The sequence below is a fragment of the Streptomyces albus subsp. chlorinus genome, from assembly GCF_013302895.1.
GTDB classification, from domain to species: domain Bacteria; phylum Actinomycetota; class Actinomycetes; order Streptomycetales; family Streptomycetaceae; genus Streptomyces; species Streptomyces chlorinus.
Genome location: NZ_VJOK01000001.1, coordinates 2,048,049 through 2,102,983, shown reverse-complemented (window position 1 = coordinate 2,102,983; position 54,935 = coordinate 2,048,049). Strand labels below are relative to the sequence as shown.

The window sequence follows — 54,935 nt, the reverse complement described above, 5'->3', positions numbered from 1 at the left end:
GCCGAGGCGCTGGCGGCACGCGGCACCGTCCAGGCCGTCGTCGCCTCGCCGCTGCGCCGCTGCCAGGAGACGGCCGCCGCGGTCGCGGGCCGCCTCGGCCTGGACGTCCGCACCGAGGAAGGGCTCCGCGAGACGGACTTCGGCGCCTGGGAGGGCCTCACCTTCGCCGAGGTCCGCGAACGCCACCCGGAGGACCTGGAGACCTGGCTCGGCTCCACCTCCGCCCGGCCCACGGGAGGGGGCGAGTCCTTCGAGGAGGTCACCCGGCGCGTCGTCCGGGCCCGCGACAGGCTGCTGACCCGCCACGCCGGCCGCACCCTCCTGGTCGTCACGCACGTGACGCCGATCAAGACGCTGGTCCGGCTCGCCCTCGGTGCCCCGCCCGAGGCTCTCTTCCGCATGGAACTCGCCGCGGCATCCCTGTCGGCCGTCGCCTACTACGCCGACGGCAACGCGTCCCTGCGCCTCCTGAACGACACCGCCCACCTGCGCTGAACGCGTCCCCAGGCTGGACGCGTCCCCAGGCTGGATGCGTCCCGGTGCTGGACGCGTCCCCGCGCTGAACGCGTCCCCGCGTTGAACCCTTTCCCGTCACCGGACTTTTCCCGCCTCCGAACCCTTTCCCGCCGCGACGGCGAGCGGCCACCACGGCGAGGGTCCGGCGGCATCCCCGACGGGCAGAGCCGGTCGCCGGTTGCCAGGGGTTACCCCGTCGCCCCGTCGCCCGACCGCCGGTCGCCACCGTCGTGGCTCACCACCGCTGCGGCGGCCAGGGGTGCCCGGCGACGCGCGGTCGCCGGAAGAGGTGCCCGCGACACGCAGCCGGCGGCAAGGGGCGCCCGGGGCGCGGGCCTCAGTGCCCGGACGAGGGCAACTGGTCGGCGTAGCCGCCCTCCGTCCACACGAACTCCCTGAACCGCTCGGGGGTCAGCACCCCTTCCCACGGCACGCCGCCGGGACAGAAGACGGCCTCGCATCCGTAGCAGTAGTGCGCGGGGTCCCACACCCGGGACGCCCGCTCCTCGCCGGCGGATTCCGCGTCCCGTTCGCGGCGGTCGCCGCGGACGACGGCGATCGTGCCGGCGAAGCACAGCACCGCGAGGGCGATTCCGCCCACGAGGCAGAGGGGCTTGTCCTGTTGCCGGCCGGTCCAGGCGAGGGCGAGGCCGATTCCGGTGAGGACCATGCCCTCCAGGAAGTGGACGCAGCCGTCACCGCTCTTCTCCGGCCCTTTGGCCAGGCGGGACGACAGGCCCTTGCGCAGGGCGCCCTTGCCGCTCCGCGCTTCGGAGACCGGGCGGGACCCGCTACCGCCGCACGCGGGGCATACCGCCCCGAGTCCCCCGTGCGTCTCATGCGTTGCCATGGAGGCAACCTACCGAGCGGACCGGACCGCCGCCGCCTCGGCCGCCAGTGTGCGCACCCGGTCCCAGTCCTTGGCCGCGAGGGCGTCGGACGGGAGCATCCATGTGCCGCCCACGCAGGCGACGTTGGGCAGGGCCAGGTAGGAGGCGGCGTTGGCGGCGGAGACGCCGCCGGTGGGGCAGAAGCGGGCCTGCGGGAGGGGGGAGGCCAGTGCGGAGAGGTAGGCGGTGCCGCCGGCGGCCTCGGCGGGGAAGAACTTCATCCGCGTCACCCCGCGCTCCAGCAGCGCGACCACCTCCGAGGCGGTGGAGACGCCCGGCAGGAACGGCACCCCCGAGGCACGCATGGCGTCCAGCAGGGTGTCGGTCCAGCCGGGGCTGACGAGGAAGCGGGCGCCCGCCTCCACGGCGGTGTGCACGTGCGCGGGGGTGAGCACGGTGCCCGCGCCGACCACGGCCTGCGGGACCTGGCGGGCGATCGCCCGGATCGCGTCGGGGGCGGCCCCGGTGCGCAGCGTCACCTCGATCGCGGGGAGCCCGCCGTCCACCAGCGCCCGCGCCAGCGGTACGGCGTCCCGGGCGTCGTCCAGGACGACGACCGGGATGACGGGGGCGAGATCGAGAACGGAGGCGGGGGGTGTGGCGGGGCTCATGCCCGTATGCTGCCCGCCCCGCGCACTCTCCGCAACAGGCGTTGCGGAGAGTGCAATAGCGGCCCGCCGCCCTACAGCTCCGTCACCACCACGTCGAGCGCCGTCGCCTTCGGCTTCGCCCCGGCGCCGCTCTCCCGGCCGGCCTCGTCCCCCTCCACGGTGAAGCCGAGGTCCCGCAGCGCCGCGGCCAGTTCCGCCGGGGTCGCCGGGTCGGCGCCCGCCTCCAGCAGTGCCCGGACGAGGCGGCCCTTGGTGGCCTTGTTGAAGTGGCTGACGACGGACCGCTTCTCCACGCCGTCCACCACCGTCGACTGGAGCACCCGCACGGTCACCGTGCGCCGTGCCGGCTCGCCCTTGGGCTTCCACATGGCCGCGTACGCCGACGAGCGCAGGTCCAGCACCAGCCCGTCGCCCGCCGCCCCGGGCAGCGCCGACTCCAGCGGGCCGCGCCAGTAGCGGCCCAGCGGGCCCGTGCCCGGCAGTTTCACCCCGCCGGAGAGCCGGTAGGACGGGATGCGGTCCTCGATCCCGACGGAGCCCCACAGCGCGGAGAAGACCAGCAGCGAGCGGGCGGCGCGGCGCCGGGCGGCGGGAGCGAGGCCGGCCAGGTCCAGGGCGTCGTAGAGCACCCCGGTGTAGATCTCGCCCGCGGGCCGGGCCGGGGCGGTGCGCAGCCCGGCGTTCTTGGCGACCTCGCCGCGCAGCCCCTGGCTGAGCCCCAGCACCTCCCGGGCCTTCTCCTCGTCGGCGCGGCAGAGGGAGACCAGCTCGTCCAGCACCGTCTCCCGCGCGGGTGCCAGCCGCGGCAGCGAGAGCGCCTCCAGGTCCAGCGGGCGGCCCTGCCCGCCCTCGGCCTTTCCCTCGGACGGCGGCAGCAGCACGAGCACGGCTCTTCTCCTTCGGGGGCGCCCCGGCCCGCAGCCGGGGAGGACGGCGATGGTGCGAGGGCCAGGGTACGAGGCCGGGCCGGTCAGACCGCGTGCGGGAAGGCGAAGACGCGGTCGGGGTCGTACACCGCCTTGACCTTGGCCAGCCGCTCGGCGTTGGCGCCGTAGTAGGCGTGCCGCCAGTCGCACAGCGCCGGGTCCGGATAGTTCTGGTAGGCGAAGCCGCTGGCCCACGGGCGCATCGCCGCGTGGGTGGCGTCCAGCCAGCCGCGGTGCCCCGCCACGGTCTGCGCGTCCGCCGCGTGGGGCCAGGAGACGGTGTACTGCGCCAGGAAGCGCGCGTCGCGGTGCACGAACGCGGTGGCGTCGGGCCGGGGCCGGCCGGCCGCACCGCCCAGCGCGTCCAGCGCCACACCGCCGGCCCCGCCGCCGCGCAGGGCGGCCAGCCGCTCCACGCGGGCGAGGAGGGCCTGTATCCCGTTCGCGGGCAGCGAGCGGGTGTAGAAGTCGGTGCGGGCCGCGTACGACTCGCGGGCGACCCTGCCCCGCTTGGTACGGCCCGGCAGGGTGCCCCGCTGGTGGGCCTGGGCCAGGGTCCAGCCGGAGACGCCGCCGAGCACCTTCATCGCGTCCAGGAACGTGTGCTTGCGCACGCTGACGTCCGCCGGGGGCCCGCCGGGCCGCAGGGCGGCGGCGGGCGCGCTGACGCGGCCGGCCAGCCGGTCGAGGTGGTTCTCCAGCTCGCGGCGTGCCCCCAGCGACAGCCCGCCCATCCGCACGCTGCCGGGCCGTCCCCCCGCCGGGGCCGACAGCCGCAGGTGCGCCCAGATCTCCTCGGGCGCCACCGGCGCCCACCGCTGCCACTCCCGCACCACCTCCGCCGCCCGCGACCACGGCCAGGACAGGAAGAACGTCAGGCAGGAGGGGGCCACATGGGTGCGGAAGTCCAGGGAGGTGACGACGCCGAAGTTGCCGCCTCCCGCGCCGCGCAGCGCCCACAGCAGCTCGGCGTCGCCGTCCTCGGCCGCCTCGCGCACCCGGCCGTCGGCGGTGACGACGGTGGCGCCGGTGAGGCTGTCGCAGGTGAGCCCGTAGGCGCGCGCCACCGCCCCGATGCCGCCGCCCAGCGCCAGCCCGGAGACGCCGACCGTGGGCGAGGACCCCGCCGGGATCGTCCGCTTGTAGGCCGCCAACGCGGCGTGGACGTCGATGAGTTTGGCCCCGGCGCCGACCGTGGCGGTGCGCCCCGAGGCCCGGACCGACGCCATCTTCTGCACGTCGATGACGAGCCGGCCCGTGCCGCTCGACCAGCCCGTGGAGGAGTGGCCTCCGCTGCGGACGGCCACGGGGACCCCGTGCCGCCGGGCGAAGGTCAGGCACTCACCCACGTCGCCGGGCCCCGCGCAGTAGGCGACGGCCGCGGGGCGGACCGCGTCGAACCGGGGGCTGAACAGCTTGCGGGCGGTGGTGAAGTCCCGGTCCCCGGGCCGCAGCAGCACCCCGTCCAGCCCCCGGCCGAGCGCGGTCCACGCCCCGCCGAGGGGGTCCGCCGCCGCGCGCGTCCCCGCCCCCCTCATGCCCGCACGTCCCGCCGCCGCGTCCCGTCCGGGCGGGACGGGGACGGGCGGGCGCGGGGGACGCTCCCGCTCCCCGGCCGGCCCCCGTGAAGGGCGGCACGGCACGCGGCGGGACGGACGGAGGGGCGGGCGGCGGGGGAGGGGATCACTCGTGAAGCCAACCAGTAGCTGTGGGCGGGCGCCAGCCGATTGTGGTTACAGTCGGCGGCATGACTGATGTGACCGGTTTTTCCGCACGGGGAGACGTACGGCCGCCGGAGGTGGCGGGCGGTGAGAAGGAGACGCTCACCGCCATCCTGGGGTATCTGCGGGAGGCGGTGATCGCGAAGGCCGCGGGGCTCACCGACGAGGTGGGCAGGACACCGGGCGTTCCGTCGGGCACCAGCCTGCTGGGACTGATCAAGCACCTGACGCGGGTGGAGCACAACTGGTTCGTGTGGGCGTACGCGGGGGACGGCGGCGAGCACCCCCTCGACGACGAGGTGCCCCCCGCGGAGGGGGAGACCGGCGCGTCGCTGATCGCCGCCTATCAGGAGGCGATCCGCCACTCCGACGAAATCATCGCCGGCTGCGAGGACCTCGCCCGCCCCGGTGTCCGCTCCCTGCGCCGGGACGCCACCACCGCGCCGACGATGCGCTGGATCCTCGTCCACATGATCGAGGAGACGGGCCGGCACGCCGGCCACGCCGACATCCTGCGCGAGCAGACCGACGGCGCCACGGGCCGCTGACCGGGGCCGGCGGTCCCGGCGGGGCCGACGTGCGGCCCGGCCGCCGGTCCGGGCGCCGCCCGGCACCGCTCAGAAGGAGCCGAACGTCGCCCGTCCCGCCGGGACGTAGGTCTGCATCATCACGCCGGAAGGGAGGGCGTCGGAGTCGGTGAGGCGCAGCGCCGTGGGAAGCCCGCCCCGCGCGAAAAGCCGGCGGCCCTTGCCCAGTACCACCGGATACACCAGCAGCCGGTACTCGTCGATGAGGTCGTGCGCCATCAGCGACCGGGCCAGTACGCCGCTGCCGTGGATCTGCAGCTCGCCACCGGGCCGCTCCTTCAGCTCGCGCACGGCCTCCGCCACGTCGCCGCCCAGCACCGTGGTGTGCTGCCAGTCGGCGTGCTCCAGCGTCGTGGAGGCGACGTACTTGGGCAGCCCGTTCAGCCGCCCGGCGATCACCGGGTCCGCCTCGTCGCCGACCTCGGGCCAGTACGCCGCGAAGATGTCGTAGGTGTGCCGCCCCAGCAGGAAGGCGCCCGCCCGCTCGAACCACCTGCCGATGTGGTCGCCCATGCCCTTGTCGGCGTAGGGCACCACCCAGCCGCCGAGGTCGAAACCGTCCCGGGTGTCCTCCTCGGGGCCGCCGGGCCCCTGCATCACGCCGTCGAGCGTGAGCATGGTGGTCAGTGTCAGCTTCGCCATGGTCCTCGTCTCCTGTCTCTCCTCGTGCGGAAGGGCTCCGGCCCCTCACAAGGAGAGACCGGAGCCCCCAGGAGAACTCATCGGCGGCCGTCCGCCCTCCTCACGCGACCGGCGCGCCCTCCTCCGCTGGGAGGGTGTCCATGAAGGAGCTGACGGAGAAGACCGCGCGGCCCGCGCCGGCCGGCCCGTACCCGGGCGGCGAGGACAGCCCGTGCCGCTGCATCGCCGAGCGGTAGGCGTCCAGCAGCCGGATGTGGTACTCCAGCGGCGCGCCCTGCGGATTCGTCCTGCCCAGCGGCGTGGTCGGCTCCGGGCACCAGGTGGTGAAGCGCGGCGTGATGCCGTTCGACATGAAGAAGTCCAGGCCCTCGGTGGTGGAGGCGATGGCCTCGTCCACCGAGCCGAATCCGTACGGGGCGGCCATCTCGACGCCCGCGACGAAGTTCGGGATCACGTTGCGCGGCCCGAACACCTCCGCCGAGTCGAGGATGCGGCGGTGCCACTCCTCGCGGCCCACGTACCGCTCCTTGCCGGGGCAGTACAGCTCGAACAGCCGCTTGTCCCACACCTCGAAGTTGGGGTGGTAGATGCTGATGCCGTAGTCGTGGAAGCGCTGGACGTCCTCCTTGGGCAGCGCCTGGGCGACGACCTTGCCCGTCCAGCGGCCGGGGAAGCGCTCCTCGATGGCCTTGGCGTACTGCCCGTAGAAGTCCGCCTCGTCCTTGCCCTGCACCTGCGAGGTGATCGAGCCGCCGGTGAGGGTGTAGGCGTGCGAGGCGCCGAGGGTGTCGTGGTCGGAGATGATCTGGAGCGCCTCCAGCACCTCCTCGACCGGCTTCACCCCCGTGTAGGGGCGCCCGGCGGCCTTGTGCTGGCGCCAGTTGTGGTTGATGTCGCAGTACTGGCACTCCTCCTTGGCGCCGAAGTACTGGCACACCCGGAAGACGGTCAGGTAGATCAGGTAGCCCCACTGGATGGTGGGCGCCACCTCCATCACGGACTTGCCGTTGGCGAGCGTGTGCCGGTAGTAGTCCGGCATCGGCGGCAGCCCGACGTCCGCGATCCGCTTCCCGTCCAGGTAGAGCCCCAGCGCCCCGTCCTCGCCGGCCTGGACGCGGTAGGGCGAGTCGGGGTTCACCCGTACGGAGACAACGGTGCGGCGCAGCTCGTAGGGGCCGCCGGTCAGCACGATCTCCTCGGGCGGGCGGCGCAGCGCGGCCTCGCCCAGCTCGGGGAGGGTGCGGTGGTCGAAGGAGAAGATGAAGTACGACTTCGGCTTGACCTCGCCGGTCGCCTCGTCGGCGGTGTCGCTGAGCGCCGAGTCGTCGAAGGCCATCCCGCCCCGCAGCAGGTCCTCCTTCAGCACGGCCTCCCGCGGGATGTGCTCGAAGCGCTCCATCAGGTCCTCGACCAGCGCGGTCCTGGTGCCGTGCTCGTGGTCGCCCGGCCGGCCTCGGTGGTGCCCCGAGGGCACGGGGGACGGCATCGGCAGGGGAGTCGGCGTCGACGGCATGGTGTGATCAAGCTCCTCACTTCGCGGCCCGGGGGCGTACCCGACGGTACTCCCGCGCCCGAAAGAGCCGCACACCTGCCCTCTTGGTTCGGTACGTCGCACTGCCCGGTGGGGGTCAGTCCCACACGTCGGGGCCGCCGCCGCGCCACTCGATGAGGCAGGGGTCGTCGAGCTGGATGTCGGCGGGGTCGAGTCCGGCGCGGCGCAGGAACTCGACCACGTCCTCGGGTCTGTGCGCGACCCCGAGGCTTTCGGTGTGCGCGGTCACTTTCCGTCCCCCTGCGGGGGACGGGGGGTGCACGACGATGGGTGGGGTCATAGCTCCAGCGTGCAACCGTGGCCAACGGTCCGCACGCGCGGCCCCCTCCGCACCTCCCGCACCCCCGGTACCCCTCGCACCGGCCGGCCCGTACGGGGGACCCGCCCGGCCCGGTCCCCTGTCCGGGAGCCGCTCCGTGCCGCCTCCCGTTCCCGTCCGGGTGACGGAACTTCGAGTGAAGTGCGGATACGTCCTGAATGCCTGGAGCACAACCCGGGCAGGCCCGCTCGTGTCCGGTGCCGCCCGGTCGGACGCGACCGCCGGACGGAACCCGCCGGACGGAGACCCGCCCTCAGGGGTGACACGAGAAAGGCATCACATGCTCAAGCGCACCGCTCTCGCAACCGCCGCACTGACCGCCACCGTGCTCCTGGCCGCCGCCGGCACCGCCGCGGCCTGTCCCGGACCCGAGAACGGTCAGCACGGCAGCACCTCGCACCAGCAGGCGAAGCCGCCGCAGCAGACGAAGCCCCAGAACCAGATGAAGCCCCAGCAGCAGACGAAGCCCCAGGGCCAGACGAAGCCCGAGGGTCAGGCGCGCCCGCAGCAGCAGGTGAGGCCGCAGCAGGGCCACCAGGACCTGGCCCAGGGGCAGGCGCCGGGGCAGGGCCAGGGCCGGATGGACGGGGCGGCCGACTCCACGCGTCCCATGGGCGAACAGGGGGGTCAGGGCAGTCAGGGCGGGCTGCTGAGCCCGCAGAGCTTGGGCCGTATGGGTCTGTGACGCCCGGCCGCCCGTGCGGCGGCCGACACGGACGAAGGGCGCGGCCTACGTGGGAGCCGCGCCCTTCTCGTGCGCCAGGACCGGGGACCGGGGCCGAAATCCGTTGGCGCCCACGGCGGCACCGCTTCTAGAGTGCGCCCCATGTCTGCCTGCTCCTGCGCCTGTGCGGCCTGCGCCTGTGCCGCGTGCGCCGCCATGACGCGGATCCGCCGCCCGTAGCGGCGGCCGCCTCTCCCGCGAGACGCTCCGCCGCCCCCAGCGCGTCAGCGCCGGGCGGCACTCAGCGCTGCCCGGCTTCCCCCTCGAAGCCGCGGAGATCCCGTGCCCAGGCACAGCACCCCAGACACCCCGAACACCCCGGACATCCGGACCCACCACGGCGGCCGTCACGAACTCGGCCAGAACTTCCTCGTCGACCCCGCGACGATCGACCTGTTCGTCTCGCTCGTCGCCCGCACCACAGGCCCCGTCATCGAGATCGGCGGCGGTGACGGCGCGCTGACGCTCCCGCTGGAGCGGCTGGGCAGGCCGCTGACGGTCCTGGAGGCCGACCGCCGCACGGCCGCCCGCCTGGAGCGGCGCACGGCGCCGGCCACCACCGTCGAGCACGCCGACTTCCTGCGCCGGCGGGTGCCCGCCACCCCCCATGTGCTGGTCGGCAACCTCCCGTTCCACCTCACCACCGCCATCCTGCGCCGCATCCTGCACAGCTCCGGCTGGACGGACGCGGTGCTCCTCGTCCAGTGGGAGGTCGCCCGCCGCCGCGCGGGCGTGGGCGGGGCGACGATGATGACGGCACAGTGGTGGCCCTGGTACGACTTCCGCCTGGCCTCACGTGTGCCGGCCGGGGCCTTCCGCCCCCGGCCCGGCGTGGACGGCGGGCTCATGACGGTCACCCGGCGTGCCGAGCCCCTGCTGCCCGCCCGTTCCCGGCAGCGCTACCAGGACCTCGTCCATCGCGTCTTCACCGGGCCCGGCCGCGGTCTGGCCGAGATCCTCCCGCGGGCGGTCCCCGGTCTGCCCCGCGGCCGGTCCCGCTCCTGGCTGAGCCGCCACGGCCTCGGCCCCGGCACCCTGCCCAAGGCGCTGACGGCACCCCAGTGGGCCGACCTCTTCCGCTCGGCCGAGGCCGCCCACCGCCCCCGCCACCCGCACTGAGACCCGCCCCGCCCGCGCCCGGCGACCGCGTCGCGGGCGGGGTTGTCAGTCCCCGGTGCGAGACTCCTCCCATCCGTAACCGACATGCTGGCTGCGTGTGGACGGAAGGCCCCGCCGACAGCGCGGCGGGGCCGCTCCACGGCCGGGTGGGGCGGGGGAGCCGGTCCGGTCCGTCGGGCGGCCGTCAGCTCTCCGTGCCCTGGACGGCCCGTCGCAGCAGGGCGAGGAACCGCGGGCGAGGAACCGGTCCCGCTCCTGGGGCGAGAAGGGCGCCGACGGTTGCTCGCTCACCGCGTCCTTCCGCACCTCGTTCCCGGACGAGGCCCGGCAGCGCGTCCTCGCCAACCGACCGCCTACGGATCGCCGTCCGCCGCCCCGGTCGCCAGGGCGGCGCGGTGAGCCGGGGAGCCCCTGGGGGTGACGTGGTGGGGCGGGGCGGACGAGTCGGCCTGTACGCCGGGTTCTGTGGCCCGGGCGCCTTGCGGCGGCCCGGGTGGCGGCCATCCATCTGGGACCGGTGTTGCCATCGGCCTCGTGCGGTCTACCCGCGGACTCGGGCGGGCCGCCCTCGGTCGTCCGCGCAGAAGCCCCCTCCTTGCGAAGGGGCGCTCCCTCTTGACCTTGCTCCGGATGGGGTTTACCTAGCCGCCCAGGTCACCCTGGGCGCTGGTGGTCTCTTACACCACCGTTTCACCCTTACCGGGCCCGTACACGTACGGCCCCGGCGGTTTGCTTTCTGTGGCACTGTCCCGCGGGTCACCCCGGGTGGGCGTTACCCACCATCCTGCCCTGTGGAGCCCGGACGTTCCTCGGCGAGGGTGCCTCGGCACCCCCGACGCGACCGCCCGGCCGGCTCGTCCGCCGTAGGGCCATCGTACCCGCCTACTTCCCGGGCACCGCCGGCGCCGCTCGGCGCCTACCGCTCACCCGATGCGGGTCGCCGTGCCCGACACGTGGACGCGCGGGTCGCCCGCCCGCAGCTCGACGGTCAGCAGGCCGGGCCGTCCCATGTCCTCGCCCTGGTGCAGCAGGAGCCGGGCCTCCTCGGGGACGATCCCCAGCTCGCGCGCGTAGCCGCCGAACGCCGCTGCCGCCGCGCCGGTCGCCGGGTCCTCACGCACGCCCCCGACGGGGAACGGGTCCCGCACGTGGAAGACGTCCGGCGCCTCGCGCCACACCAGGTGCAGGGTCGTCAGCCCGAGCCGCAGCATCAGCGCCTTGAGCCGCTCGAAGTCGTAGTCCAGCGCCGCCAGCCGCTCGCGGGTGGTGACGGCGAGCACCAGGTGGTCGTTGCCCGCGAAGGCGATCCGCGGCGGAATCCGCGGGTCCAGGTCGTCCTTCGCCCAGTCGAGGGCGGCCAGCGCCTCGGCGAGGTCCGCGTCGTCCACCGGCTTGCTGTGCGGCTCGACGCTGCTGAGCGTCGCCAGCGGGCGGCCCCGGCCGTCCTCGGAGACCAGGACCGGGATGGGCCCGGCCGGGGTCTCGAAGAGCAGCTCGCCGGGGCCGATGCGTTCGCCGAGCGCCACGGCGGTGGCGATCGTCGCATGCCCGCAGAAGGCGACCTCCGCGAGCGGGCTGAAGTAGCGCACCACGAAGGTGCGTTCGCCCTCACCGGGCGCCGCCGTCACGAACGCGGTCTCCGAATACCCGACCTCGGCCGCCACCGCCAGCCGCTCCTCGTCGTCCAGCCCGCTCGCGTCGAGCACCACCCCGGCGGGGTTGCCGCCCCCCGGCTCCCCGGAGAAGGCCGTGTAGCGCAGCACGTCGGAAGGAAGGGACACGGTCTCGTTCGCAGTCATGACAGCTCCAACTCCTCAGGGCACTCCTGCGATTCCCGGCCCTGGTTCCTCACCCTCGCCCGATGTACGGCATCTTCGTGGCCATGACCGTGGCGAACTGGATGTTGGCCTCCAGCGGGAGGGAGGCCATGTGCAGGACGGTGCGGGCCACGTCGGCGGCGTCCATGACGGGCTCGGCGGCCAGGGTGCCGTTGGCCTGGGGGGACACCCCGGGTCATGGCGGCCGTCATCTCGGTGGCGGCGTTGCCGATGTCGATCTGGCCGCAGGCGATGTCGTAGGGGCGGCCGTCCAGGGAGAGGGACTTGGTCAGGCCGGTCACGGCGTGCTTGGTGGCGGTGTAGGCGATGGAGCCGGGGCGCGGGGTGTGGGCGGAGAGGGAGCCGTTGTTGATGATGCGCCCGCCTCGGGGCCGCTGGCTCCTCATCAGGCGGAAGGCGCCCTGGGCGCAGAGGAAGGCGCCGTGGAGGTTGACGTCCACGACGTCCCGCCACTGCGCGAAGGTGAGGTCCTCCAGCGGGACGCCGGGGCCGAAGGCGCCCGCGTTGTTGAACAGCAGGTCGAGCCGGCCGCAGCCGTCCCGTACGGCGTCGAAGAGGGCGGTGACCGCCGCCGGGTCCGTCACGTCGGTGGGGACGCACAGGGTGGCCGCGGCGTCCCCCGCGAGCCGGGCCGTCTCCCGCAGCGCCTCTGGCCGGCGGCCCGCCAGGACGACGTTCCAGCCCGCGCCGGCCAGCGCCAGCGCGACCGCCCGTCCGATCCCGGACCCGGCGCCGGTCACCAGGGCCGTGCGCGGGGCGGCAGCTCCGGTGGCGGACTCCGGACGGGGGTCCGCGCCGGCGGCGCCGGGGCGCGCGGCCGGGCTCCCGGGACGCGCGGGGTCCGGGTGGCTGTCGTGGTTCTCCTGCGTCATACGCGCAGCGTACGCGGGCCGCGCACCGGGCCGCCCGGAGAACAGACGTATGGGCCCGGGCGGGAATCCCTGGGAGAATGTTCGCGCCCGTGACAATCTCCTGGAGAGGTGCATGACCAACCCCGGCCCCGAGCAACCGGCCGCGATACCCGCCGAGTCCCCGCCGCACGAGTCCGCGCCGCAGGAAACCGCGCGGCACCAGCGGCCCGCCCGCCCCGAACAGCACGAGCCCCCACGACCCCCGCACCCATCGCAGCCCTCCCAGGCTCCCACCGCGCCCGCCGCCACCGCGTCCCCCGCACCCGGGATCTCGCGGCGGCGCCGCGCCGGACTGCTGTTCACCCTCATCCTCGGCGGGCTGACCGCCCTCCCGCCCCTCTCCATCGACATGTACCTCCCGGCGCTCCCGGAGGTCGGCGAAGCGCTGCACGTCCCGGCCGCCACCGCGCAGCTCACCCTCACCGCCTGCCTGATCGGACTCGCGGTCGGCCAGCTGGTCGCCGGGCCGATGAGCGACCGCTTCGGGCGGCGCCGGCCGCTGCTGGTGGGCATGGCCTGCTACGTCGTCGCCGGTGCGGCCTGCGCCCTGGCGCCCACGGCGCCGACGCTCACCGTCTTCCGCTTCCTCCAGGGGCTGGCGGGGGCCGCCGGGGTGGTCATCGCGCGGGCCGTCGTCCGCGACCTGTACGACGGGCTGGCGATGGCCCGCTTCTTCTCCACCCTGATGCTGATCTCCGGTGTGGCGCCGATCCTCGCGCCGGTCCTCGGCGGCCAGGTGCTGCGCTTCACCGACTGGCGCGGCGTCTTCGTGATCCTCGCGGCGATCGGGCTGCTGCTCGTGCTGGTCGTCCTGCGCAAGCTGCCCGAGACCCTGCCGGCCGGGCGGCGCCACAAGGGCGGCCTGCCCGACGCGCTGCGCAGCATGCGCGCCCTGCTGGCCGACCGGGTCTTCACCGGCTACCTGCTCACCACCGCCCTCGCCTCCGCCGCGCTGTTCTCCTACGTGTCGGCCTCGCCGTTCGTCGTGCAGGAGATCTACGGGGCCTCGCCGCAGACCTTCAGCCTGCTGTTCATGGTCAACTCGATCGGGATCGTCGCCTTCGGACAGCTCAACGGGAAGGTCCTGGTCGGCCGGGTCTCCCTGGACCGGGTGCTCGGCTTCGGGCTGGGCATGGTGGGCGCCGCCACGGTGGCCCTGCTGGTGATGACGACCGGCGTCCTCGGCCCGGTCGGACTGGCGCCGCTCGCCACCGCCCTGTGCGTGCTGATGTCCGGCATGGGCCTGATCATGCCGAACTCCAACTCCCAGGCCCTGATGCGCACCCCGCACTCCGCCGGGTCGGCGTCCGCGCTCCTGGGCACCTCCCAGTTCCTGGTCGGCGCCGTCGCCTCGCCGCTGGTCGGTGTCGCGGGCGAGCGCACGGCCGTGCCCATGGCACTCGTCCAGTTCAGCGCGGTGACGCTCGCCGCGGCCGCCTTCGTGGGACTCTGCCGTCCATGGCGCGTACGCGACTGAGGAGTGTGGCCTTGCTGGGCGGCGCCGAGGAGCGGCGCCGCTTCCAGGAGAAGGCCGGACTCGACCCGGCACAGCTGGCCGCCCTGGCCGGCGACATCGACGCGCTGCCCGCCACCGGATGGTGCGCGGGCGCCGTCGTGCTCGCGGGCCGCGGCCCCCGCATCGCCGTCGAACACGCCACGGGCTGGGCGCTGCGGTACGCCGCCTGGGACCCGGAGGCGGGGCGGCCCGTCGAGCTGCCGGCCGGCAAGTGGCTGCCGATGCGGCCCGGCACCGTCTTCGACGTGGCGTCCCTCACCAAGCTGTTCACCGCCATAGCCGCCGTCCAGCAGGCCGAGCGCGGCACCCTCGACCTGGACGCCCCCGTCGTACTGCACGCCGACCCGCGCGCCGGACTCGTCACCGACCACGGCATCACCGTGCGGCACCTGCTCACCCACACCTCCGGACTCCGCGCCGAGCTGCCCTTCTACGAGCACAACACCGCCGAGCACCCCGCGCTGCTGTGGGCGGAGAAGCCCCTCACCGAGCCCGGCACCGCCCACCTCTACTCCGACCTCAACCCGCTGCTGCTCGAACAGGTGCTGTACCAGGTGACGGGGCAGCCGCTGGACGTGCTGGTGCGCGAGGGCATCACCAAACCGCTCGGCATGGACCGCACCCGCTTCAACCCGCCCCGCACCTGGCGGGCCCGCATCGCGGCGACCGAGTACCAGCGCAAGCCGTGGGCCAAGCTCAACCGCGGCCTGGTCCACGGGCGCGTCCACGACGAGAACGCCTACGCCATGGGCGGCGTCGCCGGGCACGCCGGTCTCTTCTCCACCGCGCACGACCTGGCCGTGCTGTGCCGCACCCTGCTGGGCGGCGGCGCCTACGGGCCGGCGCGCATCCTGGCGCCGTCCTCGGTGGCGGCCCTGCTGGAGCCGCCCGGCCTCGGCTTCCAGACCGGCGCCGCCTGGTTCATGGGCGAGCTGGCCGGCCCCTGCTCCCGCGCCGCCGGGCACACCGGGTTCACCGGCACCAGCCTGGTGCTCGACCCGGTGACCGACACCTTCCTGGTCCTGCTCGCCAACACCGTGCACCCGGTCCGCGGACCGGCCGACAGCCGCCCGCGCGCCGCCGCGGCGACCCGCCTGGCCCGCGCCGTGCGGTAAGGCCCCACCGGCGGGGCCGTACGGTGCCGGGGCTCCACCGGTGGGCCCGTTCGGCGAGGGCACCGGTGCGGTGCGCCGGGCTCCTACACTGTCGTGGTGATCGAGCAAGAACTGCGCGCGGCACTGGCCGCCCTCGTGGACGGGCTGCCCGCGCGGCAGGCGTCGGCCGCCGTGGAGCGGCTGATCGCCCACTACCGGGGCGAGACCCCCACCGCCGCCCCCGTCCTGCGGGAGAGTGCCGACGCCGTCGCGTACGCCGCCTACCGCATGCCCGCCACCTTCGCCGCGGCCTCCGCCGCGCTGCGCGCGCTCGCCGAGCGGACGCCCGGGTGGACGCCGGCCAGCCATCTGGACGTCGGCGGCGGGACGGGAGCCGCCGTGTGGGCGGCGGCCGAGGTGTGGGACACGGCACGCAGCACCGTCGTCCTGGACTGGGCCGAGCCCGCCCTCGCGCTCGGCCGCCGGCTGGCGGCCGGGGCGGACGCGCTGCCGCCCGCCGAGTGGCGGCGCGGCTCCCTGCGGGGCACCGCGCCCGAGCTGGCGCCCGCCGACCTGGTGACCGTCTCCTATGTGCTGGGGGAGCTGGCCGAGGGGGACCGGCGGGCGGTCGTGGACGCCGCCGCCCGCGCCGCGCGGGGTGCGGTGGTCCTCGTCGAGCCGGGCACCCCGGACGGCTACCTGCGCATCCGCGAGGCCCGTGACGCCCTCCTCGCCGCGGGCCTGCGGGTGCTGGCGCCCTGCCCGCACGACGGGACCTGCCCCCTGCTGGTGGGCGAGGACTGGTGCCACTTCGCCGTACGGGTCGCCCGCTCCTCCCTGCACCGGCGGGTCAAGGGCGGGGAACTCGCCTACGAGGACGAGAAGTACAGCTATGTCGCCGCCGTGCGCGGCGAGGCCGCCGAGGGCCAGGGCCCCGCGGCGGGGCGGATCCTGCGCAAGCCGCGGCTGCGCAAGGGCCAGGTGCTGCTGGATGTGTGCGGACACGACGGCTCGCCGGCCCGGCGGACGGTCACCAAGCGGGACGGCGCCACCTACCGCGCCGCCCGCAAGGCGGAGTGGGGGGACGCCTGGCCGCCCGGGGACGCCCTGTGACGGGGTTCCGGGGACGCCCTGTGACGGGTCCCGGGGACGTGCCCTGTGACGGGTCCCCGGGGACCTGACCCGGCGCCCCTAGGACGCGGGCCGCATCTCCAGGGGCACGCCCAGCCGGTTGAGGGCGTTGATCAGGGCCGCCAGGGCCACCAGGTGCCCGCGTTCGGCCTCGTCGGGGAAGTGCGCGCACACCCGCTCCCACAGGGGGGCGTCCACCCGCACACCGCGGGTGACCGCCTCGGTGTAGGCCAGGGCGGCCCGCTCCCGCGCGCTGAACAGCTCGGACTCCTCCCACACCGGCAGCTGGTCCAGCCGCTCCTGGCGCTCGCCCTGCCGGCGGGCCTGGCGCGTGTGCAGGTCCACGCAGAAGACGCAGCCGTTGAGCTGCGAGGCCCGGATCCGTACCAGTTCGCGTACGGTCGCCTCCAGCGGCCCGGCGTCGACGGCACCGGCCGCCTCGACGATCGCCTTGTACGGTTCCGGTGCCGCGCTGCCCAGATCCATCCGTGCCATGGGTGCTCCTCACCTCGGGTGTCCCGTGTCGTCCGTTCGACAGGGAGACGAGACAGCATCCCTCGGCGTCACGCCGTCGGTGGATGGATTTTCAGATGTGCGCGAGTTCCGACGGCGCGAGCTGCCGCCAGCACGCGACGATCCGGCCGCCGCGCAGCCGCCTCGTGTCCGCGGAGCGCACCGCGCCCTCCCGGCGGTACGGCAGGGCGGGCTCGCCGCCGGCCTCCACCGGCTCCGGCCCCTGGAGCCGGCACCGGGAGCCCACCCGCGGCAGCAGCTCGGCGACGCGCCGCCCGCCCGTGACCGGCTCGCGACCCGCGAGGACCTCGCCGCCGCCGTCGGTGACGCGAATCGGGTCCGGGTCCAGCAGCCGCACCAGCCGCTCAAGGTTCTCCCGTCTGGTACGCCGCGCGGAACTCCCGCAGGACGCGGGCGTGTTCGCCGCGCGCGGCCCCGGTACCCGGGGCCGCACCGTCGCCGTCCGCCGCGTCCCCCGTGCCCGCGCCCCGGCGGCGGCCATTGTGCGCCGGGCCCGGGAGACGAGCCGGTGGACGGCGGCGGGGAGCGGTCCAGCACCTCGGCGATCCGCGCCGCGGGGATGGCGAAGACCTCCCGCGGCACGAAGGCGACCCGCTCGGCGGGCAGGAGCGTCTCCCTAGCCAGCAGCACGGCGGACCGGACGGACTCGTCGGCCAGGCCCCTGCCCGCGCGGACGTCACATGCGCAGCTCCGCCGTGACGCACTTGACGCTGCCGCCGCCCTTGAGCAGTTCGGTGAGGGCGACGGGCACGGGCTCGTACCCGCGTGCCCGCAGCGGGCCGAACAGCCCGGTGGCCGCCTCCGGCAGGAAGACGTGGTGCCCGTCGCTGACGGCGTTGAGACCGAGCGCGCGGGCGTCGTCCGCGCCGGCGAGCAGCGCGTCGGGGAACAGCCGCGCGAGCACGGCCCGGCTGCCGGGCGAGAAGGCGTCGGGGTGGTACATGACGTCCTCCGACTCGGGGTCGAGGACGCACAGCGCCGTGTCCAGGTGGTAGTAGCGCGGGTCCACCAGGTCGAGGCCGATGACGGGGCGGCCGAAGAACTCCTGCGCCTCCCCGTGGGAGAGCGGGCTGCTGCGGAAGCCGCGGCCCGCCAGCAGCCAGGAGGCGGTGACGGCGAAGTCGCCCTCGCCCTCGTTGATGTGGACGGGTTCGGTGACGTCGGCGAAGCCGTGCGCGCGGTACCAGGCGCGGTGCGCCGCAGCCTCCCCGGTGCGCTCGGGGTGGGCGAACCGCGCCCCGAGCACCCGTGAGTTGATGACGGTGGCGCCGTTGGCGGCGTACACCATGTCCGGCAGCCCGGGGACGGGGTCGAGGATCTCGACCGTGTGGCCGGCGGCGCGGTAGCGGTCGCGCAGGGCCTCCCACTGGGCGAGCGCGAGGGGGAGGTCCACCGGTTTGCCGGGGTCCATCCAGGGATTGATGGAGTAGGTGACGCGGAAGTGGGTGGGAGGGCACATCAGATAGCGACGGGTTGCGTACATCCAAGGCTCCTCAGGGAACGACGGTGCGCGGTGCGCCCATGGTCCTCCCCAAGGAGCCTTCCGGGGACGGGTTGCGGCTGGTTTCCCCGCTTGTGGGTGGCTCCCGCCCGGGGCACCGCCTCAGTCGCGCGACTCCCGTAGCCTGCGCAGGAGTTCGCGTTTCTGGGCGGCCGGGTCGGCGTGGCCGCCGGGCCCGTGACCGGGGTGGCCGCCGCCGCCCCGCAGTTGCTTGCGGGACAGGTGGGCGCGTGTTCCGCCGACGCCCAGCATCTTTCCGCTGCGGCCCTTGCTCATGGGGTCCCCTCTCCTCGGTGTGCGGATCTCCTCGGTGCGGATTCATCACCGCACGAGACGTATCGTCTCGATGTGGCTCCTTGAGCATGTGCGAGACGTTCCGTCTTGTCAAGACGGTTCGTCTCGTCTTGGTGGACTGTTAGATTCGGACCATGCCATCCACCACCGCCAAGACCCCCGACGTCTCACGCCGCAGCGAGCGCTCCCGCAAGGCGATCCTGCGGGCCAGCATGGAACTCGTCGGCGAGGTCGGCTACACGAAGCTGACCATCGAGGCCATCGCCGCCCGCGCCGGCGTCGGCAAGCAGACCATCTACCGCTGGTGGCCCTCCAAAGCGGCCGTCCTCCTCGACGCCTTCACCGAGGTCGTCCGCAGCGAGGACTACCAGGCCGGCATCCCCGACACCGGCGACATCGAGGCCGACCTGAAGACCGTGCTGCGGGCCACCGCCGACGAGTTCTCCGACGCCGCCTTCGAGGCGCCCTACCGCGCGCTGGCCGTCGCCTCCGCCGCCGACGCCGAACTGGCCGAGCAGTTCGTCCGCCGGCTCCAGGAACCGGGCCTGGAGGTCTACATCGCCCGGCTGCGCGCCGGGCAGCAGGCCGGACAGATCGACCCCGACCTCGATCTGCGCCTCGCCACCGAGGTGCTGCTCGGCCCCTTCCAGCAGCGCTGGCTCAACCGCTCGGGACCCCTGACCCACGAGTTCGCCGACCGGCTGGTGGAGATGGCCCTGCGCGCCTTCGCCCCGCGCGCCTAGCGGCTCTGCGGGGGCTCTGCGGAAGGGATTCTGCGGGGAGGGGTTCTGCGGGGAGGACTCCGCGGGAACGGCTGCGGGGGGGGAGGACTCCGCGCGGAGGGGCGGAGCGGCTTCGCGGGGAGGGGCTCCGCAGGAGTGGCTCCGCGGGGAGGGGCGGCCGGCTACGGCTCCGGGACGACTCCCGAGAAGGCCAGCCCTCCCGGCTCGTCGGTGACGATGCCCTCGCAGCCCAGCTTCCGCATCCGGTCCCGGGCCGCGCGGCTGTTGACCGTGTGCGACCACACGTACGTGATGCCCGAGCGCACCGCCTTGCGGACGTGCCGGGCCGGGGTGCGGTGGTCGACGCTGAGCATCGTCACGTACCGCTTCCACTCCTCGGGGCGGTCCTCGGCCAGTTGGCGGGCCGAGCGCCACACGGCGGTCAGCAGCCCGCGCGCGTGCGCCCTCTCGGCCACCGCCGGGTCGTTGGACTCCACCAGGACCGACCGCGTCAGGTGCCGTTCGCGGATCATCCGGGCGAGCCGGGGCAGTCCGGCGGGGTCCTTCAGCTCCAGCATGAGCAGGCTCTCCCCGCCGAAGCGGTCCAGGATCTCCCCCACCGCCGGGGGCCGCTCGGGCCGCCAGTGGCCCGGCAGGTCGCGCCGGGGGACGAGGCGGACCTTCTGCCACTGCTTCCAGGTCAGCGAGGCGACCTTGCCCCGCTTGTTCGTGGTGCGGTTGAGCGTCGCGTCGTGCATGGCCACGAGCGTGCCGTCGCGCAGCCGGCGGATGTCGGTGTCCAGCACGCGCGCGTAGCCGCGCTGATGCGTCGCGGCCAGGCCCTGCATGCTGTTCTCCGGCACCTCCTTGGCGCCGCCCCGGTGTGCCGTGACGGTGAACCCCGCCAGCTGCGCCGACCCCGGCGCCCTCTCACGCGCCGCCGTCCCGAGGGCGCCCTCCGGGCCGGTGAGGCCCCCGGCGGCGCCCGGGGGCTGCGGGGACGCCGGGGATGCCGGGGATGCTGGAGACGCCGGGGCGGCGGGGAGCAGGGCGAGGGGCAGCGCGACCAACGGGGCCATGGGGACAAAAAGCGCCTTAGTGACCATGAACCCAAGTTAGGTGGGACCCGGACGATATGCCGGGCGGGACATCCGGCCGGGTGGCTCGCACGAGTGACGCGGGCCACCCCGCGTACCCGATCACGCGGGGGAGAGCGCAGGATAGAGGGGAGTCATCCGTGATCCGTGGATTCCACCTCAGCGCGCCGCAGCGCTGCGTACCCTCGGAATACACGATTCGCCCTGGCAGTCGCAGTCGCAGTCGCGGAGTGAGGCGGTAGATGGAACGCGAGAGCAGGATCGCCCAGTGGTTGCGCCGACGGGCCACCGTCCGGGACGAGACCGCGGGGACCGGCGCCCGGTCCCGGACGCGGCCGGCCCAGGACCGCGAGCCCCGGGGCGCCGCTGGGGCGGGCGGGGCCGCCAGGCCGCCGCGGGGGCCGACGAGGCCGCCGAAGAACGCGAGAACCTCCTGCTCACGGCCGCCGAGGCCGGATTCCCCCTGGCCCCCGCCGCGCACCCCTCCGGATACGGCTGCTCCTGCGTCCGCATCGGCTGTCCCACCCCCGGCCGGCACCCCGTCTCCTTCGCCTGGCAGACGCAGGCCACCACCGACCGCGCCCAGATCGAGCGCTGGCTGCGCGCCGAACCGCAGGCCAACTTCATCACCGCCACGGGCCGCACCCACGACGTGCTGGACGTCCCCGCCGAGGCGGGGTACGCGGCGCTGGCCCGGCTGGAGGAACGGGAGGAGAGGGAGCGGCGGGAGGCGGCCGGCGACCCCGGCGCCGGCCCGGTGCTCGGGCCCGTCGCCCTGCTGGCCGAGGACCGGATGCTGTTCTTCACCAAGACCCGGGGCCGCCCCGAGGACGAGGACGAGTGGTGGCCCTGCGAGCTGGACAGCCACCCCGAGACCATGGAGGAGCATCCCGGGCTGCGCTGGCACTGCCGGGGCAGCTATGTGCTGCTGCCGCCCTCCCGGCTCCCCGACGCCGAGGAGGGGGTCCGCTGGCTGAGGCCGCCCGAGCCGGGCACCGCCCTCCCCGAGCCCCTCTCGCTCCTGGAGACCCTCACCGACGCCTGCGCGGAGTACGCCGTCACGGTGGACGGGATGGAGGACCCGGCTCCCTGGCCGGTGCGCTGAAACGTCCACTCTCCGGCGCCGCGGCGCCGCGGCGCCTCCTGGCGGTGGGGAGGCGGGGCGGCGCCCCCGCCGCGTCCGGGCGCCGGGGTCGGCAGCCGGGTCCGGGTGCCGGTCCGATCGCCGAATCCGGCCGCCGGGTCGGTCCGGCCGCCGGGTCCGGCAGTCGAATCCGGCCCGCCAGGTCGGTCCGGCTGCCGGGTCGGTCCGGGTGCCGGGTCCGGGGCCCGGGGTCAGCTTCCCCGCGCGGCGGTCAGGCCCTCGATGCGGCTGAGGAAGGTGACCTTGCCGTTGGACTTGGCACTCGGGACGGTGACGGCCTGTTCCGACATCCGCTCGAAGATGACCGCGTGCTTGGGCTTCCCGCTCATCAGCGCCTTCACCAGGGGGTTGTCGACCTTCGGCCGGTAGCCGCGCGGCAGCGTCTGCTTGTGGTGGTGGCGGGAGGCGAAGAAGACCAGGGCGCCGCCGTCCCTGGTGCGCAGCGCGAAGGGCGGGTACTGGGGCGGCTGGGCCGGCTGGTCCGCGAACTCGTTGCGCACGCTGGTGCGCTTCATCTCCTTCTTGCGCCGCTCCCGCTGCACCGTGGTGTGCGGCCCCGCCGCGAAGTCGTCGCCCGCGCCCTCCTGGAGGTAGCGGGTGTACCGCTTGCTCAGCTCGTTCGGCGGCACGGTCAGCCCCGCCCCGCCGCCGCCCACCGGGACGGCCCGCACGTGCCCGTGCTCGTCCCGGGCGAACCGGGGGATCTGCCCGGGGTCGATCACCGAGAGGTAGGCGGCGCGCCACGGCCCGTCGGCCCGGTCCCGCTGGAAGACGAACAGCCAGCGGCCCTGCCCCTTGCGGTTGCTCCGGGAGTCGGTGACGAAGAACTTGGGCCAGCCCGCCTGTTCGGGGATCAGGTACCGGGTGTCGGTCAGCTTCAGCGGCGCGTAGTCGGGATTGCCCTTCGGCTGGACCCGTTTGCGCGCCGTCAGCCCGGCCTGGTCGATGGCGCCCAGCGGGCCCGTCTCGATGGAGGAGTTGAGGTCCACGTCGAAGGCGGTGTTGGCGCGGTTGTTCTTCTCCACGAAGGAGGCCAGGACCTTCGCCGCCTCGCCCTTGCTCACCGTGGGGACCACGGCGCTCTCCCCGTGCACGGTGACACAGCCCGTGAGCGAGGCCAGCAGCGCCCCGGCCGTCACGGCCGCCGCGAACGGTATGCGCACCGGCTTACGAGCCCTCGACCCCTTCACCTGTTCCACCCTCCCGTGCTGTCGGCGAACGCACCCTATCCTGCGGCCACCGGCGCCGCGCGTGGTGCCTGGAACAGTATGCGCACCGGGACGAGCGAGGGGGCGCGCGGTGCGGCTCGGCGCGCGGTGCGCCCCGACGGGAGCGAGGACGTACGCGCCGCGCGGCGGCGGGAGTTCGCGACCGGCGCCGCGCTCGCCGGGACGGTGCGCGACGCCGCCGGCTGCCACCCCGGGGGCATCGTCCGGGGCACGGACCGACCGGCCGGTACGCCGCGCGAACTGCTGGCCGCCGACCGCCTGTCCGCACGGGGTCTCCGGCCGCCCCGGCCTCCGCCTGCCCGGTCTCCGGGACGCCGCCGAGCGGGAGGTCCGGGCCCACGGGGACGGCGCCGATGACGATGTACGCGTGGTCGGCACGACCGGCCCGCCGCTGCGCCACCCGGCCCACCGCGCCGGCCTCGTCGGCCACCGGCGCCCACCGCACCGCGCGGGCACCAGCGCGGGAAGCGCGGCGGCGGGTGGTGCAGTACTCACGAGAAGTACGGCCGGCGTCTCGACCTTGACCTTGACGTTGGCGGCAGGGTCCGACGATGCGGGGCATGACCGAGAAGACCTCCCCCTCCGCGCGTCCCGCCGCCGACCCGGGCGCCACCCCGGCTGCCGCGCCCCGCACCGTCGTCGTCACCGGAGCCGGAACCGGAATCGGCCGGGCCACCGCCCGCGCCTTCGCCGCACAGGGCGCGCACGTCATCGCCGTAGGACGGCGCGCGGCCCCGCTGCAGGAGACCGCCGCCGAACCGGGGACCGGCGCGATCACCCCCCTCCCGGCGGACGTCACCGACCCGGACGCGCCCGCGCGGATCGTGACGGCCGCGCTGGAGGCCACCGGCCGGCTCGACGTCCTGGTCAACAACGCGGGCATCGTCACCGGCGAAAGCCTCGGCGGCTACACCCGCGCGGGCGTCGACACCCAGCTCGCCACCAACCTCGTCGCCCCCGTCCTGCTGGCACAGGCGGCACTGCCGGCGCTTGAGAAGGCCCCCGCGGGCGGCGTGATCTGCAACATCAGCACCTCCATCGGCCAACGGGCCTGGCCGGGCAACTCGCTCTACGCCGCGACCAAGTCCGCCCTCGAACTCCTCACCCGCAGCTGGGCCGTCGACCTGGCACCGCACGGCGTCCGTGTCGCGGCCGTCGCCCCCGGCGCCATCGAGACCCCCATCGGTGAGCACCGGGGCCTCACCCCCGAGGAGAGCGCGGCCCTCCGCGACTGGCAGATCGCCCACACACCGCTGCGCCGCAGGGGCACGGCGCAGGAGGTCGCCTGGGCCGTCGTCCAACTGTCCGCGCCCGAGGCCGCGTTCGTCACCGGCGTCGTCCTCCCCGTGGACGGAGGGGCGGTGATCGCCTGACCCGTGGTAGCCCTCACCCGCAACGTGATATCCCTCTCCACGGAACGCGGACACACGGCACGCTTTCCCACGGCACCCCGGACACCCCTGGGTGCCGCGGGAATCACGGGAGGCGGAGGCAGAGGTGCGCATCGGCGAACTGGCGCGGCGGACGGGCACGACGGCACGGGCCCTGCGCCACTACGAACAGGCGGGCCTGCTCACCTCCGAGCGCGCCCCCAACGGTTACCGCGTCTACGACGCGTCCGCCGAGGCGCGCGTCCGCAACATCCGCCACCTCCTCGACGCCGGGCTCACCCTGGAGGACGTCTCCTTCTTCGCCCCCTGCCTCGACGGCGACATCGCCGCGGCCCCGCCGTCCCCGGCGGGGCTGCGGGTCGCCGAGGAGCGCCTCGCCGTGCTGGAAGCCCGCATCGCGGCACAGACCGAGGTCCGCGACCGGCTGCGCGACGCACTGCGCCACGCCTCGGCGACGGTACGCGCGGCGGCCTGACGCGACCGCCCCCGGCCCGGTCCACCCGCCCGAGCAGGCGGACCCTCCCCTCCCCGCCCATCCCCAGGGAACCGCCCGCCCGAGCGGGCGGAACCTGCTCACCGGGCGGAGCACACGGCGCCCGTCCGCCCGGCCACGCACGACGGCTCCGGCTCCTCGGCCGCGCGTCGAGGAATCCGCCCGAGCACGCGGAGGCCGCGCGGCCCGGGCGAACCCGGGACGTCCCTCCGCCGGCCGTAAAGGCGGAACCGCTCAGCCCTTCACGCAGACGACCTGCTTGAGCTTCGCGACGACCTCCACCAGATCCCGCTGCTGGTCGATCACGCGCTCGATCGGCTTGTAGGCGCCGGGGATCTCGTCGACGACCCCCGCGTCCTTGCGGCACTCCACGCCCCGCGTCTGCTCCGCGAGGTCCCGCTCCGTGAAGCGCCGCTTGGCGGCGTTCCGGCTCATGCGCCGGCCCGCGCCGTGCGAGGCGGAGTTGAAGGAGGCCGCGTTCCCCAGGCCCTTGACGATGTACGACCCGGTACCCATGGACCCGGGGATGATCCCGAACTCCCCGCTGCCCGCGCGGATCGCGCCCTTGCGGGTGACGAGCAGGTCCATGCCGTCGTACCGCTCCTCCGCCACGTAGTTGTGGTGGCAGGAGATCGTCTCGTCGAAGAGGGGCCTGGCCTTCTTGAACTCCTTGCGCACCACGTCCTTGAGCAGGCCCATCATCAGCGCCCGGTTGTACTTGGCGTACTCCTGCGCCCAGAACAGGTCGTGCCGGTAGGCGGCCATCTGCGGGGTGTCCGCCACGAAGACGGCCAGGTCGCGGTCGACCAGCCCCTGGTTGTGCGGCAGCTTCCGGGCCTCGCCGATGTGGAAGTCCGCCAGCTCCTTGCCGATGTTCCGCGAACCGGAGTGCAGCATCAGCCACACCTGGTCCTCGGTGTCCAGGCACACCTCGATGAAGTGGTTGCCCCCGCCCAGCGTGCCCATCTGCTGGGTGGCCCGCTCCCGCCGGAACCGCACCGACTCGGCGACGCCCCCGAAACGCGACCAGAAGTCGTCCCACCCGCCGGCCGGCAGCCCGTGCACCTCGCCCGGCTCCACCGGCTCGTCGTGCATCGCCCGGCCGACCGGGATGGCCTGCTCGATCCTCGACCGCAGCCGCGAGAGGTCACCGGGCAGGTCGTTGGCCGTCAGCGACGTGCGCACCGCGGACATGCCGCACCCGATGTCCACCCCCACGGCGGCCGGGCACACGGCCCCGTGCATCGCGATGACGGACCCGACCGTGGCGCCCTTCCCGTAGTGCACGTCGGGCATGACGGCGAGCCCCTTGATCCACGGCAGCGTCGCCACGTTCTGCAGCTGCCGCAGCGCCGCGTCCTCCACGGTCGCCGGATCGGTCCACATCCGGATCGGCACCCGCGCCCCGGGCATCTCGACGTGACTCATGGCAGCTTCCACTCCCCCTGTCCCTGCGAACAACGCTGCGAGAGGCCACCTTTGGCGCCCCTCGGCCCCACCATTGTGGGCACGGGCCACGCCGCTCCCCCAAAGGGTTTTCGGCTCCACCGGGAACCGGACTCCGTCCCGACGCGTGCGGCCCGCCGCGGACTCGGGCGCTCAGGTGCTCAGGTGCTCAAGCGCTCAGGAACCCAGGAACTCAGGCGCTCACGTGCTCAGGCGCTCACGTGGAAGTGGGTGCCCAGTTCCTGGAAGACCGCGGTGTTCAGTGCGAAGGCGCGCTTGCACTCCTCCACGATGCGGTGCTTCTCCAGGTCGTCGCAGGGGAGGGCGTCCAGGAGGGCGCGGTATTCGCGTTTGAAGGCGGCGGGGTTGTCGATGGCGTCGAAGACGTAGAAGCGGACGCCGTCGCCCTTGCGGGCGAAGCCCCAGGTTTTCTCGGCGGTGCCGCGGATGACCTGGCCGCCGGAGAGGTCGCCGAGGTAGCGGGTGTAGTGGTGGGCGACGTAGCCGCCGGGCCACTCATGGGCGAGGCGGGTGACGCGGTCCGCGTAGGCGGCGGTGGCCGGCAGCGGCACCGCCGTCCGCCGCCAGGTGGTGCTGCCGCCGTGCAGATGGGTCAGGTCCCGTTTCAGTGCGGGCAGCCGGAAGAGTTCGGCGCGGACGAAGGGGCCGGCGACGGGGTCGCCGGCCAGGTGGTCCGCGGCGCCTTCCAGGGCGGTGTAGAGGAACCACAGCTGCTCGGTGTAGCGGGTGTACGCCTCCACGCCGAGCCCGCCGCCGAGCATCTCGCTCATGAAGGCGGAGTTCTCGGCCTCGGTGTGCTGCTGGTGGGACGCGGTGCGCAGGAGGGTGGAGAAGTCCGTGGCGGCGGGCGTAGCGGCAGAGTGCACGGCTGGCTCCCGGGGGTGGACGGGGCCGGGCGCGGTTGCCCGGCACGGTGCGATCCTGCTACTTAGGCTTACCTAAGTCAAGCAGTTGCCGACGCCCTGTCGGAAACCCCCCCGGCCCCGCCGGTGAGCTACGGAAGCGTCAGGATGTCGGCCCCCGTCTCCGTCACCACCAGCGTGTGCTCGAACTGGGCGGTCCGCTTCCGGTCCTTGGTGACGACCGTCCAGCCGTCCTCCCACATGTCCCACTCGTGGGTGCCCAGGGTCAGCATCGGCTCGATGGTGAACGTCATGCCGGGCCGCATGACCGTCGTCGCCCGCGGGTCGTCGTAGTGCGGGACGATCAGCCCCGAGTGGAACGAGGTGTTGATGCCGTGCCCGGTGAAGTCGCGGACGACGCCGTAGCCGAACCGCTTGGCGTACGACTCGATGACGCGGCCGATGATGTTGAGCCGGCGGCCGGGCCGGACGGCCTTGATCGCGCGGTTGAGCGCCTCCCGCGTCCGCTCCACCAGCAGCCGCGACTCCTCGTCCACCTCGCCGCACAGATAGGTGGCGTTGTTGTCGCCGTGGACGCCGTCGACGTAGGCCGTCACGTCCAGGTTCACGATGTCGCCGTCGCGCAGCACCGTGGAGTCGGGGATGCCGTGGCAGATCACCTCGTTGACCGAGGTGCACAGGGACTTGGGGAACTGCCGGTAGCCCAGCGTGGAGGGATAGGCGCCGTGGTCGATCATGTACTGGTGCGCCACCTCGTCCAGTTTGTCCGTGGTGACGCCCGGCGCGATGTGCTTGGCCGCCTCTTCCATGGCGCGCGCCGCGATGCGCCCGGCGACCCGCATCTTCTCGATCGTCCCGGCGTCCTGCACCTCCGGACCGTCGTACGGGGTGGGGGCGGGCTTGCCGACGTACTCGGGGCGCGGGATCGACGCCGGTACGGCGCGGGGCGGGGAGATCGTGCCGGGGACGAGGAGTGACTGGCCAGACATGTCTGCGAGTCTAAACGCGGCGGCCGGCCTCCGTTCCTGCCGCGTCCCGCGTGCTACGGGTGCTGCGCTCCGGGACCGGGTGCGGGAGCATGGGGGCATGGCTCTGTTCAAGCGGAAGACCGTCGGTAAACCCGGTGAGTGGTTCTTCAACGTGGAGACCGGCACGGTCGAGGAGGGTCCGCAGTCGCCGGGCAAGAACCGGATGGGCCCCTACCCGAGCCGTGAGGAGGCCGAGCGCGCGCTGGAGACCGCCCGCGAGCGCACCTCCACCTGGGACCAGGACCCCCGCTGGCACGACCGCGGCCCCACCGACGGCTGACAGGGGGTTCCGGGAAGGCGAGGTCCCGGGAGGGCCGGCTCCCGCCGAGACCAGGTTCCGGGGGGACCGGGTCCCGGGGACGCCGGGTCCCGGAAGGGGTACCGTCTCAGTCGTCGGCCTCGCGGGCGCCGGTCCCGCGCGCCTCCCGCACCGCGCGCGCGTGCTCGTCGGTGCGCGCGTCGTACGCGAGCAGCCCCGGCAGGGCCGCGCCCAGCAGCAGGACACCGGCGACGCAGGCCAGCCCGCCCGACCACACCGAGGCGCGTACGGTGGTGAGCGAGGCCACCGCGCCCGAGCGGACCTGGCCCAGTTGCGGCCCGGCCGAGAAGGACAGCAGCTCGATCCCGGCCAGCCGGCCGCGCAGCGCGTCGGGAACGGTCTGGTTCCACATGGTCATCCGGAACATTCCGCTGATCATGTCGAACGCGCCCGACAGCACCAGGAACAGCAGCACCAGCCACACGTTCCCCACCAGCCCCGCCAGCGTCATCGAGGCGCCCCATCCGGCGGCGGCCAGGACCACGGCCAGCCCGTGCCGGTGCACCCGGGCCGCCCAGCCGCTCGTCGCGCTCACCAGCATCGAGCCGAACGGCAGCGCCGCGTACATCAGCCCCAGGGCCCAGACGGCGTCCAACTGGTCGGCAAGGAAGGGGAAGAGCGCGAGGGGGAAGGCGAACAGCATCGCGACGACATCCACCAGATAGGTGCCCAGCAGCTCCTTGCGGCTCCACGCGTACCGTGCGCCCTCCCAGATGCCGCGCAGCGACGGTTTGGCGGCGTCGTGCGCGGGCGGGGAGGCCGCCAGCCGCAGCGCCATCAGGAACGACAGGGCGAACGTCGCCGCGTCGAGGGCGTAGGCCCAGGCCGTGCCCGCGTAGGCGACGAGAAGGCCCGCGAGCGCGGGGCCGGCCACACCGCCGACCTGCCAGCGCAGCGCGTTGAGCGCGGCGGCGGCGCTCAGGTGCTCGTGCGCCACGATACGGGGGACGATCGCGTCCAGCGCCGGGCGCTGGATGCCGGTCAGCGCACTGGTCAGCGCTGCCGCCGCGTACAGGGGCCACACCAGCGGGTGCGGCAGCAGGCCGTTGAGCAGCAGCCCCAGGGCGACCAGACCGAGTGCCGCCTCGCTCGCCAGGATCAGCGTGCGCCGGTCCACGGCGTCGGCGAGGGCACCGCCGTAGAGCCCGAACACGATCAGGGGCACCAGTTCGACGGCGCCCAGCGCCCCGACCGCCGCCGCGGAGCCCGTCAGCTCCTTGAGCTGGAGCGGCAGGGCGACGAAGGTGAGGAAACTGCCGAAGGTGGTGATGAGACCCGCCGCCCACAGGGTGCGGAAATCCCGCGAGTCCCGCCATGGGGAGAGGTCCGGAAGCACGAGGCGGCATCCTGCCCAGCGCCGCACGGAAGGGCAACCGTATTTCCCGCATGGAATTTCCCGCACGGACCCGCACCCGACAGCATTTCCCGGCTCGGACCCGCACCCGACAGCCGAACCCTCCGGGGGAGAGAGCCGTCAGCGCGGGAGCCGTTCCCTGGCCGGACCCGTGACCTCCGTGCGGCTGCGAGCCCGTCGGTGTTCCGGCCGGCCGTCAGGCCAGGAGGTTCCGGTGTTCCGGGCGTACCGCGTGGGCGAACCGTTCGCCCGCTGCCCAGCGGAACACCTCCTGGACCGCCGACTCCGCCAGCCGGTCCAGCTCGTTGCCCTGCGACCCCGCAAGGTGCGGGGTGAGGAGGGCGTTGTCGCACTCCCACAGCGGGTGCCCGGCGGGCAGGACCTCGGGTTCGGTGACGTCGAGCACCGCGTTCAGGCGGCCCCGGCGCACCTGGTCGGTCAGCGCGTCCTGGTCGAGGACGGCGCCCCGCGCGGTGTTGATGAGCGTGGCCCCGTCCCGCAGGAGGGCCAGCAGGTCGCCGCCGACCAGGCCCCTGGTGGCGGGGAGCAGCGGCGTGTGCACGCTCACCACGTCGGAGGCCGCGAACACCTGCGGCAGCCCGGCCTTGACCGCGCCGAGCGCCGCCGCCTGTTCCTCGGTGACGTACGGGTCGTGGAGCAGTACCCGGAGATCGTGGGGCCGCAGCAGTTCCATGACGCGGCGGCCGACCAGGGAGGCGCTCAGGATGCCGACGGTGCGGCGGTAGTTGCCCAGCGTCGGGTCCGCGAGGAGCCACTCCCCGCGCGAGCGGCGCTCGCGGTAGGCGCGGGCCGCCGGCAGGACCCGCTTGTTCGCCAGCAGGATCATGGCGAGCGTGTACTCGGCGACGGGGGCCGCGTTGGCCGCCGCCGCCGTGGAGACCTCGATGCCCCGGGCCCAGCACGCCTGAGTGACGTGCCCCCGCACGCTGCCCGCCGTGTGCACCACCGCCCGCAGCCCGGGGGCGTGGGCGAGGGCCTCGGCGTCCAGTGGCGGACACCCCCAGCCGGTGATCAGGAGCCGGGTCCGGGCGAGGACCGTCCTGGCCTCCGCCGTGGTGAAGTCGGTCAGGACGGTGGGGGAGAGGTCCACGGCCTGGGCGAGGCGGCGCTTGGCGGCGGGTTTCAGGACGGCGTCGGCCGCCTTCTCGTCCATCGCGAGGGCGGCGGCCGGTCGGGTGCCGGGCATGGGGCTCCTGGTGAGTGAGGGCGGAGGGCCGACGGGGGTGGGCGGGGCCGGGCTGCCGGGCGCGGTCACTTCACGCTGCCCGCGGTGAGGCCGGACTTCCAGTGGCGCTGGAGGAGGACGAAGGCGGCGAGGAGGGGGAGGACGGCCAGCAGCGAGCCGGAGATGACCGCGGGGTAGTAGTCGGGTGTCACCACGGCCGAGCTGTTCCAGACGTAGAGCCCCAGGCTGACGGGGAAGAGCGACTGGTCCGAGAGCATCACCATGGGCAGGAAGAAGTTGTTCCAGATCGCGGTGAGCTGGAAGAGGAAGACGGTCACCAGGCCGGGTCCCAGCATCCTGAGGGCCACCCGGAAGTAGGAGGCCAGCTCGCCCGCGCCGTCCATCCGGGCGGCCTCCAGCACCTCGTCGGGCACGTACCCCCGGCTGAAGACGCGGCCCAGGTAGACGCCGAAGGGGTTGAAGAGGACGGGGACGAACACCGACCAGAAGGTGTTGACCACTCCCAGTCCGGACGCCATCAGGTACAGCGGGAGGGCCAGTACCGCCGGCGGCACCATCACCCCGGCCAGGACGAGCGCGAACAGCTTCTCCTTGCCGCGGAAGTGGTACTTGTCGAAGGCGTATCCGCAGGCCACGCTCACCATCGTCCCGAGAGCCGCGCCCCCCACCGCGTACAGCAGGCTGTTGGCGTACCAGCGGCCGTAGACGCCGTCCTCCAGGGAGAAGAGCGCCGCGAGGTTCCCGGCAAGGGAGAAGTCCCTTGGTGACAGCAGGTCGCTCCGGAAGAGGGCGTCCCGTCTCTTGGCGGCGGCCGGCAGCAGCCACAGCACCGGCAGCAGGGTGTAGAGGGCGGACAGGCCGACGACGGCGTTGACGGCGGCCCGCCCCAGCAGCCGGGGGCGTGCCGCGCGCGGCCGGACCGGGGCGCGCCGGGCGCTCACCGGGAACCCTCCCCGACCGGACCGCCGCCCCGGGCCGTGCGGTTGCTCCACCGGCCCAGCCCGTAGGACAGCGCGAGGGTGACGGCGAGCAGCACCACCGAGGCCGCGGCGGCCAGGCCGTGGTTGTCGCGGGTGAAGGCGGCGTCGTAGAGGTACATGGCCGGGGTGTAGCGGTCGCCGACGACCGGGGTGGCCTGGCTCAGCAGCATCGGTTCGGTGAACAGCTGGAGCGACCAGATCAGGGTGAACATCACGACCATCACGACCGCCCCGCGCACCAGCGGCACCTTGACCCGCAGCGCCGTGCGCACCGGACCCGCGCCGTCCACGAGGGCCGCCTCCGTCAGTTCGCGCGGCACGGCCTGGAGGGCGGCGTAGAAGATGACGACGTTGTAGCCGAGACTGCTCCACAGCGCGATGTTGACGACGGAGGGCAGCACGGTGTCCACCCCGAGCGGGTCCACCGTGACGCCGGCGTCGCGGAGGACTTCGACGACGGGGCTCAGCCCCGGCGTGTAGAGGTAGAGCCAGATGACGGCGGCGATGATGCCGGGCACCGCGTGCGGCAGGAACAGCGAGAGCTGCGCGGTGCGCCGCAGCCGCGCCGCGCCCGAGTCGAGCAGCAGCGCCAGCACGAGTGCCAGTACCACGACCAGGGGAATGTGGACCAGACAGTAGAGGGCCGTGGTGCCCATGCCCGTCAGGAACGTCGGGTCGGTCAGCACGGCCTCGTAGTTGCGTGAACCGGCGAAGACGGTGCGCTCCGGGCCGAAGCCGAGTCCGGGCTGGTCGTCGCTGAAGAGGCTCAGCCGGACCGCGGCGCCCACCGGTACGAGGAAGACCAGGACGAGCAGGGCGAAGAACGGTGCCATCAGCATCGTGCACGCCCCCGCCGCGCGCCGCCGCGCCGTGTTGCCGGTGCTTCTCGTCGCGCCCTTCGCCCCGGCCGCACGGCCGGGAAGCACCGTCCGGCCCGTACGGGAGCCGGGCACGGCCCCCGGGGAGGCGGCACCCGGCGACGAGATACCCGGGGAGGCGGCACCCGGCGACGCGGCCGGGCCGGGGGCGGCGGTCACCGCGGCCCCGCACGCACGGAGAGTCCGAGAGATCTGAGATCCGGAAGTGCCGAGCGCTGGGCCTGATCGAGGGCGCCCAGCACGGTGCCCTCCCCGTCGCCGGCCCGGGCCAGCCCCGTCTGCACCGTCTTGAGGGTGGCCGTCATCCGCGGCCCCCATGTCCAGCCCCGCGAGATGTGGGCGGCCTCGCGCCGGAAGAGGGCGTAGATGTCCTGGCCCGCGAAGTAGCGGGTGTCCATGGCCTCGCGTGCCACCGCCACCAGGTCCGTGGCCGCCGGGTACTGGCTGCTGACGCCGCTGGAGAGCCGGGCCCTGAGCGCCTGCGGGCTGGAGACCTGCCACTCGATGAAGTCCATGGCCGCCCGCGGGTGGCGGCTGTCCTTGGTGACGGCGAACGTCGAACCGCCGTGCGTGCCCACCCGGGGGTGCGCGGGGTCCCACCGGGGCAGCGGCGCCACACCCCACCTGCCCCTCTGGCCGGGCTGGGCGGCCATCATCCCGCCCGCGTCCCAGGCGCCGGTCAGCTTGCCGAAGACCTCGCCCCGGCCGATCTGCGCCGAACCCGCCTGGGTGTCCACGGGGTTGAGGAAGACCAGCTCCTCGTCGATCAGCCGCTGCCAGTACGCGGCCACCTTGCGGGTGGGACCGTCCGTCATCGACACGGTCCAGGTGCGGCCGGCGGTGTCGAACCACCGGGCGCCCGCCTGCCAGGCCAGCCCCGCCAGGTGGTGCCCGCCGTCGGTGGGGAAGGTGGCGATGCGCGCGCCGGGCGCCGCCCGCTTGATGCGGCGCGCCGTCTCCTCGAACCGGGCCCAGGTGCGGGGGAGTCGGAGGTGGTGCCTGGCGAACAGGTCGCGGCGGTAGAGGAAGACCATCGGCTCGATGTCCATCGGCACGCTGAAGACGCGCCCCTCGAACGTCGTCAGCGCGAGTGCCCGCGGCAGCAGTTGGTCGCGCAGCCGCTCGCCGACCAGCGGTGTGAGGTCGCGGATCACCCCGTCGATGGCGAAACCGGGTACCTGCGGGTATTCGATCGTGGCGACGTCCGGCGCGTTGCCCGCGCGGGCCGCGTTGCTCAGCTTCGCGTACCCGCCCTGCTGGCCGGAGGGCACCTGCTCGAAGTCCACGTGGACGCGCGCCTGGCCGCGGTTGTAGGCGTCCACGACCTCCTGGCTGCCGCGCAGGGCGGACCAGAAGGTGAGGTGGACGCGGTCGTCGCCCGTCTCCCGGGCGCCGGTGCCGCCTCCGCCGCAGGCGGCGGCCACCAGCAGCGGCAGTACGGCGAGCGCGGCCAGGAGGGCGCGGAGGGTGCGGAGAGCGCGGAAGGCGGGGCGGGGCACGGCGGATGCCTCCTTCGGAAGAGGAGGGAACACCGGCATCCTGATCGCTCGCACGCGAGGGGTCAATGGAGCGATCAGGGGAAAATGAAACGCTCAAACGAGCGTGCGGGCCCAAGGGTTGGCCGAGGCATCGCACGCCTCTCCGCGTTCCCGGGTCACCCCGCCGGTGCCTCCACCGCGGAGCCCCGCACCACGAGCCTGGGCAGCAGTTCGATACGACGTACCGCCTCCGGGGCCGCGTCGCCGGGATGGCGCAGGCGCCGCAGCAGCAGTTCGGCCGCCGCCCGGCCGACCTCCTCCTTCGGCGGGGCGACCGCCGTCAGCGGCGGGCTGCCCAGCGCGGCCACCGCGTCGCCGTAGGCCACCACCGAGCAGTCCTCCGGCACCCGCACCCCGCCCGCGCGCAACTGCTGCACCAGCATGAGCGCGTCCACGTCCGGGTGCAGCACGGCGGCGGTCGCACCGCGCTCGCGCAGCACCGATGCCAGGTTCTCCAGGTCCACCAGGTCCACCAGGCCCGCCGGGCCGCCGCCCGTCTCCGGCGTCCGCGTCGGACCGGGCTCCGGGGCCGCGGAAGGGCCCGCGGTCAGGACGACCGCCCCCTCCTCGATCCGAGGCCGCTCCCGGGCGATCCGCGCGAACGCCGCCCGCAGTGTGCGGGCCGTCGGACTGTCGTCACGGGCCGCCAGTACGATGCGCCGGTGCCCCAGGGAGACCAGGTGGTCGAGCGCCAACCGCGCCCCGTACGCGTGGTCGCCGCACACGGAGTCGTACGCCTGCAGCGGGGACCCGGGCGCCGGCCGGTGCTCCATCAGCACGGCGGGGACGGCGAGCCCGGCCGGCCACTTCTCGTCCAGTGCGGGCGCGCCGGCGGTGCGCCCGCGCGGTGCGACGAGCAGGCCGACGGCGCCCTGCTCCACCGCCTGGCGAGCCGTCTCCCGCTCGGCGCCCGGGTGGTGCCCGGCGATGTGCAGCGCCATGCGCACCCCGGCCGCCTCCAGGACGGTACGGGCGCCGCCCACCGCCTCGAACAGGGAGGAGTGGTGCTCCGGGACGACCAGCCCCACCGAGGGCGCGGAGGCGTCCAGCCCCGGTGTGCGGGGCCGCTCCGCCACCGGGGAGAGGGAGCGCGCCACCCCGTGCCCGCGGCGCAACTCCCCGCGCCGGGCCAGCTCTTCCACGTCGCGGCGCAGGGTGACGACCGACACGCCCAGTTCCCGCGCCAGCGCGGTGACCCGCACCTCCCCCCGCGTACGGACCGCTTCCAGCACCCTCTCCCGCCTGGCGGCGGCCCCCTCGCGCACGGCGGCAACCCTTTCGTTTGAGCGTTTCTGCCTACGATACGGTCACGCTGCGGCGCGGGACCCCTTCCTTTCCGCCGGAGTCCGGCGGCATCGGTGACGCTTCAGACCCGCTCGCCCGGCTCCATCCGCTGACGGCGTACCAGGTGGTGGAAAGGGCCGGTGCGGTCGGCGAGGAGGACCGAGGGCGGGCCTTCCTGGACGATCCGGCCCCGGGACATGACCAGGACGCGGTCCGCGTCCAGCACGGTGGACAGCCGGTGGGCGATCACCACCCGGGTGGCCCGCAACTCCCGGGTGCTGCGGGCCACCACCCGCTGGGTCTCGTTGTCCAGCGCGCTGGTCGCCTCGTCGAAGAAGAGGATCCTCGGGCGCCGCACCAGGGCCTGGGCGATCATCAGCCGCTGGCGCTGTCCGCCGGAGACGGTGCCGCCGCCGTCCGAGAGCATGGTGTGCAGACCCATGGGCATCGCCTTGATGTCGTCGGCGACGCCCGCCATCCGCGCCGCCTCCCACACCTCTTCCAGCGGGTAGGTCTCGGCGCCGCAGATGCACTCCAGGATCGAGCCGGTGAAGGGCTGCGCGTGCTGCAACACCACCCCGCACTGGCGGCGCACCTCCGCCTGGTCGAGGGCCGCGAGGTCCTGCCCGTCGTAGCGGATCTCGCCGGACACGGGCCTCTCGAAGCCGATCAGCAGCCGCAGCAGTGTCGACTTGCCGCAGCCGCTCTCCCCGACGATCGCCACGAACTCCCCGGGCTCGGCGCGGAAGGAGACCCCGTCCAGGACGAGCGGCCCGTCCTCGCCGTAGCGGAACGTCACCTCCCGGGCCTCGACGGCACCCGTGAGGGTGCCGGGCCGCACGCTGCCGTCGCGTACCTCGGGCGGCTCCTCCAGGACCGGCTTGAGCTGCTCGTACAGGGGCAGCACCGCCGCCGCCGAGAGCAGCGAGTTGGTCAGCTGGGTGACGGCCGTGAGCATCATCGTCATGGCCGTGGTGAAGGTGAGGAACCCGCTGGGCGCCAGGGCGCCCCGGGCCGGGCCGGCCAGCAGGACGAACAGCAGCAGCATGGCCAGCGGCAGGTAGACGGCGTTGACGACGGTGCTGAGGTTGCGGATGCGGCCCGCCCGCCGCTGGAGTTCGCGGCTGCGGGCGAAGTCCTTGGCCCAGGCCGCGTACGCGAACGACTCGGCCGCCGCGACCCGCAGCTTCGGCAGCCCGCGCAGCGTCTGGAACGCCTGGTTGCCCAGCTTGTTGTTGAGCGCCACCAGGCGCCGCTGCCAGCGCAGTTGCCACACCCCCAGCGCCGCGAAGACGGTGGCGACGACGGCCAGCACGCCCAGCGCGGCCAGCGCCAGCGGCACGCTGCAGACCAGCAGCAGCACCAGGTTGACCGCCGCCACCGTGCTCGACTGGACGACGACGGAACTGATGCCCGACAGCACGCGGCGGATCGTGCTCACCCCCATCGCCGCGCCGGCCAGCTCCCCGGTGGAGCGCCCCGCGAAGAACCGGGTCGGCAGGCGCAGCAGCCGGTCCCAGACGGCGGGTTGCAGCGCGGCTTCGATCCGGCCCTCCAGCCGCAGCAGCGCGGTGTTCTGCATCAGCCCGAACGCCGCGGCGACGGCCGTGGTGCCCACCAGCGCCGCCGCGGCCTGCGCGATGAGCCCCTGCTCGGCGTTGGGCACGTACACGCCCAGCACCTGGCCGGTGGCGACCGGCACCAGGGCGCCCAGCCCCACGGCGACGAGCCCGCACAGCAGGAGGGTGAGCAGGTCGCCGCGGGCGCCGCGCAGCGCGAAGCGCAGCAGCCCCGGCGCTGACAGCGGTTCGTCGGGCAGCGGCCGGTAGAACATCACGGCGCGGGAGGAGAACGTCGCCGCGTTCCGGGCCCCGACGCGCCAGCGGCTGCCGCTGCCCGGCTGCACCGCCTCGTACCGGCCGCGCCGCCACAGCAGCGCGACGGGCGCGCCGCTCGCCGCCCGGTACCCCACCAGCGGACCGCAGTCGCGCTTCCACCAGGCCCCCGCCAGCTTCACCGGCCGGGTGCGCAGCCGGGAGGCGCGCGCCAGCCGCTCGACGGGGTCCACCCGCTCGTGCGGGTCCGGGCCCTGCGGCGGCACCCGCAAGGTCACGCCGGCCGCCTCGGCGACGGCGCGGCAGACGGCCACCGTGGCGTCGTGCGCGTCCGCGCCGCCTGCCGGGGCCTGCTGCCGCGCACCCGTGCCGAGCGAGGCGAGCAGCGCCTGGTCGGCCTCCTCGCGCACGGCCTGGCCGGCCTCGATGCCCGCCGCCGTACGGTCCTCGTGGGCGCGCTCCAGCCGTTCGATCCAGCGGTCGAGGGTGAACAGCAGCCGCGCGAGCTGGTCCACCATGTGCTGCCACATGGCCCGGTCGAGCAGCAGGGCGCCGCCGGTGCCGTAGCGCACGCCGCCGGGCGCGACGGGCATCCACAGGATGTCCTCGTCGGCGGCCGGGCCCTCCTCCACGGGCTGCCCGGGCCGCCGCGGCCGGCCGTCCAGCGGCGCCTCGAACAGCACCCGCAGGCCGCGGCCGACGCCGCGCGCGAAGGCGTCCTCCAGCGGTCCGGGCACGGTGCCGTGCGCCCCTTGGACCCACTGTCCGGCGTAGGTGTCCCAGCCGTCGTACGCGCCCCAGCCGTCGCCGTACCGCTGCCCCGGCTGCCCCGCGGGCAGCTCCCACAGCGGAATCCGGCGCACCACGCCGCCGCGCACCGGCCGCCCCACCAGCGTGTGCCGCGGCCCCTCGACCGGGCCCAGCAGCAGGGTGCCCGGCTCCAGCCGGCCCAGGAAGTGCCAGCTCCCGGCGCCGGTGGCGTCCACCGCGAACACGTCCATGGCGCCCTCGGCCACCAGCCACAGCACGTGCGGGCCCTCCAGCGACATGCCGGTGCCGGGCGTGTGCGCCACCGCCTCGCCCAGCGCGCCGAGATGGACGGCCACCACATCGCCGGCCGGGGAGACCGTCCGGCCGGTCTGCTGCGCGTATGTCACCTGCGTACCTCAGTGCTCCTTGACGAGTCGCGCGTACGCCCCGCCGGCGGCGAGCAGGTGTTCGTGCCGGCCCCGCTCCACGACGGTGCCCCGGTCCAGCACCACGATCTCGTCGCTGTCCCGTACGGTGCTCAGCCGGTGCGCGATCACCACGCAGGCGCAGCCGCGCCGGCGCAGGTTGTCGATGATGACGGCCTCGGTCTCGGCGTCCAGCGCGCTGGTCACCTCGTCCAGGACGAGGATGCTCGGCTCGCGCACCAGCGCGCGGGCGATCTCCAGGCGCTGCCGCTGGCCCCCGGAGAAGTTGCGGCCGTCCTGCTCGACGCGGCTGTGCGGGCCGCCGGGCCGCCGGGCCACATCCTCGTACACGGCCGCGTCCCGCAGCGCCGCCTCGACGGCCTCGTCGGGGACGGACGGGTCCCACAGCGCCACGTTGTCGCGCACCGTCCCCTCGAAGAGGAACACGTCCTGGTCGACGAAGGAGACGGAGGCGGCCAGCGCCCCGCGCGGCAGGTCCTCCAGCCGCCGCCCGTCGATCCGGATGACGCCCTCCCACGGCGTGTACAGGCCTGCCAGCAGCCGCGAGACGGTGGACTTGCCGCTGCCGGAGCCGCCCACGAGCGCCACCTGCCGGCCCGGCCCCACGGTCAGCGAGAGCCCCGTCAGCAGCGGCGCGTCGAGCGGGTTGTAGCCGAAGGTGACGTTCTCCAGCGTCACGTGCCCGGCCAGCCGCCGGGCGCCCGCGGCCGGTTCGGGGCGGGTGTGCAGCGGGTCGGCGGGGAACGCCTCGACGTCCTTGAGGCGGGTGACGTCCGCGGCGAAGTCCTGGATGCGGCCCGCCACCGAGTTCAGCCGCGTCAGCGGTGCGGTGAAGCTGGTGACCAGCGCCTGGAAGGCGACCAGCAGCCCCGCCGTGATGGCGCCCTCCACCGCGCGCGTCCCGCCGACCAGCAGGATCACCGCGCTGTTGAGCGAGGCCAGCGTCGGCGCGACCACCGCCAGCGCCGCGCTGGGCACCCCGAGCCGCTGCTGCACCTCCAGGGTGGTGGCGTGCTGGCCGGCCCAACGCCGGAAGTAGCCCGCCTCGCCGCCGGTGGCCTTCATCGTCTCGATCAGCTGGAGCCCGCTGTAGGAGGTGTTGGTGAGCCGGGCCCGGTCGGCGCGCAGCCTCTGCGTCCCCGTGGCCCGCAGCCGGATCACCACCCGCATCGCCACCACGTTCAGCAGGGCGATGCCCACCCCGACGAGGGTCAGTTGCGGGTCGTACGTCCACAGCAGCACCGCGTAGGCGACCACGACCACCGCGTCCACGCCCGCCGCCGCCAGGTCCCGGGCCAGGGTCTCGGCGACCGTGTCGTTGGACTGGAGGCGCTGGACGAGGTCGGCCGGGCTGCGCTGCGCGAAGAACGTCACCGGCAGCCGCAGCAGGTGCCCGAGGAAGCGGGCGCTGCTCAGCGTGGAGGAGATGAGCCGCGCCCGCAGCAGATTGCCCTGCTGGAGCGCGGTCAGTACGGCCGTGAGCACCACGGCGGCCCCCATCGCGGCGAACAGCACCCCCAGCAGCGAGTCCCGCGCCCCGAAGACGAAGGTGTCGATGTAGGTGCGGCTCAGCGCGGGCACGGCCGCGCCGACGACCACCAGCAGCACGCTGGCCACCAGTGCCGCCGCCATCGCCCCCGAGGTGCCGCGCAGCCGCGCGGGCAGGGCCGCCAGGACGCCCGGCCTGCGGCCGCCCTCGCGGAAGGTGTCGCCCGGCGCGAAGGTCAGCACCACACCGGTGAACGAGGTGTCGAACTCCTCCATGGGCACGAACCTGCGCCCGCTCGCCGGGTCGTTGATGTGCACCCCGCGGCGGCCGAGGCGGCGGCCCGTCCCCTCGAAGACCACATAGTGGTTGAACTCCCAGAACAGCACGGCCGGTGCCCGCACCCCGGCCAGCGCCTCGGGCTCCATCTGCATGCCCTTGGCCGTCAGCCCGTAGCCCCGCGCCGCCTTCAGCAGGCTGCTGGCCCGCGAGCCGTCCCGCGAGACGCCGCACGCGATGCGCAGCTCCTCCAGCGGCACATGGCGCCCGTAGTGGCCCAGCACCATCGCGAGCGCGGCGGCCCCGCACTCGACGGCCTCCATCTGGAGGACCGTGGGCGTACGGACGGTTCGGGGCCGCCGCCTGCCGGGTTCCGCCGCCGGGGTGCGGGCCCTGCGCCCCGCGGCGGGCGGCCGGGCCCGGTGCTGCCTGCGGCGGTCCTGGCGCGGCCGGGGCGCGGGCGCCGTCACGGCAGCAGCCAGTCGACGGGACGCTGCGCGGCCAGGTGCACGGCACCGCTCACCTGCGTCGCGGAGTCGAGCCGGAAGGGCGGCCCGTCCTCGCGGGACCACGCGTACCCGGACCTGGTCGCCGGGGACCGCTTCAACGACACCAGCACGGCTAGGGGTTTGCCCTGCCGGGTGAACCGCTGCGCCAACGTCCTGTCTCCCAGAAAACCGCTGATCTGCTCCTCGGTGCGCGGGGTGCGGCCGACGGACTCGACCGTGCCGCGCAGCAGCCCGAACCGGTCCGACGGCACGGAGGTGACGCGCAGGTCCACGGCGGCGCCCACCGGGACCGCCGCCCCCTTGTCGGCCGGCACGTAGAGCATCGCCACGAGCGGGTCGCCGGCGCCCTTGACGCGCTCGACGATCGCCACGTCCGCGCCGGTGGTGACGACCGAACCGATCCTGGCCGCCAGCGAGGTGACCCTCCCCCGCGCGACCGTCCGCACGGCCCGCACCCCCTGCCGTGTGCGGACGCTCACCACTGGGGCGTCCGCGCGTACTGACTGACCCTCCCTCACATGGACGGAGGTCACCTGTCCCGCGACCGGGCTCTGCAGCAGGTAGCTGCCGTCCTCGTGTGTGAGGACGCCGGGTGCGGCCAGCTTCGTGGACACCGTCCCGGTGACCGCCCATACGCCGCCCGCCGCCATCACGACGAGCGTCACCACAAGAACCAGCAAACCCTGGGGGCGAGCGAAACGCACCGGAACGTCGAGTTCTTCGGGCGACTGCAACTTCGCGAGCGCCTTTTGCCGGAACTCCACGTCACAAGTCCTTCACTGCATTTTCTGCACCGCCGTCGGGGAACGGCGCATGACCGTAACACATAAGCCCCGGAACGAAGTCCGGGGCTTATGCTCCGCGCTCGCCCTACCGGAAAGGTGAGCGGTTGCGGCAGGGCGCGGAAAAGGTGTCAGTCAATGACACCGATTGTTTCAGGACTGGGCGCCGAGTGCGACGCTGACGCCGGGCAGACCGTCCGTGCTGACACCGTTCACGGTGTTGCCGACCAGGCCCTCGACGCCGTCGACGGTCGAGGTGGCAGCGCCCAGGGCCTCGCTGGCGATGCCGCCGGAAACGGCGTCCAGCTCGGCGTCGGCAAGCTCGGCGGTCTCGATGTGGTGACGCATGAATGCGTTTCCCTTCATTGCTTCTGGGTTTATGAGGGGGAATCGCCCCAGGCGGCACGAAAAACCGATCGGGGCGCTCATCAGTCGGGCCCGGACAGGCCCGGAAAACCGGGCACATCCGGAACCGGTAGCGGTGGTTCCGCGTGACTGCCCGAAGAGCAGAACACGCGACCGCAGCCGCCCGCCACTTGAGGGCCCGGCCGTCCCAAAATCTCCACAGCCCGTTTCCCGAGGTGCAGACACCCCACATACCCCGCCGCTTTGTGCCCCCGTCTTCTCCGCTCTCCCACCACTCCGGGGAGCGCCGCGGGACCGCCCCCGCGGCCCGACGGCCCCCCGGCCGAGGCTCGACGGCCCCCGCTCGGGGCCCGACGGCCCCCGCCTTGACGGGTCCCCCGCACCTGCCTACCGTTCGCCGGACAAGGGACGTCCTACCTCTGGCAGTTGGAGCCGCTCCATGCCGTACGAGAGTTCCGTACCGTTCCGCGCCGGCACCGACGGCTACGCCGGCTTCCGCATCCCCGCCCTCGTCCGCGCGGCTGACGGCACCCTCCTCGCCTTCGCCGAAGGGCGCGTCGACTCCACCGCCGACAGCGGGAACATCGACATCGTCCTCAGACGCTCCCAGGACGGCGGCCGTACCTGGGGACCTGCGGCGGCCGTCGCCACCAACGGCAAGGGCACCGCGGGCAACCCGGCACCCGTCACCCTGGCGGACGGCCGCGTCCTCCTCGTCTTCGTCCGGGCGGCGGCCTTCGCCGCGGAGGACCGCATCCGCCGCGGCGAGATCGCCACCGAGGACGGCCGCCGCGTCTGGGTCCAGCACAGCGACGACCACGGCGTCACCTGGAGCGAGCCGCGCGAGATCACCGGCACCGCCAAGGACCCCGCCTGGCGCTGGTACGCCACCACCCCGGGCCACGCGCTCCAGCTCTCCGTGGACCACGCCCACGGCCCCGGCCGCGTCGTCGTCCCGGCCAACCACTCCACGCCGCCCGTCTTCCCCGGTGACGACGGCACCGAGGGCCGCTACAACGGCGGGCACGTCCTCCTCAGCGACGACGGCGGCACCACCTGGCGCATCGGCTATGTCGACGACAACCCCGACGGCTGGGTGAACGTCAACGAGACCACGGCCACCGAACTGCCCGACGGCACCGTCTACCTCAACACCCGCAACGACTCCGACGCCCCCGCGCACCGCGCCGACGCCCGCTCCGCCGACGGCGCGGAGACCCTCACCGCGCCCTTCGCCCCGCAGGAGCACCTCACCACCCCGGTCGTCCAGGGCAGCGTCCTCCAACTGCGCGACCCCGACGTCCTCCTCTTCTCCGCCCCCTCCCACCCCGAGACCCGGCACCGCATGTCCGTACGGGCCAGCACGGACGGCGGGGCCACCTGGCGCGAGGCCCACGTGGTGGACGAGCGGCGGGCCGCCTACTCCGACCTCGTCCGGGTGGACGAGCACACCGTCGGCCTCCTCTACGAGACCGGCGACGCCAGCGCCTACGAGACGCTCACCTTCCGCCGCGTCCCGGTCGCCGAACTGACGGGTGAGGCCCGGGCGTGAGGGCGCCGGCCGGGCGGGGCGTGAGGGTGCCCCCCGTGTGGGCGCGGGTGCCGGCCGCGCCGGAGAGGTCTCCCGTTCCCCTCCCTCCTCACCCCTCCCCTGTACGGAACGGGGCCGGCACCGCCCGCCGCGGCGTACGGCCCCGCGGCTAGGCTCGGCCGCATGCGCACATTCCAGCGGGTCACCACGCGCAACGCCCGCTTCCAGCAGTGGCAGGCCCTCCTGACGAACCGCACCAAACGGCAGCGGGCCGGCGAGTTCCTCGTCCAGGGCGTCCGGCCCGTCACCCTGGCCGTCGAGAACGGCTGGCCGGTGAGCGCCCTGCTGTACGCGGAGGGCCGCCGGCTCTCGGACTGGGCGCGCGGTCTCCTGGACGCGCCGCACGTGGCCGGTGAGCGCGTCGCCATGGCACCGGAACTCCTCGCGGAGCTGAGCGAACGCGAGGACGGCGACACCGAGTTGCTCGCTGTCGTCCGCCTGCCCGACGACGACCTGTCCCGCATCCCGGTCGGCCCCGCCTTCCTCGGCGTCCTCTTCGACCGCCCCACCAGCCCCGGCAACATCGGCACCCTCATCCGCTCGGCGGACGCCTTCGGCGCCGACGGACTGATCGTCACCGGCCACGCCGCCGACGTGTACGACCCCAAAGCGGTGCGCGCCAGCACCGGCTCGCTCTTCTCCCTCCCCACCGTCCGCACCTCGGCCCCACGCGAGGTCGACGCCTGGCTCGCGGCCCGCACCGCCGAGCACCCCGTCACCGTCGTCGGCACCGACGAGAAGGGCGACACCCTCCTCTTCGACGCGGACCTGACGGGCCCCACCCTCCTCCTGATCGGCAACGAGACGAAGGGCCTCAGCAACGCCTGGCGCGAACGCTGCGACCGCACCGTCCGCATCCCCATGCACGGCACGGCCAGCTCCCTCAACGCCGCCAACGCCGCCACAGCGGTCCTCTACGAAGCGGCCCGCCAACGCCACCGGCACCATCCCGCCTGACGGCGCGGGAGCGGTCTGCACGGTCCCGTCACCGATTGACTCCCCGGAGCGTGACCGCGATAAGCTGCCACATCGTCGCAGTGCGCACATATGCGCGCACTGTGCGCAGTGCGAACGAGCACGGGGGACCAGTTCACCGAACGGCCAGGGGGGAAGCCTTGCCACGCGAGGAACAGCGAGCCCACGCGGCGGAACCGACCCGCACCCGACTCGACGGAGCACCGCACGGTCCCGGAGGGGCGGACCGGAGCGATCTCGCGGTGACACCGGGCGACAAGCGAGCCGTCGCCGCATACATCGAGAAGGACCTGGGCCCGGCGGTGGTGCGCGAAGGCGGACAGGCCGTGATGGCCTCCACGAGCGTCTTCGGCAGCAGCAACACGACCCCGGGGGAGCTGCGCGGCTGGGACACCAGGAAGGGGCTCGACTTCTGCCTGGAGCGATGGGACGAGGCGTGGAAGAAGGCCGCCAACCGGCTGCGGGGCGAGATGCACGCCCTCAACGCGACCAAAACCTCCTTCCAGGGACTCGAGTACGAGCGCGTCCGGGGCTTCGCCAGGCTCTCGTCCCCCTCGGCCGGCAGCCGCCTCGACGACCTGTGAGGGCGGGCGACCGGCATGGGACTGACCTACCACGACATCATGAAAGCCGACTTGTCCGCTCTCACGGAGACGGCCAAGAACTGGCGGGCGATGGCCGAACGCTGCGGCACGCTGCGGGACAACTACCGGGACCACGTCCGGAAGAAGCTCACCGGGTGGAAGGGGGAGTCGGCGGGCGCCTTCTGGAAGTCCTCGGACATCACCCTCCACGAACTGTCCGCGTCGAAACGGCAGGCGACGAAGATCGCCGAAGTACTCGATGACGCGCACGGCCGGCTGGTCAAGGCGAGGGAACACCTGAAGAACGTCCGCGACCAGGCCGTCCACGAAGGCGGCATGAAGGTCGACGAGTACGGCAAATGCAACCTCGACACCAGCGACCTGTCGGACAAGGAAGCGCAGAGCGCCCTGCGCGATCCCGGCCGGGCGGACGCCGAAGCCAAGTGGAACGGCCGCATCCAGAAAGCGGTCCAGCACGTCGAGGACGTGGACCACGAGAACATGCTCGCCCTCAAGGCCGCCGCGACGGACAAGGACGGCAAGGGCGAGTCGGGCGGCTTCAACAGCAAGGCCGTCGGGGACGTCGAGAAGTACGCCGCCCAGCGGTCGGCCGAACTCGCCGCGCGCCTCGACTCCCTGAAGAACGGCGGCGGCCTGACCGCCCGGGAACGCCACGATCTCCAGGTGATGCTGCGGGCGAACGCCGACGACACGTACTTCACCCGCACCATGCTCGACTCCCTGGGACCGGACGGACTGATCGACGCGACGAACCAGCTGAACGCGCTGGCGTACCGCACCGACAAAGGACATCAGGAGCAGTACCTGGGCCTGGAGAAATCACTGGCGACCTCGCTCGCCACGGCGACCAGGGTGCCCGTCTTCCGGGACGGCGACGGCAAGAGGATCCCCCTCAGTTCCGCCGAGTACGGGAAGAAGTACACGGCTTGGCTGCACAGCGGGGACGGCGAGTTCTACGACAAGTGGCGCTCGGGCATGCGGAAAGCAGGAGTCGCGGAGTGGTCCTACAGCCTGCGTCCCGCCACCGGCGTCGGAGACGCCTCCTCCTACGGCCGCGGCTATCAGACCCTCGTCACCCTGATGAAGCACGGGGACGGATACTCCCCGCAGATGCTCCACGACCTGGGCGACGACATCCGGGCGGCCGAGGAGAAAGACCCCGACATCTGGGACCACGCCGGTTTCGGAAAGGGCGTCTCCACAACCAGCGGACTGCCCGAGATGAGGAGCGCCACCTTCGAGAACGACCCGTACGACGGCCTCCTCGCCATCATGTCCAAACACCCGGAAACCGCCGCCGGATACCTGGACCCCGCCTCGGACGCGGACCTCGACAAGGACGGGGTGCAGAAGAACGACCGCATGGAGTACCTGGTCAAGCAACGCGACTGGAAAATCGTCGACGTCGACGTGTACGACACCGACGACAGGCTGGACAAGGACGCCCGGGACGGTTTCGAAGCAGCACTGAAGGCAGGCGCCACGGGCCGCCTGCCCGACACCGTGGCGACCGTCGATTCCCCGAAGCATTCGGCCGCGAATGCGGGGGTGATGGAGGAGGCGGTGCGGGTGTTCGGCTACACGCCCGGCAAGGACGACGTCTCACCGATCGCCAAGGGCGAGGACTTCGCCGGCTTCCGCCGCACCCTCGCGGAGATGATCGCGGACTATCCCGGGGACGTACAACGGGAGACCTACGGCGACGACCGCTTGCCGGTACGCGGCCACCCCGCCAAGTTCGACCCGGGAGCACTCCATGAATACCTGAACCAGGTCGGCCGGGATCCTTATGGGTACGGGGTCGTGAAGGCTTCCCAGCAGATGTACACGGTCGAGCATCTCCAGGATGTGATCCGCGATCTTCCGCCCGGCGCGGACGCGAGTGATGTACGGGATTACGTCGGAGACGCTGTCATCGGAGGGGCTTATGTTTCGGGTGTCCTCAGCGAGGCCAAGGCGGACGCGCTGTACGACGACAAGGTGGCTGAAGCTGAGGACTTCAACAAATCTGCGGACGAAGCCAGTAAATGGGTGAACAGGTTTGTGGGGCTGGGGACCGGAAACCTTGGCAGCGGGCAGGGCGGGGCGTTCCTGTCCACGCCGGTGGGGTGGGCCCAGGAGGATCTCAATACCGCGATCATGGAGCAGATCAAAAGAGACGTTCCCCAAGAGGCCGAGAAGGGCGCGGTGCAGGGCAGGTACGAATTCACGCAATCCCAGGTTGACACGAGGGACTTTTACCGGGACTGGGTCGAAACCCTGGGGAGAGAGGTCGGTTTGCGGGGGCACACCCTGAACGCCATGGTGGCCGGAGCCGGAAGGGACGGACTTTCCGGGTTCCAGGACGGCGCGGGAACGGTCCGGTCCCATGCGGGCCCGACACCGGCGGGGTAGGTGGGTCTTGAGAGCCTGTCGGAGTCTCGCCAAGGTGGTTGTGCTGCTCTGCGTGGGCATGACCGTAGGAGCGTGTGGGGAATCGCCGCAACGGGAATACCGCATCCCCGAAACTCTGTGCGGTCAGCCTTTACCGAAGAGCAGTTACGCGATGCTTTTCGGTCCAGGGCACGAAGTCAAACGGGAGGACCAACTGGATGAGCTCGGAAGCCCGCGGGCTGCCTCGCAAGGGTGCAGGTACTTCGTGGACGGCAAGCCCGCCGTGAGTCTTACCGGAGACTGGGTGAAGCCGGACGACCCGGTGGGCGCCACCACCCCGGCTGAAGCCATCCGGTCCCACAACACGCGGGAAAAACCGCGGAAATACCCGGGGCGCTATGAGGTGGCCACATGGCGGGGTGGCGCCGTCGCGGCGCTGGACTGCCGCCGCTCCTCCAACGCTGTCGACCGTTCGGTCACCAGGTACCTGCTTGATCTGCGCGCCAGCGACACCCCCCTCAACGACAACCCCGACCAGGCCCACAAGGTGTTCGGGAAGCTGGCTCAGGAGGCGATGGCCGAGGTGGCGGGGAAGTTGCCCTGTGTGAACGGGGCGGGTGGGCGGGAGTGATCACCTTCACCGGTGGTCGCGCGAGTGCTCCCTGCAAGGGGATGGCAGGATGCGGCCTATGAATGCTGATTCCTCTTCCGCCGCCGCAGGCAGCACCGCTCCGAAGAAGGACCCCTGGGACCTGCCCGACGTGTCGGGGATGACCGTCGGGGTGCTCGGGGGGACGGGGGACCAGGGACGGGGGCTGGCGTACCGGCTCGCGCGCGGCGGGATGTCCGTGGTCATCGGTTCCCGGGCCGCCGAGCGGGCCCAGCAGGCGGCTGCCGGGATCGGGCACGGGGTCGAGGGCGCGGACAACGCCGAGTGCGCCCGCCGTTCCGACATCGTCATCGTCGCCGTTCCGTGGGAGGGGCACGCCAGGACGATCGAGGCGCTCCGGGAGGAGTTGGCCGGCAAGCTCGTGGTGGACTGCGTCAATCCGCTCGGTTTCGACAAGAAGGGCGCCTACGCGCTCGTCCCCGAGGAGGGCAGCGCGGCCGAGCAGGCCGCCGCCCTGCTGCCCGAGTCGCGGGTGACCGCCGCCTTCCACCACCTGTCCGCCGTCCTGCTCTCCGACCCGGAGGTGGAGGAGATCCCCACGGACGTGATGGTGCTGGGTGAGAAGCGCGCCGACTGCGAGATCGTGCAGGCGCTGGCGGCCCGCATCCCCGGCATGCGGGGCGTCTACGCCGGGCGGCTGCGCAACGCGCACCAGGTGGAGTCGCTGGTCGCCAACCTCATCTCCGTCAACCGCCGCTACAAGGCGCACGCGGGCGTCCGCCTCACCGACATCTGACGGCGTCCGAGCCGACGGGTTCGGGCGGGGGCACCGGTGGCGGGCGCGGGGCGGAGAACGGAAAGCGGAAGACGGAAGATGGGGGAGCGGAAGGTCCCCGGCGGCGGCCTGACGGTCGCCGCCGTGTTCGCGGCTGTGCTCGCGGCCTGTTCCGGGTACGGGGCGCACGGTGGTGACGCCGGACACCGGGGGGAGCGGGCGGCGGCTCCCGCGCCGCGGCTGAGTGTGGCGGCCCTGCGGAAGAAGGCCGCCGCGGCCGGCCGGGAGTGTCCCGTCGCCTACCGTCCCGGCGCCGCGCTGCGGGCGGCCGGCGTCCGCGGCGAGGCCGCGCGTGTCGAGGGGGGCTCGGTGCTGGGCGAGTTGCCCGACGGGCCGGACGAGCCGCTGACCCGGGCCCGCGGCGCCCTCGTCGACTGCGGATACCGCCTCGGCGGGGAGCGGGCCCGCCTCTTCACGGTCGGCGTGCGGAAGGGGTACGCCGTCGCGGTGCTGCTGCCGCAGATCCAGCACGACGCCCGTCTGACGATGGACCAGCTGCGGCGGTTCGCCCGGCAGGCGCGGGACGCCGAGCCGGGCCGACCGCTGCTGGCTCCCGGCGGCAACGTCGCCCGCCGTCCGCCTGCCCGGCGCCGGGGACGGTGATGTCGCCCTGGTCGTCACTCTCGGTGAGGGCCGGACCCGGCTCTCGGGCCGCCAGGTCGCCACCCTGGCCGACCGGCTGGCCGAGCAGGCGCCCGGCGGGGACGCGGCTGGTGCGGCGTCCACCCGCAAGAGCCACCGGTGAGGCACCCCCGCCCGGCCCCTGACGCGGCCAGGGCGCGCGACGCGAGGTGCGGGCAGGTGGCGCTCGGTGCCTGGTGTCCACCGCCTGGCACCTGGTGTCCACCGCCTGGCACCTGGTGTCCGACGCCTGATGCGCGACGTCTCCCGCCCGATGCCCGACGTCTCCCGTTCGATGCCCGACGTCTCCCCTCCGATGCCCGCCGTCTCCCGCCCGATGTCTGACGTCTCCCGCCCGATGCCTGACGCCTGACATCTGACGCCTGACATCCGACGCCTGACGTGGGAGCCGTCCGTGACGGACGACCAGGCCGTCCGGCCCGCATCCGCGTGATGCGGGCCGTTCGTGGCACGCGGGGCGTCCATGGGCCGTGGCCTGCGGGACGCCCGTGGTGCGGGCGTCCATGATGAGGGGACGTCCGTGACGGACGGGCCGCCTGCGGCGGACCAGTCGGCCTCGACGTGTAGGACGCCGGGGACGCGGGCACCCCGCGCCCTTGGACATGCGGGCCGGGAACATCCCGCCCCTCACGGGGCGGTCCGTGACGGCCACAGGGCGCGCCCGTCAGGAGGCACGGATGGGACAGCCCGTACCCGCCACCGGGCGGACCGGGACCACGACCGACGAGTACACCCCCGACCCGCGGCGCTGGAAGGCGCTGTCGGTGTGTCTCCTCGTGGGCTTCATGTCGCTGCTGGACGTCTCGATCGTCAACGTCGCGCTCCCCGCCATCGAGCGGGGCCTCGGCGCCTCGGAGTCCGCGCTCTCCTGGGTCGTCTCCGGCTACGCCCTCACGTTCGGGCTGGTGCTGGTGCCCTCGGGGCGGATCGGTGACGCGCTGGGCCGGCGTACCGCGTTCCTGGCCGGGCTCGTCCTGTTCACCGTCGCCTCCATCGTGTGCGGCTTCGCGCAGGGCGCCGGCTGGCTGGTGGGCGCCCGGCTGGTGCAGGGCGTGGGCGGCGGGCTGGTGATGCCGCAGATCTCCGGCATGATCCAGCAGCTCTTCCGCGGTGCCGAGCGGGGCCGGGCGTTCGGCATGCTCGGCTCCACGATCGGGCTGTCGACGGCGGTCGGCCCGCTGCTGGGCGGGCTGCTGATCCAGGGGTTCGGAGCCGCCGAGGGGTGGCGGTGGGTCTTCTTCGTCAACCTGCCGATCGGTGTCCTCGCCTTCCTCCTCGCCCTGCGCCTGGTGCCGCACGCCTGCGCGGAGCGCGACACCGGGCACCGGGAGTCCCTCGACCCGGTCGGGGTGCTGCTGCTCGGCGCGGGCGTCGTCGCCGTGATGCTGCCCTTGGTGGAGGAGCGGCAGTGGCAGGGCCAGGGCAAGTGGCTGCTGGAGCCGGCCGGGGTGCTGCTGATCGTGCTCTTCGTGTGGTGGGAACGCTCCTTCCGGCGGCACGGCAAGGCGCCCCTGGTCGATCTCGGGCTCTTCCAGGACCGCTCCTATTCGCTGGGGACGCTGCTGGGACTGCTCTACTTCGCCGGGTTCACCACGATCTTCTTCATCTTCACCCTCTTCCTCCAGAACGGGATGCGCTACAGCGCGCTCCAGGCGGGGCTGACGCTGACCCCCTTCGCGGTCGGCTCGGCGATCTCCGCCGCGGTCGGCGGACGTTTCATCACCCGTGTCGGCCGGCCCCTGATCGCCGTCGGCCTGGCTCTGGTGCTGCTCGGGCTCGGGGGCGCGAGCCTGGCCGTGCACGAGGTGCAGAACAGCGCGGTCGGCTGGGCGCTGGCAGCACCGATGCTGTGCGCGGGGCTCGGTTCGGGGCTGGTGATCTCCCCCAACCAGACCCTTGCCCTGCGTTCCGTGCCCGTCGCCCAGGGAGGGGCGGCGGGCGGCGTCATCCAGACGGGGCAGCGGATCGGTTCGGCCGCCGGGATCGCCGCCGTCGGCGCCGTCTTCTTCGCCTGGCTGGCAGGCAGCCACAACTGGGCCACGGCCCTCGACTACGGGCTGATCACCGCGCTGTGCTTCGTGGCCGGCGCCCTGGTGGTGGCCCTCGTGGACGTGGCGTACGGGCGCCGTACGGCCCGGCGGGAGGCCCGTGAGGAGGGGTGAGGGACAATGGCCGGCGCACACCTCACACGCATTGGAGCCCTGACCCATGCCAGCCCCCGCCAGCCGGGCCCCCAGGGGCCTCGCCCTCTACGCGACCGTCATCTGCCTGCTGGCCGCCGTCGCGGCCGTGGTCTCCTTCGTGCACGGCAGTTGGCTCGGCATCGTCTGGGTCCTGCTGGCCGGTCTGACCTCCAACATGGCCTGGTACTACCACCGCCGCCGCCGGGCCACCGCGTAGACCTCCCGCGTCCGGCTCTCCCCGCCGTCCGGGCCCCCGGCGGCTCCCGCCGTCCGGGCCCCCGGCGGCTCCCGCCGTCCGGGCCCCCGGCGGCTCCCGTCGTCCGGACCCGGCGGCTCCCGTCGTCCGGACCCGGCGGCTCCGGCCGGTGCGGTCCTCACGGCAGCAGCACGTTCTGGGGCTCGCCCTGCCAGAAGCGGAAGTACTCGAGGCCGAGGAAGGTCTCGGTCTCGGAGACGCCCATGCCGCGCAGGAGGGTGTCGATGACGTGCCAGAAGACCTCGTTGACCTGGGGGATCCACAGGCAGCCGAAGACGAGGAGCAGGCCGAACGGGGCGAAGGGCTCGGCCTGCTGCCTCACGCGCGGTGTCAGCCACGGCTCGATCACCCCGTAGCCGTCGAGCCCGGGCACGGGCAGCAGGTTCAGCAGGGCGGCCGTCACCTGGAGCAGTGCGAGGAAGGCGAGGGCGCAGCGGAAGGCGACGGGCACGTCGGCCATGCCGTGCAGCCAGAACGGCGCGGTCAGGACGGCCGCGAACAGGGCGTTCGCCAGCGGGCCCGATGCCGAGACGAGGCTGTGCCGCCAGCGGCCCCGGATGCGGCCGCGTTCGATGTAGACGGCGCCGCCGGGCAGCCCGATGCCGCCGAGGACCACGAAGATCACGGGCAGTACGACGCTGAGCACCGCATGGGTGTAGTGCAGCGGGTTGAGGGTCAGATAGCCCTTGGCGCCGACCGAGACGTCCCCCGCGCTGAGCGCGGACCGCGCGTGCGCGTATTCGTGCAGGCACAGGGAGACGACCCACCCGGAGACGACGAAGACGAACACGGCGAAGCCGGTGACCTCCGCCCATCCGTACCAGACGGCCCAGCCGGAGACCGCCATGAGGGCGACGAGTCCGAGGAAGACCGGGCTGATCCGGTGGTGCTCCGGATGGGTGGATGCGCTGGTCATGGAGCCAGACCGTACCGGCAGGAGGCGGAACCCGCGAACCCCGCGCACGGTACGGGATGTTGGCGTCGTTGGCCGGGAGCGCACCTTTGGCCCGTATCGCCGGGTCGGTCGGTCTCCTTCGGCTCGCGGTCTCCTTCGCCCTGCGCGGGTTCCTTCGCCCTGCGGGTTCCTTCGGTTCGCGGCCTCCCTCGGCTCGTGGGTTCCTTCGGCTCGCGGGCGCTCCCGGCCCGCCGTCTCCCTCGGCTCGCGGGCGCTCCCAGCCCGCCGGGCTCCCTCAGCCCGGTGAGCCGGAGCCGGTCAGCACGGAGGAGGTCTCCTCGGGTTCCTGGCCACCCCGCCGGTCCGGTCGGTCCGGTCGGTCCGGCCCCTCCGGCCCCTCCGGCCCCTCCGGCCCCTCTCGCCTCTCCGGCCCCTCGTGCCCCTTCGGTCCTTCCTTCCCCTCCCCGATGGGCGCCGGCCGGCGTCCTCCCGCCAGGGAGACGAGGGTGACGCCGCCGATCAGCAGCGCGGCGGCCAGCCCGTCCACCGCGGTGATGCCCTCGCCCAGGACGAGCGCGGCCGACGTCATGCCGAAGACGGGCACCAGCAGGGAGAAGGGCGCGACCGCGGTGGCGTCGTACTGCCGCAGCAGGAAGCCCCAGGCGCCGAAGCCGAACAAGGTGGTCACCCAGGCGACGTAGCCGAGGGTGGCCAGGCCGCCCGCGTCCAGGGAGCGCAGGGCCGCGAGGTCGGCCGAGGGGCCTTCGAACAGCAGGGAGAGCGCGAACAGCGGCAGGGGCGGGACGAGGCTGACCCACACCATCCAGGAGAGCGCGTCGGGCGGTGCGGCCTTGCGGGTCAGCACGTTGGAGACGCCCCAGGCGACGGCGGCCGCGATGACGGTCAGGAAGGCGCCCAGCGGCCCCGAGGTGCCCTGTTCGACGGCGGCGACGGCGATCCCGGCGAGCGCGACGGCCATGCCCGCCAGCCGTATGCGGCCGAGCCGTTCGCCCAGGGTCGCGGCGGCGAAGACGGCGGTGAAGACGGCCTGCACCTGGAGCACCAGGGAGGAGAGTCCGGCGGGCATGCCCTGTTGCATGCCGATGAACAGCAGTCCGAACTTCGCGACGCCGAGCACCAGTCCCACCGCCACGATCCAGCGGAGGGCGACGCGTGGGCGGCGGACGAGGAAGACGGCGGGGAGGGCCGCGACGAGGAAGCGGAGCGCGGAGAACAGCAGGGGCGGGAAGTGCCGCAGCCCGATCTCGATGACGACGAAGTTGACGCCCCAGACGGCGGCGACCAGAACGGCGAGGGCGAAGTGGAGGGGACGCAGACGCATGGAACGATCGTCGTCGCCCCGACTGTTCAGCACCAGCACGGCTTTGTGCATGATGGGATGCAGCAACACTGAACAGTCGCCGCGCGCGGGAAGCCCCCGGGCTGCCCGCGGGGGCCCGGAGAAGGACGAGGTACGGCACCATGCTCGATCTGTCCCGGCTGCGCGCCCTGCACGCCGTCCACACGCACGGCTCGGTGGGCGGCGCCGCCCAGGCGCTCGGCTACACCCCGTCCGCCGTCTCGCAGCAGATCGCCAAACTGGAGCGGGAGACCGGGACCACGCTGCTGGAGCGCCAGGGGCGCGGCATCGCGCTGACGGACGACGCGCTGATGCTGGCGCGCACGGCGGCCCGGATGCTCGCTCTCGCGGAGCAGGCCGAGGTGGCGCTGGAGGAGCGCCGGGGCCGCCCGGCGGGCAGGCTGCGGCTGGCCGCCTTCCCGAGCGGGGCGCGCGGACTGATGCCCGGCGTCCTGGCCCGCCTCGCCGCCGGGCGTCCGGAGCTGGACCTGCGGATGACGGAGGTCGACCCGCACCTGTCGGTGGGGCTGGTGGCCCGGGGCGAGGTGGACGTGGCCCTGGCGCACGACTGGGACATCGCGCCGATGCCCGCGCCCGACGGGGTGCGCAGGACCGCGCTGGGCGAGGACCACTGCGAGGTGCTGCTGCCCGCCGCCCATCCGCTGGCCGCGCGGGCCTCGCTGGTCGCGGCCGACCTGGCCGGGCAGCGCTGGGTGTGCCAGCCGCCCGGGACCGTC

Annotated in this window: 51 protein-coding genes, 1 other RNA gene and 1 pseudogene; 22 read left to right on the top strand and 31 right to left on the bottom strand. The window is 73.8% G+C overall.

The genetic code is table 11. From position 1 onward, the window contains the following. On the top strand, nucleotides 1-495 hold a 495-nt coding region (locus FM076_RS09440; RefSeq protein ID WP_173869462.1), incomplete at its 5' end, for a histidine phosphatase family protein. Between the two features lie 358 nt (nucleotides 496-853). Here FM076_RS09440 and FM076_RS09435 read toward each other — a convergent pair. From FM076_RS09435 to FM076_RS09420, 4 genes are all read right to left on the bottom strand, one after another. Then, nucleotides 854-1,366 carry a hypothetical protein gene (locus FM076_RS09435; protein ID WP_173869461.1) on the bottom strand — a complete coding sequence of 171 codons (513 nt, stop codon included), beginning with the start codon at nucleotides 1,364-1,366 and terminating at the stop codon, nucleotides 854-856. Between the two features lie 9 nt (nucleotides 1,367-1,375). Next, entirely contained in the window at nucleotides 1,376-2,017 is a 642-nt protein-coding gene (gene eda / locus FM076_RS09430) for a bifunctional 4-hydroxy-2-oxoglutarate aldolase/2-dehydro-3-deoxy-phosphogluconate aldolase (RefSeq protein WP_173869460.1), read from the bottom strand. A gap of 71 nt (nucleotides 2,018-2,088) precedes the next feature. Next, the gene (gene yaaA / locus FM076_RS09425) at nucleotides 2,089-2,904 is read right to left on the bottom strand and encodes a peroxide stress protein YaaA (protein ID WP_173869459.1); all 816 of its coding nucleotides are present in this window, start codon (nucleotides 2,902-2,904) and stop codon (nucleotides 2,089-2,091) included. An 83-nt stretch (nucleotides 2,905-2,987) separates the two neighbouring features. After that, nucleotides 2,988-4,481, bottom strand: coding sequence for an FAD-binding oxidoreductase (locus FM076_RS09420; RefSeq protein ID WP_173869458.1), 1,494 nt, complete (start codon nucleotides 4,479-4,481; stop codon nucleotides 2,988-2,990). A 209-nt stretch (nucleotides 4,482-4,690) separates the two neighbouring features. On the opposite strand from FM076_RS09420, the gene FM076_RS09415 reads away from it, so the two are divergent. Further along, nucleotides 4,691-5,212 carry a DinB family protein gene (locus tag FM076_RS09415; RefSeq protein WP_173869457.1) on the top strand — a complete coding sequence of 174 codons (522 nt, stop codon included), beginning with the start codon at nucleotides 4,691-4,693 and terminating at the stop codon, nucleotides 5,210-5,212. Nucleotides 5,213-5,281: 69 nt separating this feature from the next. Here the strand turns inward: FM076_RS09415 and FM076_RS09410 are convergent, their stop codons facing one another. The 3 genes from FM076_RS09410 to FM076_RS09400 all read right to left on the bottom strand — a co-directional run bounded on the left by FM076_RS09410 (nucleotide 5,282) and on the right by FM076_RS09400 (nucleotide 7,725). Next, entirely contained in the window at nucleotides 5,282-5,893 is a 612-nt protein-coding gene (locus tag FM076_RS09410) for a dihydrofolate reductase family protein (RefSeq protein ID WP_173869456.1), read from the bottom strand. Between the two features lie 100 nt (nucleotides 5,894-5,993). Then, nucleotides 5,994-7,379, bottom strand: a complete 1,386-nt coding sequence (locus tag FM076_RS09405) for a radical SAM protein (protein ID WP_173874624.1) — start codon at nucleotides 7,377-7,379, stop codon at nucleotides 5,994-5,996. A gap of 142 nt (nucleotides 7,380-7,521) precedes the next feature. Continuing rightward, entirely contained in the window at nucleotides 7,522-7,725 is a 204-nt protein-coding gene (locus FM076_RS09400; RefSeq protein ID WP_173869455.1) for a hypothetical protein, read from the bottom strand. A 319-nt stretch (nucleotides 7,726-8,044) separates the two neighbouring features. Between FM076_RS09400 and FM076_RS09395 the strand changes: the two genes are divergently transcribed. Next, complete coding sequence (locus FM076_RS09395) at nucleotides 8,045-8,449, top strand: hypothetical protein (RefSeq protein WP_173869454.1); 405 nt, start codon at nucleotides 8,045-8,047, stop codon at nucleotides 8,447-8,449. Between the two features lie 363 nt (nucleotides 8,450-8,812). Then, entirely contained in the window at nucleotides 8,813-9,607 is a 795-nt protein-coding gene (erm, locus tag FM076_RS09390) for a 23S ribosomal RNA methyltransferase Erm (protein ID WP_173874623.1), read from the top strand. A 436-nt stretch (nucleotides 9,608-10,043) separates the two neighbouring features. Here the strand turns inward: erm and rnpB are convergent. From rnpB to FM076_RS09375, 3 genes and pseudogenes are all read right to left on the bottom strand, one after another. Next, nucleotides 10,044-10,464, bottom strand: an RNA gene (rnpB, locus tag FM076_RS09385) — RNase P RNA component class A. 66 nt (nucleotides 10,465-10,530) lie between these two features. After that, the gene (locus FM076_RS09380; RefSeq protein ID WP_173869453.1) at nucleotides 10,531-11,406 is read right to left on the bottom strand and encodes a PhzF family phenazine biosynthesis protein; all 876 of its coding nucleotides are present in this window, start codon (nucleotides 11,404-11,406) and stop codon (nucleotides 10,531-10,533) included. A 49-nt stretch (nucleotides 11,407-11,455) separates the two neighbouring features. Beyond that, nucleotides 11,456-12,317: pseudogene (locus tag FM076_RS09375) on the bottom strand (SDR family oxidoreductase). Between the two features lie 112 nt (nucleotides 12,318-12,429). Here FM076_RS09375 and FM076_RS09370 point away from each other — a divergent pair. From FM076_RS09370 to FM076_RS09360, 3 genes are all read left to right on the top strand, one after another. Continuing rightward, nucleotides 12,430-13,833, top strand: a complete 1,404-nt coding sequence (locus FM076_RS09370) for a multidrug effflux MFS transporter (protein ID WP_173869452.1) — start codon at nucleotides 12,430-12,432, stop codon at nucleotides 13,831-13,833. Next, nucleotides 13,815-14,987, top strand: coding sequence for a serine hydrolase domain-containing protein (locus FM076_RS09365; RefSeq protein WP_173869451.1), 1,173 nt, complete (start codon nucleotides 13,815-13,817; stop codon nucleotides 14,985-14,987). Before FM076_RS09370 ends, FM076_RS09365 begins: the two co-directional genes overlap by 19 nt. 96 nt (nucleotides 14,988-15,083) lie before the next feature. After that, the gene (locus FM076_RS09360) at nucleotides 15,084-16,079 is read left to right on the top strand and encodes a small ribosomal subunit Rsm22 family protein (protein WP_173869450.1); all 996 of its coding nucleotides are present in this window, start codon (nucleotides 15,084-15,086) and stop codon (nucleotides 16,077-16,079) included. A gap of 78 nt (nucleotides 16,080-16,157) precedes the next feature. On the opposite strand, the gene FM076_RS09355 is transcribed toward FM076_RS09360, so the two are convergent. From FM076_RS09355 to FM076_RS09340, 4 genes are all read right to left on the bottom strand, one after another. After that, nucleotides 16,158-16,592, bottom strand: coding sequence for a carboxymuconolactone decarboxylase family protein (locus tag FM076_RS09355; protein WP_173869449.1), 435 nt, complete (start codon nucleotides 16,590-16,592; stop codon nucleotides 16,158-16,160). A 91-nt stretch (nucleotides 16,593-16,683) separates the two neighbouring features. Then, nucleotides 16,684-16,968 carry a hypothetical protein gene (locus FM076_RS09350; RefSeq protein ID WP_173869448.1) on the bottom strand — a complete coding sequence of 95 codons (285 nt, stop codon included), beginning with the start codon at nucleotides 16,966-16,968 and terminating at the stop codon, nucleotides 16,684-16,686. A 339-nt stretch (nucleotides 16,969-17,307) separates the two neighbouring features. Continuing rightward, nucleotides 17,308-18,114, bottom strand: a complete 807-nt coding sequence (gene ddaH / locus FM076_RS09345; protein WP_180217742.1) for a dimethylargininase — start codon at nucleotides 18,112-18,114, stop codon at nucleotides 17,308-17,310. Nucleotides 18,115-18,234: 120 nt separating this feature from the next. After that, the gene (locus FM076_RS09340) at nucleotides 18,235-18,408 is read right to left on the bottom strand and encodes a DUF6243 family protein (protein ID WP_173869447.1); all 174 of its coding nucleotides are present in this window, start codon (nucleotides 18,406-18,408) and stop codon (nucleotides 18,235-18,237) included. Nucleotides 18,409-18,560: 152 nt separating this feature from the next. Between FM076_RS09340 and FM076_RS09335 the strand changes: the two genes are divergently transcribed. Then, nucleotides 18,561-19,169: a TetR/AcrR family transcriptional regulator gene (locus tag FM076_RS09335; protein WP_173869446.1), complete on the top strand. Its 609-nt coding sequence runs from the start codon at nucleotides 18,561-18,563 to the stop codon at nucleotides 19,167-19,169. A gap of 161 nt (nucleotides 19,170-19,330) precedes the next feature. On the opposite strand, the gene FM076_RS09330 is transcribed toward FM076_RS09335, so the two are convergent. Continuing rightward, entirely contained in the window at nucleotides 19,331-20,227 is an 897-nt protein-coding gene (locus tag FM076_RS09330; protein ID WP_243274394.1) for a glycerophosphodiester phosphodiesterase, read from the bottom strand. A gap of 286 nt (nucleotides 20,228-20,513) precedes the next feature. Between FM076_RS09330 and FM076_RS09325 the strand changes: the two genes are divergently transcribed. Next, nucleotides 20,514-21,350, top strand: coding sequence for a bifunctional DNA primase/polymerase (locus FM076_RS09325; RefSeq protein ID WP_173869444.1), 837 nt, complete (start codon nucleotides 20,514-20,516; stop codon nucleotides 21,348-21,350). Between the two features lie 230 nt (nucleotides 21,351-21,580). Here the strand turns inward: FM076_RS09325 and FM076_RS09320 are convergent, their stop codons facing one another. Beyond that, entirely contained in the window at nucleotides 21,581-22,552 is a 972-nt protein-coding gene (locus FM076_RS09320; RefSeq protein ID WP_345944936.1) for a hypothetical protein, read from the bottom strand. A gap of 626 nt (nucleotides 22,553-23,178) precedes the next feature. Between FM076_RS09320 and FM076_RS09315 the strand changes: the two genes are divergently transcribed. Then, complete coding sequence (locus FM076_RS09315; protein WP_173869443.1) at nucleotides 23,179-23,991, top strand: SDR family NAD(P)-dependent oxidoreductase; 813 nt, start codon at nucleotides 23,179-23,181, stop codon at nucleotides 23,989-23,991. A 124-nt stretch (nucleotides 23,992-24,115) separates the two neighbouring features. Then, nucleotides 24,116-24,484, top strand: a complete 369-nt coding sequence (locus FM076_RS09310) for a MerR family transcriptional regulator (RefSeq protein WP_173869442.1) — start codon at nucleotides 24,116-24,118, stop codon at nucleotides 24,482-24,484. A gap of 252 nt (nucleotides 24,485-24,736) precedes the next feature. Here FM076_RS09310 and FM076_RS09305 read toward each other — a convergent pair whose 3' ends face one another. From FM076_RS09305 to map, 3 genes are all read right to left on the bottom strand, one after another. Then, a complete protein-coding gene (locus tag FM076_RS09305; protein ID WP_173869441.1) occupies nucleotides 24,737-25,930 on the bottom strand; it encodes an RtcB family protein in 1,194 nt (397 codons plus the stop codon). A 227-nt stretch (nucleotides 25,931-26,157) separates the two neighbouring features. After that, on the bottom strand, nucleotides 26,158-26,835 hold the full coding sequence (locus tag FM076_RS09300; RefSeq protein ID WP_173869440.1) for a biliverdin-producing heme oxygenase: 678 nt from the start codon (nucleotides 26,833-26,835) through the stop codon (nucleotides 26,158-26,160). Between the two features lie 128 nt (nucleotides 26,836-26,963). Next, nucleotides 26,964-27,821, bottom strand: a complete 858-nt coding sequence (map, locus tag FM076_RS09295; protein WP_173869439.1) for a type I methionyl aminopeptidase — start codon at nucleotides 27,819-27,821, stop codon at nucleotides 26,964-26,966. Between the two features lie 97 nt (nucleotides 27,822-27,918). Here map and FM076_RS09290 point away from each other — a divergent pair, with 97 nt between their 5' ends. Further along, on the top strand, nucleotides 27,919-28,140 hold the full coding sequence (locus FM076_RS09290) for a hypothetical protein (protein ID WP_173869438.1): 222 nt from the start codon (nucleotides 27,919-27,921) through the stop codon (nucleotides 28,138-28,140). A 106-nt stretch (nucleotides 28,141-28,246) separates the two neighbouring features. On the opposite strand, the gene FM076_RS09285 is transcribed toward FM076_RS09290, so the two are convergent. From FM076_RS09285 to FM076_RS09240, 10 genes are all read right to left on the bottom strand, one after another. Next, nucleotides 28,247-29,515: an MFS transporter gene (locus FM076_RS09285; RefSeq protein WP_173869437.1), complete on the bottom strand. Its 1,269-nt coding sequence runs from the start codon at nucleotides 29,513-29,515 to the stop codon at nucleotides 28,247-28,249. 214 nt (nucleotides 29,516-29,729) lie between these two features. Next, a complete protein-coding gene (locus FM076_RS09280) occupies nucleotides 29,730-30,740 on the bottom strand; it encodes a hydroxyacid dehydrogenase (RefSeq protein ID WP_173869436.1) in 1,011 nt (336 codons plus the stop codon). Nucleotides 30,741-30,805: 65 nt separating this feature from the next. Beyond that, a complete protein-coding gene (locus FM076_RS09275) occupies nucleotides 30,806-31,681 on the bottom strand; it encodes an ABC transporter permease subunit (RefSeq protein ID WP_173869435.1) in 876 nt (291 codons plus the stop codon). Continuing rightward, nucleotides 31,678-32,559 (bottom strand): carbohydrate ABC transporter permease, encoded by an 882-nt coding sequence (locus tag FM076_RS09270; protein WP_173869434.1) that lies wholly within the window; start codon nucleotides 32,557-32,559, stop codon nucleotides 31,678-31,680. Before FM076_RS09270 ends, FM076_RS09275 begins: the two co-directional genes overlap by 4 nt. 194 nt (nucleotides 32,560-32,753) lie before the next feature. Further along, a complete protein-coding gene (locus FM076_RS09265; protein ID WP_345944935.1) occupies nucleotides 32,754-34,097 on the bottom strand; it encodes an ABC transporter substrate-binding protein in 1,344 nt (447 codons plus the stop codon). 155 nt (nucleotides 34,098-34,252) lie between these two features. After that, entirely contained in the window at nucleotides 34,253-35,401 is a 1,149-nt protein-coding gene (locus FM076_RS09260; protein ID WP_173869433.1) for a substrate-binding domain-containing protein, read from the bottom strand. Nucleotides 35,402-35,502: 101 nt separating this feature from the next. Then, the gene (locus tag FM076_RS09255; RefSeq protein ID WP_428814767.1) at nucleotides 35,503-38,412 is read right to left on the bottom strand and encodes an NHLP bacteriocin export ABC transporter permease/ATPase subunit; all 2,910 of its coding nucleotides are present in this window, start codon (nucleotides 38,410-38,412) and stop codon (nucleotides 35,503-35,505) included. 9 nt (nucleotides 38,413-38,421) lie between these two features. Beyond that, complete coding sequence (locus FM076_RS09250) at nucleotides 38,422-40,686, bottom strand: NHLP family bacteriocin export ABC transporter peptidase/permease/ATPase subunit (protein WP_345944934.1); 2,265 nt, start codon at nucleotides 40,684-40,686, stop codon at nucleotides 38,422-38,424. Further along, nucleotides 40,683-41,489 (bottom strand): HlyD family efflux transporter periplasmic adaptor subunit, encoded by an 807-nt coding sequence (locus tag FM076_RS09245; protein WP_173869432.1) that lies wholly within the window; start codon nucleotides 41,487-41,489, stop codon nucleotides 40,683-40,685. Before FM076_RS09245 ends, FM076_RS09250 begins: the two co-directional genes overlap by 4 nt. A 171-nt stretch (nucleotides 41,490-41,660) precedes the next feature. After that, the gene (locus tag FM076_RS09240; protein WP_173869431.1) at nucleotides 41,661-41,855 is read right to left on the bottom strand and encodes a type A2 lantipeptide; all 195 of its coding nucleotides are present in this window, start codon (nucleotides 41,853-41,855) and stop codon (nucleotides 41,661-41,663) included. A 457-nt stretch (nucleotides 41,856-42,312) separates the two neighbouring features. On the opposite strand from FM076_RS09240, the gene FM076_RS09235 reads away from it, so the two are divergent. The 9 genes from FM076_RS09235 to FM076_RS09195 all read left to right on the top strand — a co-directional run bounded on the left by FM076_RS09235 (nucleotide 42,313) and on the right by FM076_RS09195 (nucleotide 51,904). Then, nucleotides 42,313-43,425 carry a sialidase family protein gene (locus FM076_RS09235; protein ID WP_173869430.1) on the top strand — a complete coding sequence of 371 codons (1,113 nt, stop codon included), beginning with the start codon at nucleotides 42,313-42,315 and terminating at the stop codon, nucleotides 43,423-43,425. A gap of 162 nt (nucleotides 43,426-43,587) precedes the next feature. Then, entirely contained in the window at nucleotides 43,588-44,421 is an 834-nt protein-coding gene (locus FM076_RS09230) for a TrmH family RNA methyltransferase (RefSeq protein WP_173869429.1), read from the top strand. 260 nt (nucleotides 44,422-44,681) lie between these two features. Next, nucleotides 44,682-45,023 (top strand): hypothetical protein, encoded by a 342-nt coding sequence (locus tag FM076_RS09225; RefSeq protein ID WP_173869428.1) that lies wholly within the window; start codon nucleotides 44,682-44,684, stop codon nucleotides 45,021-45,023. A gap of 39 nt (nucleotides 45,024-45,062) precedes the next feature. Next, a complete protein-coding gene (locus FM076_RS09220; protein ID WP_173869427.1) occupies nucleotides 45,063-47,438 on the top strand; it encodes a DUF6571 family protein in 2,376 nt (791 codons plus the stop codon). 262 nt (nucleotides 47,439-47,700) lie between these two features. Further along, on the top strand, nucleotides 47,701-48,048 hold the full coding sequence (locus tag FM076_RS09215; protein ID WP_173869426.1) for a hypothetical protein: 348 nt from the start codon (nucleotides 47,701-47,703) through the stop codon (nucleotides 48,046-48,048). A gap of 58 nt (nucleotides 48,049-48,106) precedes the next feature. Continuing rightward, nucleotides 48,107-48,823 (top strand): NADPH-dependent F420 reductase, encoded by a 717-nt coding sequence (gene npdG / locus FM076_RS09210; protein WP_173869425.1) that lies wholly within the window; start codon nucleotides 48,107-48,109, stop codon nucleotides 48,821-48,823. Between the two features lie 78 nt (nucleotides 48,824-48,901). Then, nucleotides 48,902-49,465: a hypothetical protein gene (locus FM076_RS09205; protein WP_243274391.1), complete on the top strand. Its 564-nt coding sequence runs from the start codon at nucleotides 48,902-48,904 to the stop codon at nucleotides 49,463-49,465. Between the two features lie 716 nt (nucleotides 49,466-50,181). Continuing rightward, nucleotides 50,182-51,666: an MFS transporter gene (locus FM076_RS09200; protein ID WP_173869424.1), complete on the top strand. Its 1,485-nt coding sequence runs from the start codon at nucleotides 50,182-50,184 to the stop codon at nucleotides 51,664-51,666. 46 nt (nucleotides 51,667-51,712) lie between these two features. Then, the gene (locus FM076_RS09195; protein ID WP_173869423.1) at nucleotides 51,713-51,904 is read left to right on the top strand and encodes a hypothetical protein; all 192 of its coding nucleotides are present in this window, start codon (nucleotides 51,713-51,715) and stop codon (nucleotides 51,902-51,904) included. 157 nt (nucleotides 51,905-52,061) lie between these two features. Here the strand turns inward: FM076_RS09195 and FM076_RS09190 are convergent, their stop codons facing one another. Continuing rightward, nucleotides 52,062-52,859, bottom strand: coding sequence for a site-2 protease family protein (locus FM076_RS09190; protein WP_173869422.1), 798 nt, complete (start codon nucleotides 52,857-52,859; stop codon nucleotides 52,062-52,064). Between the two features lie 274 nt (nucleotides 52,860-53,133). Then, nucleotides 53,134-54,174, bottom strand: coding sequence for an EamA family transporter (locus FM076_RS09185; protein WP_243274851.1), 1,041 nt, complete (start codon nucleotides 54,172-54,174; stop codon nucleotides 53,134-53,136). 146 nt (nucleotides 54,175-54,320) lie between these two features. Here FM076_RS09185 and FM076_RS09180 point away from each other — a divergent pair. After that, on the top strand, nucleotides 54,321-54,935 hold a 615-nt coding region (locus FM076_RS09180), incomplete at its 3' end, for a LysR family transcriptional regulator (protein ID WP_173869421.1).

What these genes read in the sequence shown, in the direction of transcription:
- FM076_RS09280 (WP_173869436.1), bottom strand. Translation starts at nt 30,740, where the DNA reads ATGCCCGGCACCCGACCGGCCGCCGCCCTCGCGATGGACGAGAAGGCG.
- FM076_RS09365 (WP_173869451.1), top strand. Translation starts at nt 13,815, where the DNA reads ATGGCGCGTACGCGACTGAGGAGTGTGGCCTTGCTGGGCGGCGCCGAG.
- FM076_RS09410 (WP_173869456.1), bottom strand. Translation starts at nt 5,893, where the DNA reads ATGGCGAAGCTGACACTGACCACCATGCTCACGCTCGACGGCGTGATG.
- eda (WP_173869460.1), bottom strand. Translation starts at nt 2,017, where the DNA reads ATGAGCCCCGCCACACCCCCCGCCTCCGTTCTCGATCTCGCCCCCGTC.
- FM076_RS09335 (WP_173869446.1), top strand. Translation starts at nt 18,561, where the DNA reads ATGCCATCCACCACCGCCAAGACCCCCGACGTCTCACGCCGCAGCGAG.
- FM076_RS09420 (WP_173869458.1), bottom strand. Translation starts at nt 4,481, where the DNA reads ATGAGGGGGGCGGGGACGCGCGCGGCGGCGGACCCCCTCGGCGGGGCG.
- FM076_RS09415 (WP_173869457.1), top strand. Translation starts at nt 4,691, where the DNA reads ATGACTGATGTGACCGGTTTTTCCGCACGGGGAGACGTACGGCCGCCG.
- FM076_RS09240 (WP_173869431.1), bottom strand. Translation starts at nt 41,855, where the DNA reads ATGCGTCACCACATCGAGACCGCCGAGCTTGCCGACGCCGAGCTGGAC.
- FM076_RS09435 (WP_173869461.1), bottom strand. Translation starts at nt 1,366, where the DNA reads ATGGCAACGCATGAGACGCACGGGGGACTCGGGGCGGTATGCCCCGCG.
- ddaH (WP_180217742.1), bottom strand. Translation starts at nt 18,114, where the DNA reads ATGTACGCAACCCGTCGCTATCTGATGTGCCCTCCCACCCACTTCCGC.
- FM076_RS09230 (WP_173869429.1), top strand. Translation starts at nt 43,588, where the DNA reads ATGCGCACATTCCAGCGGGTCACCACGCGCAACGCCCGCTTCCAGCAG.
- FM076_RS09395 (WP_173869454.1), top strand. Translation starts at nt 8,045, where the DNA reads ATGCTCAAGCGCACCGCTCTCGCAACCGCCGCACTGACCGCCACCGTG.
- FM076_RS09305 (WP_173869441.1), bottom strand. Translation starts at nt 25,930, where the DNA reads ATGAGTCACGTCGAGATGCCCGGGGCGCGGGTGCCGATCCGGATGTGG.
- FM076_RS09315 (WP_173869443.1), top strand. Translation starts at nt 23,179, where the DNA reads ATGACCGAGAAGACCTCCCCCTCCGCGCGTCCCGCCGCCGACCCGGGC.
- FM076_RS09190 (WP_173869422.1), bottom strand. Translation starts at nt 52,859, where the DNA reads ATGACCAGCGCATCCACCCATCCGGAGCACCACCGGATCAGCCCGGTC.
- FM076_RS09340 (WP_173869447.1), bottom strand. Translation starts at nt 18,408, where the DNA reads ATGAGCAAGGGCCGCAGCGGAAAGATGCTGGGCGTCGGCGGAACACGC.
- FM076_RS09290 (WP_173869438.1), top strand. Translation starts at nt 27,919, where the DNA reads ATGGCTCTGTTCAAGCGGAAGACCGTCGGTAAACCCGGTGAGTGGTTC.
- FM076_RS09195 (WP_173869423.1), top strand. Translation starts at nt 51,713, where the DNA reads ATGCCAGCCCCCGCCAGCCGGGCCCCCAGGGGCCTCGCCCTCTACGCG.
- FM076_RS09220 (WP_173869427.1), top strand. Translation starts at nt 45,063, where the DNA reads ATGAAAGCCGACTTGTCCGCTCTCACGGAGACGGCCAAGAACTGGCGG.
- FM076_RS09235 (WP_173869430.1), top strand. Translation starts at nt 42,313, where the DNA reads ATGCCGTACGAGAGTTCCGTACCGTTCCGCGCCGGCACCGACGGCTAC.
- map (WP_173869439.1), bottom strand. Translation starts at nt 27,821, where the DNA reads ATGTCTGGCCAGTCACTCCTCGTCCCCGGCACGATCTCCCCGCCCCGC.
- FM076_RS09405 (WP_173874624.1), bottom strand. Translation starts at nt 7,379, where the DNA reads ATGCCGTCCCCCGTGCCCTCGGGGCACCACCGAGGCCGGCCGGGCGAC.
- FM076_RS09330 (WP_243274394.1), bottom strand. Translation starts at nt 20,227, where the DNA reads ATGGCCCCGTTGGTCGCGCTGCCCCTCGCCCTGCTCCCCGCCGCCCCG.
- FM076_RS09200 (WP_173869424.1), top strand. Translation starts at nt 50,182, where the DNA reads ATGGGACAGCCCGTACCCGCCACCGGGCGGACCGGGACCACGACCGAC.
- FM076_RS09380 (WP_173869453.1), bottom strand. Translation starts at nt 11,406, where the DNA reads ATGACTGCGAACGAGACCGTGTCCCTTCCTTCCGACGTGCTGCGCTAC.
- FM076_RS09355 (WP_173869449.1), bottom strand. Translation starts at nt 16,592, where the DNA reads ATGGCACGGATGGATCTGGGCAGCGCGGCACCGGAACCGTACAAGGCG.
- npdG (WP_173869425.1), top strand. Translation starts at nt 48,107, where the DNA reads ATGAATGCTGATTCCTCTTCCGCCGCCGCAGGCAGCACCGCTCCGAAG.
- FM076_RS09205 (WP_243274391.1), top strand. Translation starts at nt 48,902, where the DNA reads ATGGGGGAGCGGAAGGTCCCCGGCGGCGGCCTGACGGTCGCCGCCGTG.
- FM076_RS09400 (WP_173869455.1), bottom strand. Translation starts at nt 7,725, where the DNA reads ATGACCCCACCCATCGTCGTGCACCCCCCGTCCCCCGCAGGGGGACGG.
- FM076_RS09370 (WP_173869452.1), top strand. Translation starts at nt 12,430, where the DNA reads ATGACCAACCCCGGCCCCGAGCAACCGGCCGCGATACCCGCCGAGTCC.
- FM076_RS09270 (WP_173869434.1), bottom strand. Translation starts at nt 32,559, where the DNA reads ATGCTGATGGCACCGTTCTTCGCCCTGCTCGTCCTGGTCTTCCTCGTA.